At 63.3% G+C, this 57180-nt stretch carries 51 protein-coding genes (2 of these 51 cut by a window edge); 19 read left to right on the forward strand and 32 right to left on the reverse strand.

The genetic code is table 11. The features are described from left to right. Positions 1 to 253: the 3' end of an MATE family efflux transporter gene (locus tag IB232_RS10040; protein WP_192398356.1), read on the forward strand. The gene continues 1154 nt to the left of window position 1, outside the view; the window shows 253 of its 1407 coding nt (coding positions 1155-1407); the start codon falls outside the window, past its left edge; its stop codon occupies positions 251 to 253. On the opposite strand, the gene IB232_RS10045 is transcribed toward IB232_RS10040, so the two are convergent. From IB232_RS10045 to rlmM, 3 genes are all read right to left on the reverse strand, one after another. Next, positions 211 to 663, reverse strand: coding sequence for a gamma-glutamylcyclotransferase family protein (locus IB232_RS10045; protein WP_192398357.1), 453 nt, complete (start codon positions 661 to 663; stop codon positions 211 to 213). The two genes, IB232_RS10040 and IB232_RS10045, sit on opposite strands and share 43 nt — an antisense overlap. 33 nt (positions 664 to 696) lie before the next feature. Next, a complete protein-coding gene (tusA, locus tag IB232_RS10050) occupies positions 697 to 936 on the reverse strand; it encodes a sulfurtransferase TusA (protein ID WP_137972969.1) in 240 nt (79 codons plus the stop codon). A 238-nt stretch (positions 937 to 1174) separates the two neighbouring features. Next, positions 1175 to 2224 carry a 23S rRNA (cytidine(2498)-2'-O)-methyltransferase RlmM gene (gene rlmM / locus IB232_RS10060; RefSeq protein ID WP_192398358.1) on the reverse strand — a complete coding sequence of 350 codons (1050 nt, stop codon included), beginning with the start codon at positions 2222 to 2224 and terminating at the stop codon, positions 1175 to 1177. Positions 2225 to 2366: 142 nt separating this feature from the next. Between rlmM and acnA the strand changes: the two genes are divergently transcribed. Next, the gene (gene acnA, locus IB232_RS10065; protein ID WP_192398359.1) at positions 2367 to 5108 is read left to right on the forward strand and encodes an aconitate hydratase AcnA; all 2742 of its coding nucleotides are present in this window, start codon (positions 2367 to 2369) and stop codon (positions 5106 to 5108) included. Between the two features lie 165 nt (positions 5109 to 5273). On the opposite strand, the gene IB232_RS10070 is transcribed toward acnA, so the two are convergent. From IB232_RS10070 to IB232_RS10125, 12 genes are all read right to left on the reverse strand, one after another. After that, on the reverse strand, positions 5274 to 6716 hold the full coding sequence (locus IB232_RS10070) for a mannose-1-phosphate guanylyltransferase/mannose-6-phosphate isomerase (RefSeq protein ID WP_192398360.1): 1443 nt from the start codon (positions 6714 to 6716) through the stop codon (positions 5274 to 5276). A gap of 80 nt (positions 6717 to 6796) precedes the next feature. Next, positions 6797 to 7906: a mannuronate-specific alginate lyase gene (locus IB232_RS10075; RefSeq protein ID WP_225592231.1), complete on the reverse strand. Its 1110-nt coding sequence runs from the start codon at positions 7904 to 7906 to the stop codon at positions 6797 to 6799. 9 nt (positions 7907 to 7915) lie between these two features. After that, positions 7916 to 8563: an alginate O-acetyltransferase AlgF gene (locus IB232_RS10080; protein ID WP_192398361.1), complete on the reverse strand. Its 648-nt coding sequence runs from the start codon at positions 8561 to 8563 to the stop codon at positions 7916 to 7918. A gap of 17 nt (positions 8564 to 8580) precedes the next feature. Next, positions 8581 to 9735 (reverse strand): alginate O-acetyltransferase, encoded by a 1155-nt coding sequence (locus tag IB232_RS10085; RefSeq protein WP_192398362.1) that lies wholly within the window; start codon positions 9733 to 9735, stop codon positions 8581 to 8583. 12 nt (positions 9736 to 9747) lie between these two features. Continuing rightward, complete coding sequence (locus IB232_RS10090; RefSeq protein ID WP_192398363.1) at positions 9748 to 11244, reverse strand: MBOAT family O-acyltransferase; 1497 nt, start codon at positions 11242 to 11244, stop codon at positions 9748 to 9750. A 43-nt stretch (positions 11245 to 11287) separates the two neighbouring features. Next, positions 11288 to 12697, reverse strand: coding sequence for an alginate O-acetyltransferase (locus tag IB232_RS10095; RefSeq protein ID WP_192398364.1), 1410 nt, complete (start codon positions 12695 to 12697; stop codon positions 11288 to 11290). Positions 12698 to 12710: 13 nt separating this feature from the next. After that, on the reverse strand, positions 12711 to 14276 hold the full coding sequence (gene algG, locus IB232_RS10100; RefSeq protein ID WP_192398365.1) for a mannuronan 5-epimerase AlgG: 1566 nt from the start codon (positions 14274 to 14276) through the stop codon (positions 12711 to 12713). 14 nt (positions 14277 to 14290) lie between these two features. After that, entirely contained in the window at positions 14291 to 15709 is a 1419-nt protein-coding gene (locus IB232_RS10105) for an alginate export family protein (protein WP_192398366.1), read from the reverse strand. Then, a complete protein-coding gene (locus IB232_RS10110; RefSeq protein ID WP_192398367.1) occupies positions 15706 to 17070 on the reverse strand; it encodes a tetratricopeptide repeat protein in 1365 nt (454 codons plus the stop codon). The genes IB232_RS10105 and IB232_RS10110 overlap by 4 nt, the downstream gene beginning before the upstream one ends. After that, positions 17067 to 18230, reverse strand: coding sequence for an HlyD family efflux transporter periplasmic adaptor subunit (locus IB232_RS10115; RefSeq protein WP_225592232.1), 1164 nt, complete (start codon positions 18228 to 18230; stop codon positions 17067 to 17069). Before IB232_RS10115 ends, IB232_RS10110 begins: the two co-directional genes overlap by 4 nt. Before the next feature lie 45 nt (positions 18231 to 18275). Further along, positions 18276 to 19757, reverse strand: coding sequence for a glycosyltransferase family 2 protein (locus IB232_RS10120; RefSeq protein ID WP_192398368.1), 1482 nt, complete (start codon positions 19755 to 19757; stop codon positions 18276 to 18278). A 90-nt stretch (positions 19758 to 19847) separates the two neighbouring features. Further along, positions 19848 to 21158 (reverse strand): nucleotide sugar dehydrogenase, encoded by a 1311-nt coding sequence (locus tag IB232_RS10125; RefSeq protein ID WP_192398369.1) that lies wholly within the window; start codon positions 21156 to 21158, stop codon positions 19848 to 19850. A 724-nt stretch (positions 21159 to 21882) separates the two neighbouring features. Between IB232_RS10125 and IB232_RS10130 the strand changes: the two genes are divergently transcribed. Continuing rightward, positions 21883 to 23448: a methyl-accepting chemotaxis protein gene (locus IB232_RS10130; protein WP_192398370.1), complete on the forward strand. Its 1566-nt coding sequence runs from the start codon at positions 21883 to 21885 to the stop codon at positions 23446 to 23448. Between the two features lie 34 nt (positions 23449 to 23482). Here the strand turns inward: IB232_RS10130 and IB232_RS10135 are convergent, their stop codons facing one another. Together IB232_RS10135 and IB232_RS10140 are read right to left on the reverse strand one after the other, a co-directional pair. Then, positions 23483 to 24424, reverse strand: a complete 942-nt coding sequence (locus IB232_RS10135; RefSeq protein WP_192398371.1) for a GNAT family N-acetyltransferase — start codon at positions 24422 to 24424, stop codon at positions 23483 to 23485. Between the two features lie 83 nt (positions 24425 to 24507). Next, positions 24508 to 25179 (reverse strand): alpha/beta family hydrolase, encoded by a 672-nt coding sequence (locus tag IB232_RS10140; RefSeq protein ID WP_318652255.1) that lies wholly within the window; start codon positions 25177 to 25179, stop codon positions 24508 to 24510. Between the two features lie 41 nt (positions 25180 to 25220). On the opposite strand from IB232_RS10140, the gene ccoN (IB232_RS10145) reads away from it, so the two are divergent. The 13 genes from ccoN (IB232_RS10145) (at position 25221) to hemN (ending at position 38692) form a co-directional block, all read left to right on the forward strand. Next, on the forward strand, positions 25221 to 26660 hold the full coding sequence (gene ccoN / locus IB232_RS10145) for a cytochrome-c oxidase, cbb3-type subunit I (RefSeq protein ID WP_192398373.1): 1440 nt from the start codon (positions 25221 to 25223) through the stop codon (positions 26658 to 26660). After that, positions 26660 to 27274: a cytochrome-c oxidase, cbb3-type subunit II gene (gene ccoO / locus IB232_RS10150; protein ID WP_192398374.1), complete on the forward strand. Its 615-nt coding sequence runs from the start codon at positions 26660 to 26662 to the stop codon at positions 27272 to 27274. Before ccoN (IB232_RS10145) ends, ccoO (IB232_RS10150) begins: the two co-directional genes overlap by 1 nt. Positions 27275 to 27280: 6 nt before the next feature. Next, on the forward strand, positions 27281 to 28231 hold the full coding sequence (ccoP, locus tag IB232_RS10155) for a cytochrome-c oxidase, cbb3-type subunit III (protein ID WP_192398375.1): 951 nt from the start codon (positions 27281 to 27283) through the stop codon (positions 28229 to 28231). Positions 28232 to 28571: 340 nt separating this feature from the next. After that, positions 28572 to 30014 (forward strand): cytochrome-c oxidase, cbb3-type subunit I, encoded by a 1443-nt coding sequence (gene ccoN, locus IB232_RS10160; protein WP_137972950.1) that lies wholly within the window; start codon positions 28572 to 28574, stop codon positions 30012 to 30014. After that, on the forward strand, positions 30014 to 30631 hold the full coding sequence (gene ccoO, locus IB232_RS10165) for a cytochrome-c oxidase, cbb3-type subunit II (RefSeq protein ID WP_137972949.1): 618 nt from the start codon (positions 30014 to 30016) through the stop codon (positions 30629 to 30631). Before ccoN (IB232_RS10160) ends, ccoO (IB232_RS10165) begins: the two co-directional genes overlap by 1 nt. Positions 30632 to 30637: 6 nt before the next feature. Beyond that, on the forward strand, positions 30638 to 30823 hold the full coding sequence (locus IB232_RS10170) for a cbb3-type cytochrome oxidase subunit 3 (protein WP_137972948.1): 186 nt from the start codon (positions 30638 to 30640) through the stop codon (positions 30821 to 30823). Beyond that, complete coding sequence (gene ccoP, locus IB232_RS10175; protein WP_192398376.1) at positions 30820 to 31797, forward strand: cytochrome-c oxidase, cbb3-type subunit III; 978 nt, start codon at positions 30820 to 30822, stop codon at positions 31795 to 31797. Before IB232_RS10170 ends, ccoP (IB232_RS10175) begins: the two co-directional genes overlap by 4 nt. Before the next feature lie 133 nt (positions 31798 to 31930). Next, positions 31931 to 33346, forward strand: coding sequence for a cytochrome c oxidase accessory protein CcoG (gene ccoG, locus IB232_RS10180; RefSeq protein WP_192398377.1), 1416 nt, complete (start codon positions 31931 to 31933; stop codon positions 33344 to 33346). 14 nt (positions 33347 to 33360) lie between these two features. After that, positions 33361 to 33864 carry a FixH family protein gene (locus IB232_RS10185; protein WP_192398378.1) on the forward strand — a complete coding sequence of 168 codons (504 nt, stop codon included), beginning with the start codon at positions 33361 to 33363 and terminating at the stop codon, positions 33862 to 33864. Between the two features lie 13 nt (positions 33865 to 33877). Continuing rightward, positions 33878 to 36283, forward strand: a complete 2406-nt coding sequence (locus IB232_RS10190; protein WP_192398379.1) for a heavy metal translocating P-type ATPase — start codon at positions 33878 to 33880, stop codon at positions 36281 to 36283. Between the two features lie 46 nt (positions 36284 to 36329). Continuing rightward, on the forward strand, positions 36330 to 36536 hold the full coding sequence (gene ccoS, locus IB232_RS10195; protein WP_192398380.1) for a cbb3-type cytochrome oxidase assembly protein CcoS: 207 nt from the start codon (positions 36330 to 36332) through the stop codon (positions 36534 to 36536). Then, positions 36529 to 37212 carry a sulfite exporter TauE/SafE family protein gene (locus IB232_RS10200; protein WP_192398381.1) on the forward strand — a complete coding sequence of 228 codons (684 nt, stop codon included), beginning with the start codon at positions 36529 to 36531 and terminating at the stop codon, positions 37210 to 37212. Before ccoS ends, IB232_RS10200 begins: the two co-directional genes overlap by 8 nt. A gap of 97 nt (positions 37213 to 37309) precedes the next feature. Continuing rightward, complete coding sequence (gene hemN, locus IB232_RS10205; RefSeq protein WP_192398382.1) at positions 37310 to 38692, forward strand: oxygen-independent coproporphyrinogen III oxidase; 1383 nt, start codon at positions 37310 to 37312, stop codon at positions 38690 to 38692. Positions 38693 to 38779: 87 nt separating this feature from the next. On the opposite strand, the gene IB232_RS10210 is transcribed toward hemN, so the two are convergent. After that, positions 38780 to 39232 carry a hypothetical protein gene (locus IB232_RS10210; protein ID WP_192398383.1) on the reverse strand — a complete coding sequence of 151 codons (453 nt, stop codon included), beginning with the start codon at positions 39230 to 39232 and terminating at the stop codon, positions 38780 to 38782. Positions 39233 to 39414: 182 nt separating this feature from the next. On the opposite strand from IB232_RS10210, the gene fnr reads away from it, so the two are divergent. Next, on the forward strand, positions 39415 to 40149 hold the full coding sequence (gene fnr / locus IB232_RS10215; RefSeq protein WP_192398384.1) for a fumarate/nitrate reduction transcriptional regulator Fnr: 735 nt from the start codon (positions 39415 to 39417) through the stop codon (positions 40147 to 40149). Positions 40150 to 40158: 9 nt separating this feature from the next. Then, entirely contained in the window at positions 40159 to 40707 is a 549-nt protein-coding gene (locus IB232_RS10220) for an adenine phosphoribosyltransferase (RefSeq protein WP_192398385.1), read from the forward strand. Between the two features lie 52 nt (positions 40708 to 40759). Here IB232_RS10220 and IB232_RS10225 read toward each other — a convergent pair whose 3' ends face one another. The 12 genes from IB232_RS10225 to IB232_RS10280 all read right to left on the reverse strand — a co-directional run bounded on the left by IB232_RS10225 (position 40760) and on the right by IB232_RS10280 (position 54125). Then, complete coding sequence (locus IB232_RS10225; RefSeq protein WP_192398386.1) at positions 40760 to 43534, reverse strand: hypothetical protein; 2775 nt, start codon at positions 43532 to 43534, stop codon at positions 40760 to 40762. 36 nt (positions 43535 to 43570) lie between these two features. Next, a complete protein-coding gene (locus tag IB232_RS10230) occupies positions 43571 to 43870 on the reverse strand; it encodes a hypothetical protein (protein ID WP_192398387.1) in 300 nt (99 codons plus the stop codon). A 54-nt stretch (positions 43871 to 43924) separates the two neighbouring features. Continuing rightward, a complete protein-coding gene (locus tag IB232_RS10235) occupies positions 43925 to 46048 on the reverse strand; it encodes a hypothetical protein (RefSeq protein ID WP_225592233.1) in 2124 nt (707 codons plus the stop codon). 531 nt (positions 46049 to 46579) lie between these two features. Further along, positions 46580 to 47347, reverse strand: a complete 768-nt coding sequence (locus IB232_RS10240; RefSeq protein WP_192398388.1) for an alpha/beta fold hydrolase — start codon at positions 47345 to 47347, stop codon at positions 46580 to 46582. A 164-nt stretch (positions 47348 to 47511) separates the two neighbouring features. Next, positions 47512 to 47886, reverse strand: a complete 375-nt coding sequence (locus IB232_RS10245; RefSeq protein WP_192398389.1) for an iron chaperone — start codon at positions 47884 to 47886, stop codon at positions 47512 to 47514. Between the two features lie 106 nt (positions 47887 to 47992). Further along, on the reverse strand, positions 47993 to 48577 hold the full coding sequence (locus IB232_RS10250; protein WP_192398390.1) for a DUF6151 family protein: 585 nt from the start codon (positions 48575 to 48577) through the stop codon (positions 47993 to 47995). A gap of 107 nt (positions 48578 to 48684) precedes the next feature. Beyond that, the gene (locus tag IB232_RS10255) at positions 48685 to 49776 is read right to left on the reverse strand and encodes a HEPN domain-containing protein (protein ID WP_192398391.1); all 1092 of its coding nucleotides are present in this window, start codon (positions 49774 to 49776) and stop codon (positions 48685 to 48687) included. Positions 49777 to 49851: 75 nt separating this feature from the next. Further along, on the reverse strand, positions 49852 to 50664 hold the full coding sequence (locus IB232_RS10260) for a hypothetical protein (RefSeq protein ID WP_192398392.1): 813 nt from the start codon (positions 50662 to 50664) through the stop codon (positions 49852 to 49854). Between the two features lie 106 nt (positions 50665 to 50770). Then, positions 50771 to 51409: a hypothetical protein gene (locus IB232_RS10265; protein WP_192398393.1), complete on the reverse strand. Its 639-nt coding sequence runs from the start codon at positions 51407 to 51409 to the stop codon at positions 50771 to 50773. Between the two features lie 88 nt (positions 51410 to 51497). Next, positions 51498 to 52139 carry a TRADD-N-associated membrane domain-containing protein gene (locus IB232_RS10270; protein ID WP_192398394.1) on the reverse strand — a complete coding sequence of 214 codons (642 nt, stop codon included), beginning with the start codon at positions 52137 to 52139 and terminating at the stop codon, positions 51498 to 51500. Positions 52140 to 52333: 194 nt separating this feature from the next. After that, on the reverse strand, positions 52334 to 53482 hold the full coding sequence (locus IB232_RS10275; RefSeq protein ID WP_192398395.1) for an acyl-CoA dehydrogenase family protein: 1149 nt from the start codon (positions 53480 to 53482) through the stop codon (positions 52334 to 52336). 70 nt (positions 53483 to 53552) lie between these two features. Continuing rightward, on the reverse strand, positions 53553 to 54125 hold the full coding sequence (locus IB232_RS10280) for a DUF4157 domain-containing protein (RefSeq protein WP_412547722.1): 573 nt from the start codon (positions 54123 to 54125) through the stop codon (positions 53553 to 53555). A gap of 119 nt (positions 54126 to 54244) precedes the next feature. On the opposite strand from IB232_RS10280, the gene IB232_RS10285 reads away from it, so the two are divergent. Continuing rightward, positions 54245 to 54667 carry a hypothetical protein gene (locus IB232_RS10285; RefSeq protein ID WP_192398397.1) on the forward strand — a complete coding sequence of 141 codons (423 nt, stop codon included), beginning with the start codon at positions 54245 to 54247 and terminating at the stop codon, positions 54665 to 54667. Here IB232_RS10285 and IB232_RS10290 read toward each other — a convergent pair. Both IB232_RS10290 and IB232_RS10295 read right to left on the reverse strand, forming a co-directional pair. Then, on the reverse strand, positions 54660 to 55841 hold the full coding sequence (locus IB232_RS10290) for a PepSY-associated TM helix domain-containing protein (protein ID WP_192398398.1): 1182 nt from the start codon (positions 55839 to 55841) through the stop codon (positions 54660 to 54662). The two genes, IB232_RS10285 and IB232_RS10290, sit on opposite strands and share 8 nt — an antisense overlap. Before the next feature lie 68 nt (positions 55842 to 55909). Next, on the reverse strand, positions 55910 to 57180 hold the 3' portion of the coding sequence (locus tag IB232_RS10295; RefSeq protein WP_192398399.1) for a TonB-dependent siderophore receptor. It continues 1213 nt past the right edge of the window; only the last 1271 of its 2484 coding nucleotides appear in the window; its start codon lies beyond the right edge, outside the window; the stop codon is at positions 55910 to 55912.

The raw sequence follows: 57180 nt of genomic DNA on the forward strand, positions 1-57180 counted from the left end.
TTACCAGGACACCCGCGCGACTATGCTGATCACCCTGTTCGCCTACTGGGGCATCGGCCTGCCGGTGGGTTACGCGCTGGGGCTGTCCGACTGGCTGGGCCAGCCGTCCGGGCCCAGCGGTCTGTGGCAGGGTCTGGTGGTGGGGCTGACCTGCGCCGCCGTGCTGCTCGGTATCCGCCTGGCGCGCAGCGCGCGCCAGCGCATTCACGCTCAGTCAGCGAGCGCGACGGTGGCGGCCAGCGCCGCCCAGTAGTCGGCGGAAAGTAGCTCGCGGCCCGCCAGTAGATGGGCCAGGTAGCCGCTGCTGGGCGCCAGCCCCTCGCTGCGCCAGGCCGGATTGGCGATGTAGATCCAGGCGGAGACGGCCCCTCGCTCGGTTTCGATGCGCATGCGTTCGCGGCTGTAGTAGATCGGCGTGCCTTCGAACACATCCAGCTTGAAGATCTCGCGCTCGTCGGCCAGGCGATAGAGCACGCCTTCCACCACGCCGCCGGCCTGGTGGCGGATATTGGCGTAGGCCCGACCGGGATTGTCGTGGGCGCGCTTGTTGAAACTCAGGGCATAGCCCGGCAACCGCGCCGCCATCATCTCCTCGACGACCAGGCCGCGCGCCTGCATGCGCGCGGGATTCATGTTGGAGCCGTAGGCGAAGTAGTAAGGCATGTCGGAACTCTGGCCGCAGGGAACGGCAGCGGGTCAATCGAGCTTCTTGCGAATCCAGTACTGGTAGGTGCCGCCGTCCTCGCCCTGCTCCAGCAGCTCGTGGCCGAGGAACATGCAGAACTTGGGGATATCGCGCTTGGTCGAGGGATCGGTGGCGAGCACCTTGAGCAGGCCGCCGGCCGGCAGGTCACGCACCTTGTTGTGCAGCATCATCACCGGCTCCGGGCAGTTGAGGCCGCAGGCGTCGAGAATGGCGTCGGGTTGCAGGGACATGGGCTACTCCGAAAAACTGGCGGCTATTGTGGCGTAAAGGACAACACGCGCCCAGCACGGGAGGCCGAACGGTGGACGAGCAGCACGACTGGTGCGTTAAGCGGCTGGACGACAACGGCAATGAATTGGTCGTCGCCACCGAGCTGAACCGCGCAGAGGCCGAGCGCCTGCCGGGGAACGCCTAGCTGGGAGTACCAGGCCAGGGGCCACAAGCAGAGCTACTGGGCCTACCGCCGGGCTACAGACGACGCAGGTGGCAGGTGACTTCCTCGCGGTCGTGGTAGAGCTGCTTGCAGGCGATGGACACCTTCAGCCGGCGCGCGGCGAAGGCATCCTCCAGGCGCTGCAGCAGCTTGCACACCTCGGCGTAGCGCTGCTTCATCGGCAGCTTGAGGTTGACCACCGCCTCGCGGCAGTGCCCGCCGCCGATCCACTCCTCGACCATCGCCGTGGTGCGCGCCGGCTTCTCGACGATGTCACAGACCATCCAGTCCACCGGCTGCTTGGGCTTCCAGGTGAAGCCGTCGACCATCAGATGGGTGACCAGGCCGGTGTCCATCAGGCTTTCGGCCATGGGGCCGTTGTCGATGGCGGTCACCAGCATGCCGCGCTTCACCAGTTGGTAGGTCCAGCCACCGGGCGCGGCGCCCAGGTCGACGCCGGTCATCTCGTCCGACAGCCGCGTCTCCCACTGCTCGCGCGGGATGAAGGTGTGCCAGGCCTCTTCCAGCTTGAGGGTCGAGCGGCTCGGCGCCTCGCGCGGGAATTTCAGCCGCGGGATACCCATCGGCCAGAGCGCCTGGTTATTGGCTTCGGCGATGCCGAGGAACACCTCGCGGCCGCTCTTGAAGGTCAGCAGCAGACGCGGCTTGCTCGGGTCGTCGACCAGCTTGCCGGCCTTCTCCAGTGCCTTGCGCAGCGGGCCCTCGAACTTCTTGCAGAAGTTCGACAGCTCCTTGCCGTCGTTGGTATCGAAGACTTCCAGCCACAGGCTGCCACACGCCGGATACTCGGCCAGCGCCTGCAGCAACACGCTGATGCGGTCGGTCTCCGGCAATTGCAGGTAGCTGCCGCGCGCCCACTGGCGCGGGAAGATCAGCCTGCTGAAACGCAGCGCGCGCATCAGGCGCTCGGCGCCCTGGGGCTCGCTGCAGACGAATTCGGCATGGGCGCTGCTGGGCTTGGACTTGGCGTAGCCGGCCACTTCCAGGCGCGCGGCGTGGTCGCTGATCTCGGCGCAGACCTCGCCCTCGAAGCCGGGGCGGCAGTGCAGTAGTAGGGTGTTCATCGGCGGCTCTCCTCAGGCCGCGCATGATAGCGGAGTCGGGAGCCCCGTCGGGAACCCCAGGCGCGCCCGACCGGTCCAGTGCAGTGGCAGGAGCTGACCTGACGGTCTAGTTTCAGAAGTTCAACCGAGCAGGAGCCCGACCATGTCTTCCCTGGATAGCCTGAATTGCCGACGTGACCTGCAGGTAGGCGCCACGACCTACCGCTATTTCAGCCTGCCGGAGGCCGCCAAGCGCCTCGGTGATATTCAACGCCTGCCCATGTCGCTCAAGGTGCTGCTAGAGAACCTGCTGCGCTTCGAGGACGACCACACCGTCAGTCCGCGCGATATCCAGGCCATGGTCGACTGGCTCGACCAGCGCCGTTCTGACCACGAGATCCAGTACCGTCCGGCGCGGGTACTGATGCAGGACTTCACCGGCGTACCGGCGGTGGTCGACCTGGCCGCCATGCGCGCGGCCATGGCCCAGGCCGGTGGCGACCCGCAGAAGATCAACCCGCTATCGCCGGTGGACCTGGTGATCGACCACTCGGTGATGGTCGACAAGTACGCTTCGCCCTCCGCCTTCGGCCAGAACGTCGACATCGAAATGCAGCGCAACGGCGAGCGCTACGCCTTCCTGCGCTGGGGGCAGAACGCCTTCGCCAACTTCAGCGTGGTGCCGCCGGGCACCGGCATCTGCCACCAGGTCAACCTGGAATACCTGGCCCGCACCGTGTGGACCAAGGACGAGGACGGCGCCACCTTCGCCTTCCCCGACACCCTGGTCGGCACCGACTCGCACACCACCATGGTCAACGGCCTCGGCGTGCTCGGTTGGGGCGTGGGCGGCATCGAGGCGGAGGCGGCCATGCTCGGCCAGCCGGTATCGATGCTGATACCCGAGGTGATCGGCTTCAAGCTCAGCGGCAAGCTGAAGGAAGGCATCACCGCCACCGACCTGGTGCTGACCGTCACCCAGATGCTGCGCAAGAAGGGCGTGGTCGGCAAATTCGTCGAATTCTACGGCGACGGTTTGGCCGACCTGCCCCTGGCCGACCGCGCCACCATCGCCAACATGGCACCGGAATACGGCGCCACCTGCGGCTTCTTCCCGGTGGACGACATTACCCTCGGCTACCTGCGCCTGTCCGGACGCCCCGAGGACGTGGTGCAACTGGTCGAGGCCTACGCCAAGATCCAGGGTCTGTGGCGCCTGCCTGGCCATGAGCCGCTGTTCAGCGACAGCCTGGAACTGGACATGGGCAGCGTCGAGGCCAGCCTGGCCGGGCCCAAACGCCCGCAGGACCGGGTCGCGCTGCCGGACGTACCGGCCGCCTTCGAGGACTTTCTCGGCGTGCAGCTGAAACCGCCAGCCAAGGAGGAAGGCCGCCTGCTCAGTGAGGGTGGCGGTGGCGTGGCGGTGGGCAATGCCGATCAGGTCGCGGAGGTCGACTATGCCGACCAGGGCCAGACCTACCGGCTGAAGACCGGCGCCGTGGTGATCGCCGCCATCACTTCCTGCACCAACACCTCCAACCCCAGCGTGATGATGGCCGCCGGCCTGGTGGCGAAGAAGGCGGTGGAGAAAGGTCTGAGCCGCCGGCCCTGGGTGAAGAGCTCGCTGGCGCCCGGTTCCAAGGTGGTCACCGAATACTTCAAGGCCGCCGGCCTGACGCCCTACCTGGATCAGCTGGGCTTCGATCTGGTCGGCTACGGCTGCACCACCTGCATTGGCAACTCCGGCCCGCTGCTGGAGCCGATCGAACAGGCCATCCATCAGGCCGACCTGACGGTGGCCTCGGTGCTGTCCGGCAACCGCAACTTCGAGGGGCGCGTGCATCCGCTGGTCAAGGCCAACTGGCTGGCCTCGCCGCCGCTGGTGGTGGCCTACGCCCTGGCCGGCAACGTGCGCATCGACCTCAGCCGCGAACCGCTGGGCACCGGCAAGGATGGCCAGCCGGTGTACCTGCGCGACATCTGGCCGAGCCAGCGGGAGATCGCCGAGGCCATCGCCAAGGTCGACACCGCCATGTTCCGCAAGGAATACGCCGAGGTGTTCGCCGGCGACGCCCAGTGGCAGGCCATCGCCGTGCCTCAGGCAGCCACCTACGAATGGCAGGCCGACTCCACCTATATCCAGCATCCACCGTTCTTCCAGGACATCGCCGGCGACCCGCCGCATGTGGGCGACATCCACGGTGCGCGCATCCTCGCCCTGCTCGGCGACTCGGTGACCACCGACCACATCTCCCCCGCCGGCAACATCAAGAAGGACAGTCCGGCCGGGCGCTACCTGAGCGAGCACGGCGTGGCGCCGGTGGACTTCAACTCCTACGGCTCGCGGCGCGGCAACCACGAGGTGATGATGCGCGGCACCTTCGCCAATATCCGCATCCGCAACGAGATGCTCGGCGGCGAGGAAGGCGGCAACACCCTGCACCTGCCCGGCGGCGACAAGCTGGCGATCTACGACGCGGCCATGCGCTACCAGGCGGAGGGCGTGCCGCTGGTGATCTTCGCCGGCAAGGAGTACGGCACCGGCTCCTCCCGCGACTGGGCGGCCAAGGGCACCAACCTGCTCGGCGTGAAGGCGGTGATCGCCGAGAGCTTCGAGCGTATCCACCGCTCCAACCTGGTCGGCATGGGTGTGCTGCCGCTGCAGTTCAAGGCTGGCCAGGATCGCAAGAGCCTGGGCCTGAGCGGCCGCGAGAAGGTCAGCATCGGCGGCCTGGACGGCGTCCAGCTACGCCCGCAGATGACCCTGGTACTGGATATCCAGCGCGAGGACGGCAGCCAGCAGAAGGTCGAGGTGTTGTGTCGCATAGACACGCAGAACGAGGTGGAGTACTTCAAGGCCGGCGGCATTCTGCATTACGTGCTGCGGCAGCTGCTGAAAGGGTAGATCGCAAGGCTGAAATGGTGGGCTGCCCGCTTCGCGGGCGAGGCCACCCTACGGTAAAGCAATGCCTGAACGTAGAGTGTACTCGCCGCAGGCAGTGCACCGTGCTAGCCAGACCGAAACGAAAAGGGGCGGCCAAGTGGCCGCCCCTTTGGTTTTCCAGCGGATCTAGCCGACCGTCTCGGTCTTGACCGGGGTGCGGCCGTAGACGTCTTCCAGACGCTCGATATCGTCCTCGCCGAGGTAGCTGCCGGACTGCACCTCGATGATCTCCAGGGGGATCTTGCCGGGGTTGGCCAGGCGATGCACCGAGGCGATCGGGATGTAGGTGGACTGGTTCTCGGTGAGCAGGAACACCTTGTCGTCACAGGTCACCTGGGCCGTGCCGGAGACCACGATCCAGTGCTCGGCGCGGTGGTGGTGCATCTGCAGCGACAACTGCGCACCCGGCTTGACGGTGATGTGCTTGACCTGGTGGCGGTTGCCGTTGTCCACCGAGTCGTAGCTGCCCCAGGGGCGATACACGGCGCAATGGCTCTGGGTTTCCTGGCGGCCCTGGGCGTCCAGCACGTTGACCAGCTTCTTGACGTCCTGCACGGCGTTCTTGTGGGCGATCATCACCGCGTCCTTGGTTTCGACCACCACCACGTCGTCCATGCCGATCAGGGTCACCAGCTTGGACGTGCCGTGCACGAAGCTGTTGTGGCTGCTGTGAGTGACCACGTCGCCCTTGAGCACGTTGCCGTCGCTGTCCTTCTCATGCACGTCCCACAGCGAGGACCAGCTGCCCACATCGTTCCAGCCGGCGGCCAGGGGTACCACGCAGGCACGGCTGGTCTTTTCCATTACCGCGTAGTCGATGGAGTTGTCCGGGCAGCACTCGAAGGTACCGGCGTCGATGGTCACCACGCCCGCGTTGGCTTTGCTGCGCTCCAGAGCCAGTACGCAGGTGTCGTAGATGTCCGGCTCGTGGGCGCGCAGCTCGTCCAGGTAGCGGCTGGCGCGGAACAGGAACATGCCGCTGTTCCAGTAGTAGCCCCCGCTGCGCACGAACTCGGCGGCACGCACCGCGTCGGGTTTCTCGACGAACTGCATGACTCGGTAAGCGCCCGGGATCAGGTCGTCGCCCTCCTCGCTGCGCCCGGCCTTGATGTAACCGAAGCCGGTTTCCGGGCTGTTGGCGGGAATGCCGAACAGCACCATCTCGCCTTCCTCGGCGGCGATGCGCGCCAGCTCCAGGGCCTTGCGCAGGGCCAGCTCATCGCTGATCACATGGTCGGCCGGGAGGATCAGCATCAGCTCGTCACGCCCTTCGGCGATCAGCTGCAGAGCGGCCATCGCCACCGCCGGTGCGGTATTGCGGCCGAACGGCTCGAGCAGCATGCCCTGGGTGCTCACGCCGATCTTGCCGAGCTGCTCGTTAACGATGAAGCGGTGCTCGAGGTTGCACACCACCATCGGTTTCTGCATGCCGTCGAAGCTCAGGCGCTGCAGGGTTTGCTGGAACAGCGAGAGCTCGCCGGTGAGGGCGAGGAACTGCTTGGGGTAAAGCTTGCGGGAAAGAGGCCAGAGGCGCGAACCGCTGCCGCCAGAGAGAATTACCGGAATCATTGGTTTGTCTCCATTCATATCCATTCAAATCTGAGCCATCCCGCGCCGAATCCGGCGTGGGATGAGCGTCAGGACCAACCTCAAGGCAGTTGCCCGGAAAATAGCTGGGTGAGGTCCCCGCCAAGCCGATAAGTGCTCAGCGGCTCTATGGAACGACGCCACGCGTCCGTGCTCTCCGAACACGAATACAGCGCGCAGTACGGTTCCAGCCAGGCGAAGCGGTTATTGCTCCGCAGATCCTCCAATGTCTGCGGATAACCGGTTTTCTCTTGAAATATTCCTGGATCCTGCAAACCCGCCTGCATGCGTAGCGCCAGACGCTGAAGGGCTCCATCGTTTTCCTGGCGCAGATCCAAGTTATTGGCCTGAGAGAAGGCCGCAATCATCATCAGCGGACCCATGCTGTAGTTGTGGTAAGCAAGCGCGCGGGTCTGACGGGACAGCTCCAACGGCAGGTAGCCGTCCTTATCCACTTGCCGCATGCCATGTCGATACTGCTCAACGGCCCAATCGAAGAGATCGCGCCGGTCGAGCACCACGGCAGTGGCCATGACTGACCAGGCCGCCCAGTACTGGTGGTTGTTGCGCCGGTCCATGGGCTGGGCATCCCAGTCCTTCACGACCTGATCGGCCAACTGGCCCAGCCACTTCTCTATGGACGCAGATTGCTCGGCGTAGCCCTTGAGTGGCTGAGAGCGGGAAAACTGCAAGCGCAGATAGGCACCCGCAATGCTTCCCAGCGCCCATTTGCGAACCGACTTGCCGGTATGGTTGTAGTTCTCGCTCAGCAACGCCCCGGCCTCGGCCCAGCTGTCCAGCCAGGTGACGGCGCACTCGGCATAGGCCAGCTGGCCGGTGTCGAAGTAACGCTCGACCAGTCGATTGGTTCCTCCTTCTAGCTCGCGCACGTCACCGGTCAGGCGCTCATAGCTGGCGGCCGCCACGAGGTTGAGCTTGTCGCGGGCCGCATCGGAGCCGCTGTATTTGCTCGGGAAGTGCAGGTCACCGGTATAGGGAGTGGGCACGGGCGGACAGCTGGGCTCCTTGCCCCTCGGCTTCGCGGCACTCTTGAAGTAACCCTCCGGCGGCACCAGCGCCGCCTTGCTGTCCCAGAAGCAGCCACCAGCCAGCAGCGTTGCCACAACCAGCGCGCCACGCCATGCCATCGTCGTCAGCCGAACCACTCTCATGCCAAGGCCTCAGTCGATCTTCACGGGGCGCTTGACCCACACCGGTGAAAGGTTGCCGGCGCTGCCGGTGACATACAGGCTGACCACCTCGCCTCGCTCGACGACCAGCGGGCTGAGGTCGCTGACCTTCTGCTCGCCGGCGAACAACGCCAGACGCACCTTGACCGGATTAATCTCGCGGTCGCCTCGGCCCTTGCCGGCCACGGCCGGGATCACCTCGGTCTTGCCGTCTGCGGTCTTCAGGCTGACCGGGGTATCGGACAGATTCTGGATACGTACCAGGGCCTTCTGGCGGTTCTTGAACGCCGGGTCCTCTACCAGCTTCAGCTCGCCGCTGGGCAGCTGTACCAGGGTGTAATACTGGTCGGCCTTGAGCTCCACCGGCAGGCTCTTGCCCGCGGCACTGGCGCTGTAGCTACCGGCGGGAAGGAAGGAGAAGTCGCTGCTGCCGCGCGGCTCCACTTCCTTGATGCTGACCGTGCCCAGGCTCAGGTCCAGTTCCGAGGAGCCGGCGTTGTAGGCACGCACGAAGGCCGAGCCGGCCGGTGCGGTTGGGCCGTACAGACCAGCCTCGTCGGCCTGGACGCTGCCGACAGCGGCGGTGAAGCTCAGGCCCAGTCCCAGGGCCAGTGTGCGAATGGAGTTATGCATGGTCATCTTCCTTTTTGAAGTAGTCATTGAGCCGCCAGCGGTTTGGCGGAGCCTTTCAGGGCCAGGCGCTCGGCGGAGTCCGGACCGGCCCGGAGCTGGGCCAGCCACTGCGCATCGAACTCGGTCAGGTCGCTCGGCATCGTCAGATAGCGTTCCGGGACTTCCCACAGCACCAGCTTGAGGCCGCGGGTTTCTTCCTCGCCCTTGGCCAGCAGGCGCAGCATGGGCACCAGCGGGCCGTGACCGTTCTCGGCGTAGTTGTAGATGTCCGCGCCGAGGGCCTGGCGCAGGGCGCCGGGGAAGTTCCACTTGGGATTGGCGCTGTAGCTGGTGCCGACCAGAGCCACCTCGGGTGCGCTGTCGCCGAACAGGTCGCCACCGCCCTCGCCGCCTTGCAGCTCGGTCTGGCGCTGCTCTAGCTTCTCGCTGGGCGGTTGCATGTCGGCGAAGTACGGATCCAGCGGCAGGTAGCTGAGCAGGTCGCCCTTGTGCGACTCACTGCCGGTGACCTGGGTCGCGTAGCTGGCACTGCCACCCTGCCAGCTGCTGGCCTGGCGCAGATGCTCCGCCACCGCCTGGGCCACCACGGCGGCGCCGTGCGGGGTCCAGTGGGTGTCGGTGCGCAGGAAAACGGCGCCCTGCTGCTTGCCGTTCTGCAACGCGGCGAACAGATCCGGCCCGCGCAGGCCGAGGCTGTTCATGCGCTGTAGGGACTGGGTGTAGAGCTCCTGCTGCTGGGCCACCGGACGCTTTTCGGCGAAGTACTCGGAGTACAGGCGCGCCTTGGCCGGCAACAACACCAGTTGCAGCTCGATGCCGCGGCGTTGCAGTTCTGCCTGCACCCCGGCGATCAGCTGCCAGTTGTCATCCGCCTGCTTGGGGTCCTTCGACGGCTTGAACTCCTCGTCGGTGAACAGCCAGCCATCGCGGCCGACCACCACACCCAACCGGCCCTCGCCGAACAGGCCGTACTCCAGAGCAGCCCAGGCGTTGGTGCCGAACTCCTTGACCGGGAAGCCTTTGTCATAGTGCTTCTCGATGGCGTGGGCCAGCTTGCCGTTGAGCACGGTGGTCTCGCTGGCCGTGGAGAAGCTGAACAGGTTCGGCAGCGAAGCCAGCGACAGCGCCGCCAGCAGGGCTACGAAGATGAAGCTGTAGAGGATATTGATGGTGCGCATGTCGGCTCCTCCTCAGAACTGGAAGTACAGGAAGGGTGAAAAGCTTTGCGCCGACAGCTTCAGGATCGAGGCGGCAAACAGCAGCAGGATCAAAGTGCGGCCCAGCAACACCGCGTAGGCTGGCGTAGCCGCCACGGCGCCACCGGCGGTACCACCCGCCAGCGGTGCGGCACCGCTCGCGTCTGCCGCCTCGGCCTTGGGTGCACGCGAGGCCAACGGGTTGGCATAGAACTGGCGGATGCCGAACCAGGCAATCACCCCGTAGGCCAGCAGCAGCGTGCCGATCTGCAGGCTGGTCAGCTGGGAAACGGTCAGCTCCGACAGGCTCCACTCGGAGAAGTCGAACATGGCGGCGTACATGCGCCAGGCCACGTCGAGGTTCTCGGCGCGGAAGATCACCCAGCCCAGCACCACCAGGAGGAAGGTGAAGGCCCACTTCAGCGGATTGAGGGTACGCGGCGCGGCGTCCACACCCAAGGCGCGCTCGATGGCCAGCCACATGCCGTGCCAGGCGCCCCAGATCACGTAGGTGAAGTTGGCGCCGTGCCACAGACCGCCCAGCAACATGGTCAGGAACAGGTTGCGGTAGGTCTGGAAGGTGGTACCGCGGTTGCCGCCCAGGCTGATGTACAGGTAGTCGCGCAGCCAGGTGGACAGACTGATGTGCCAGCGCCGCCAGAACTCGGTGATCGACTGGCTGATGTAGGGCTGGTTGAAGTTCTCCATGAAGCGGAAGCCCATCATCAGACCCAGGCCGATGGCCATGCTGCTGTAGCCGGCAAAGTCGAAGTACAGCTGCGCGGTGTAGGCGAAGGCGCCGAGCCAGGCATCACCGGTGGTGGGGTTCTCCAGGGCGAAGCAGTGATCGGCGATGGGCGCCACGCTGTCGGCGATGAACACCTTCATGATGAAACCCTGCATGAAGCGTGTGCAGCCTTCGGCGAACTTGTCCACCGTATGGGTACGGTGGTTGAACTGGTCCACCAGGTCGCGGAAGCGCAACACCGGGCCGGCGATCAGGTGCGGGAAGATCGCCACGAACGCGGCGAAGTCGATCAGGTTGTGGGTGGCCGGGGTATCGCCGCGGTACACATCGATGATGTAGCTGATCGACTCGAACACGTAGAACGAGATGCCGATCGGCAACAGGATGTGCGTCAACACGAAGGGGTCCATGCCGAACGAGCTGACCACCATGTTGAAGCTCTCGACCCCGAAGTTGGCGTACTTGAAATAGCCGAGCACGCAGAGGTCGACCACCACACCGAGGATCAACCATTTCTGCGCGGCTTTAGTCCGCACTCCGGCCGCACCGATACGCAGACCGATCCAGTAGTTGAACACGGTGACGGCGGCGAACAGCGCGAGGAAGTCGATGCGCCACCAGGCGTAGAAGATGTAGCTCGCAATCAGCAACAGCAGATTGCGATAGCGATTCCCGCTCAGGTAGTACAAGCCGAGGAAGATCGGCAGGAACAGGAACAGGAACACGTTGGACGAAAAAACCATTTTATCCTCCTTGTGGCCTGCGCCAGCGGCGCAGGCCTATAGCTCAATCGGCCTGAGCCTGCATTTGGCCTGGTTGGCGCGGACAGACATTCACTTCTGCCTGGAGCCCTTTGGGCATATCCGCAGGCATGTCCAGGTCAAATGAGAGCAGCGTCTGCCCTGCCCCTTCCGCATCGTCCCGCAGGTTGAAAACGAAGCGCCCGTCGCCCTCTACTTCACGAGTGCGCTCGATCTTCAGCTGCTCCTTGGAGCCGCTCATGTACCAGACGGTACCTTTGAGCAACTTGACGCCTTGCTGGTTGAACTGGACGTCTGCCAGATAGCGCTCGCTGCGAATGGGCAGGACACCGGAATTCACCAGGATTTCATTGCGGCCCGGTTGCAGCGTCACCTTCTTGCTCAATGTGGTCGACTTGTCCTTACAGCCATCAGCCAGCATCGGCATGATCTGCCGGTAGAAGATCGGCATGGAGATGTCGTAGTAGCTGGTGATTTCCCAGATCAGGATCTTCGGCGGCCGCGCCTGAAAGTCCTGGCTGCCGAGATACTGCAGCATGGCGCTGTGGAACCCGCCGCCGCTCACCGAACGGTTGTCGATATCGACGGCGGCCTGTTCCTTCAGGAAGCCGGAGAAGTTGTATTGCGGCGTACTGAAGCTGGTGCCTGCCAGAATCACCTGCGGCAGCTCTTCGTCACCGAACAGGTCGCTCGCCTCGTCCTTGGGCTCGGTGATGAAGCGGGTCACGTATTGGTTTTCATAGCTGTAGCCACAGACCTTATGAAACGCCTGGTTGAGTGAGCCGATCTTGTAGCCCAGGCCATCCGGGCGACTGACGAACTCCTTGCGCGGGACGCTCTTGAATACTTCCGAGCGGCGAAGCTCTTCGGCAACCAGTTTGGCGGCGAACTCGGCACCGTATGGAGTCCAGTGGTGGTCGCGCTTGTAGAAGAACGGCTTGTCCGCTTCGCCATGCTCTTCCAGCATGGGCGTCAGGTCCGGCACCAGAATGCCCAGCGAACGCATCTTTTCGATGACCTTGTGATAGTTTTCCTCGGCCAGATCGAACTCGAACGTCTGACGCGTCTCGGGGCTCAGCTTGTCTGCGTTGGCCATGCCCCGGGTCGGGATATAGACAATCATCAACTGGGTGCCCATGGCCTTGAGCCGGTCGCTCAACTCCTGCAGGTGGGCATAGCCCTCGGGCGTGGTGCCCATCTGGGTCATCAGGTCGGTCTTGGTGCGGAACAGCCAGTCATCCTTGCCTTGCACCAACTTGCTGAAATCACTCATGTCGCCGGTGTAAGTGGCATCGTTGAGAGCCTGCGGGCAGATTTCACAGCACTTCTCGATGGCATATTGCGGCGCTGTCTGCTCGGCAAAGGCAGATTGAATCGCCAACATTCCGAGTGCCGCCCCAATAGCTGTCTGACTAATAAAAAACTTACGATTCATTTGATCACCTCGCCTATTGGCGTTGAGCCAGTTTCTGCAACGGCAAGACGTGCACTGCTTTCTTCTGCCGAATCATCAGGTCGAGAATCTCGCTCTTGCCCTGAGCAAGCGCACCGAACATCCCCACACCCGAATCTTTGGAGGGCATCAGCATTTCCAGGCGAGAAAGCTTCACGCTGCGGGGGGCGACAACAGAAATAGCGCCGGACTGATTACCGATCAGTCGATCACCTATCACGTTCAATGACAGGTTCATGTCGAACGGATCGAGTTGGAGATCGCGAGGCGTGTGGGTGAGGTCCTTCACATGCCCGTAGACCCCTAACAAGCCATTGGCCATGGAGATGTTTTCGAACAAGGTCACGTCATAACTGTTGCGCACGCGAATGCCGTGCCGCCCGTTATTGAAGGACTTGTTGCGCATCAGCAGATTGTCGCCGCTCTCATAGATGGTGATGCCGTCCGAGCCGTTTCGATAAACCTCGTTATTGGCCACCACGTTATTCACGCTGATCCGGTCGATCACGATGCCGGACAGGGTGTTTTCATAAGAGCGGTTGTTGATGATCCAGCTGTCGTTCACCTCGCGGGAAATGATGATTCCGTGCTTCTGCACCGTGCCATAAGCCGTGTTGCCAGCAATGATCAGTCGGCGTGAACGGTCATGCGGGTCGATGCCGTAGACCAGGTTGTTCCGATAGGTATTGTTGAGCAGCACGACATCGAAGGCCTCGTAGCAATAGAAGCCGTACCACATATCGTCGAACATGGAGTTGATCAGCCAACCGGTAGGATGGTCGCGCTTCATGATCGGATGCATCGCCGGGCTGTACTGGGAAATCGACACGCCGTAAGACTTACTCGCCGTGTAACCCAGGCTCGAGACGACACTGTTGACGATATAGGTTTCGGTTCCGCCCCAGGAGTTGAGGAACGGCCGGAAGCGCCCCTTCTTCGCGAACCAGTCCTGGCTGTTGTCCTTTTCGCGCCAGGCGGTCAGGCGGCTGTCGGTAATGAACAGCTTGCTGTCGTTGATGAGGAAGGCGCCATGATCACTCGACAGCCTGAAATCCTTGGTGCTCTTGTCGATATGAAAGGTCGCGCCTTGGTTCACCACGATCGGCCGCCGGGCGATATAGATACCGGGCTCGGTTTCCTCGAAGTACTTGGCAGGTAGTGCCTTCGCCAGATCCTTGGGAGTGACGTAACCGCCGTCGATGAATATGACTTGCGGCATTTCACCCTGACGTTTCAGCCACTCGCGGATACGTTCATCACCGCCGGTGAACTCCACCAGGGTGTTCTGCTCCAGCATGCGGCGCACGGCGATTGTCCCGGCAGGCTTGCGGACAATCTTTGCCTGCACCGCTTCGGCGGTGTAAGGGGTCAGGTCTGGAAATTTAGGTGGAGTGATTTCCAGAGACTCTGCCGGTGTGCCGGATACCTGATAGTCCTCCTGCACTTTTGCCGGGTCGAACACCAGCCCCTTTACAGGAGCGCCATCCGCTCTGGCGATGGAGCTGAGCACAACAGCTCCAAGTAGCAAGACGATTGCAACTATTGATCGACGCGCGTTCATTGCAAACCCCCTGTCTAGTAGCGCCAAATCACATCGAGAAATGCGCGATGCATTTTCGAATCGGTTTCATCTGCAAAAGCGTCCCCGGCAAAGAACAGGCCGCCGCGGAAGCGGACCAGGGCGGACTTGGCTCCCAGCCAGCCGAGGGCAGGCGGGATACGCCCTTCATCGAAGTAACGAGTCAGCACAAGATCGACCTCCTGGCCGATATCCTTCTCGCCGGGAACCATGTTTGACTGCAGGCCGCTTTTGCTATCGAAGTCATCGTCGACCCGCCAGAAGCGGTGATAGATGACACTGGCGTCGTACTCGTTATCGATATTCCAACCGGCGAACAGGCTGGCCGCCTGCAAGTTGGTCATTTCACCGCGATAGGCCTCACCGAAACGGTTGATCGAGGACTTGGTTCCCGTGAAGTTGGAGCGATTGCTCTGCAGGTCCGTTTGCAGGAACTGCTCTTCCTCGCCTCCCGATGCCCGGGTATAGGTCGTGCCCACCCGCCAGGCGTCGTCGATGTTCCAGCGCAATCCCAGGTCGAGCGCCCAAGCATCGACATCCTCACTGCGCTGCCCGGTGACCCGACGAGTACCGCCTACCGTCGAGCTGGTCAGATAGTCCAGATCGGCGTTCATCCAGGTAACGCTGGCCAAATAGCTCAGCGGATTGGTGCTGCGGTGGTTGTAGAAGTCGCCGTTGAACTCGACGCCCAGCCAGGTGGCTTGACCGTTGTAGCTCTTGTCGAGAACGCCCAGCTCTTCGCCGGCCTGGTTTAGGTCGCCGCTGTCATCGCTGTGGTGGAACTTGATTCCAGCCCAGTGACCAGGGCGCCATTGCCTGGCGATGTCGGCCATGAAATGAACACGGTCGTCATCCTGCGGAGCCAGTTCATCAAGATCGGTGCGATAGTCGCTGAAGCGCTCCGCAACCCCCACGTGGGCACTCAGCAGGGTGGTGTCGAAGGTCCAGCGCAGGGCCTCGATGTTGCTATCCCACCACAGGCCATCGGCGCTTCTGATTTTCTGCCGGCCCAAGCGCAGCGATTCACCGGGGTAGGCCGTCAAGCCGGAGTAGTCGACCCAGAACTCATGAAGAGCGAGGAACTTGTCGTCCCGCTCGCGGGCGTCGTCCGGGTCGAAGGTGTCCGACTCGCTGGTATCGGATTCGATGACGTCGGTGGCCGCAAAGGCCTCGCCGAGGACGTAACCGCTCCAGTCCCCCGAGCGATGGAAGACCCATGGGCGCAGGCTGATACCCGCTCCGTTGAAGTCACCGCCTTCACGGGTGCCCAGGTCCTGATCGTCGATACTTTGTCCGGTGATCTTTACGTTGGCCCCATAAGACAGGCCCGATGGCAACTCAGCCGCCTGCAGCGAGGCGACGGAACATCCGGAAGCCCAAATAAGCAGAGCAATTGATCGTTTGGATACTGTCATAGCATTCCCTGCGTACTGTTTGTCTTGAGGGTGGTGCTGACCTGCTCTTGACCACGCGCACGCATTTCGCCCTGGGATAGCTCCAGAGCCTTGGCGATTTCCGCCGAGTTCATGGTGGGCGCAAGACGGTCAATCAGGACCTGGCCGTATGGCAGGCCACCTTGCTTGGCCAAATTGGCAAACGAATAGGCATAGACCTTGTTGATCTTCACCCCCTGGCCGTCGCTGAAGAGCCTGGCCAGGTCAATGTCGGACTGGACATCACCCGCGCGCGCTGCGATCAGATAGTGCTCGAGCGCTTTCTCCGGCTGGATCTGGCCCAGTTGGCCGCCCGCGTACAGCTTGCCCAGGAAATAGTTGGACCTGGGCTCCAGGGGGGCCGACATCAGCAGGTATTTTTCCGCGGCGACCGGGTCGGCCGGGATGACTTTCCCGCGCAGGTAGAGACGCCCAAGCATGTAGGCCGCTCGATTGATCCCGGCATCCAGCCCTTTCTGCAGATAGGCGTGGATCTCGTCCGGGCTTTCGACGAGCTGGGGATAGCGGATCGACAGTTCCGCCAGGTCGCACCAGGCATCGGGGAAAGTCGGGGCGATCGCCACATAAAGCCCCTTCGCCGCTTCGGGGTCGGGCTGCCCGGCATCGCTGCCGACCAAAGCCTTGGCCACGTCACGCATCGCCTCCGGAGGCAGGCGGCCGGATTGGAATTCCGACTGCATGCGCTCCAGCAGCGCTGCCTGCTCGTCGCCACGCCCCTGGCTGCGATAGACCACCGCCAGCTCGGCATAACACTCGGTCACCTGGGCGAGCCAGCGCTGACAGGTCTGCTCGATCTCGGCGACGTGCTGCTGGTAATCCCCGCGGGCGCGGTACAGGAGGATCTTGCCGAGTTGAGCCTCGGCGATCCCCTGCTCCTCCCAGAGATCGAGCTGACGCTCGATCTCCGGATCCTGTGCGCCCAAGGGGCCATTCAACTTGACGCGAACCCAGGGAAGCACAGTGCTGGTGTCTCCCAACTCCAGCCCGCGACGCAGCAGCTGATCCGCCTCGTTGCGCTCCTGTATAGAACTATCCGGCTTGCTGGCCAGCCATTTGCCGAGGCGCGTAGGAGCCAAGGGGGACTTGTCCATGGCATCGCGATACATCTGCTCGCCCTTGGCCTGCTTTTCCTTGGAAGGGCTTTTGATCAGCAGATCAGCGAGCCCCACCTGCGCATCGACATAGCCGAGCTCCGCCAGGGGGCGGAAATTGGCCTCTGCCGTTTCCGTATCCCCGCGGAACTTCGCATCTTTGGCCAGCTGCAGATCCGGTGTAGAACATCCCACCAATAGACTGCAACCTAGCAGCATGACCCTGTTCATTTGCCGGCCGCCACGGTGGTGCGGGTCCACAGCCCATCGAACGGCTGAATGCGAACATCGACCGGGCGTTTGACCAGCACGTTATCCAGCGGATCATGGGGCGTGATCATGACGCGGATGTCGGAAGCCAGACCGCCGTCCTGCAGCGCCATGCTGGTAATGGTGCCGGCGCGCGGGGTCTTTTCGCCGCCGACCAGGAAGTCCACCGGGGTGCCCGGCTGCAGGTCTGCGAACGCACGGTAAGGGAAGCGCGCCTCTACACTGGCCACGCTATCCAGCGGCGCAAGGTTGAATACCGCGGTCCCTTTGGCAGCTACCTGGCCATCGCCCACCAGTTGCGCCACGACGCGGCAATCGCAAGGACTGGTCAGGGTTCCCTGAATATTCTTGCTGAACAGACGCTCCAGATTCTCCGGGGTCATTTCCGATTCCGGCAGGATGTTCTTCAGCGCATCGAGCATGGTGGCCGAATAGGTCGCGACCGGAGCCCCCTTCTTCACCACGTCACCGATCTTCACCAGGCTCTGCACGGAGCCCTCGCGAGGCATCGCCACTTCCTGACCAGGCACTACCACCTGAGCAGAGTCGGCATGGGTGATGAAGTAGATGTCGTACAGCTGGTACAGGATGTACGTGCACGCCGCGACGCCGACCAGGAAGATGCCCATGCTCAGGCTCACTGCACGCAGACGCCCAAACAGGCCGGTCGGCGCACCGTCGATGCCTTTGCGCGGCTTGGTGAAGTTTTCCCGTTGCAGGGTGCTGATCAGATCACCGGCGTTGATGAGCTCACCGCTGAGGAAAGAGCTGATCAGGTAGCGCAGCGTCGCGATCTCGCGCGGGCGCAGGTGGTGGAACTCGCAGCCGGCGCGTTTGCCGCCGAGCGAACGTACCTGGAATTCGACATCCATGTTGAAGCCGATGCCTTCGACCTCGAACATCAGTTTGCCGCGGCAATACTGCCCTTCGGTGAGCAGGTTGTTGCCAGGATGGAAGGAGAAGCCGCCGACCGACAGGTCGAGCAACTGAGCCTCGAGTTCCTGGCCCTGCTGGGTGAAGTAGCGGATCTTCGCCGGCAGCTTGAGGCGCGCGTACTGGCGCTGGGCTTCGGCTTCATGAACCACGTTGCTGTTGATGCTGGGGCTGATCACTGCGCTCATATTCGTTCCTTTATGCAATCAAGAGTCTTTGATGGGTCACGAGCTTCAGACCACCCACATCAGAGCAGCGACGAAGACGCTGCCTGCGGAGAAGGTCATGGTTCGGGACGACCAGGTGTTGAACCAGCGCTGGAAGCTGGCGAGATCGCGGTTGAGCTTGGTCTTCTGGCGCGTCCAGGACTGCTGGTCCAGGCGGAAGAACACGTACACCTTCACCAGTGCGCCGACGATCTGGTTGTAATAGAGGATCAACGGATAAGCCGGACCGATCCTGTGGCCAGAGGCCAGCAGCAGCAGGGTCAGCACCAGCCGGGTGAGGCCAATCCACAGCAGGTAAATCAGCAGGTAGGCAAAGCCGTATTTGATGCTGGCGATGATCGCCACCGAGGGCCCGAGCAGGCTGGTCCACATGGACACCCGCTGGTCGAGCATGACCACGCTGGTGAACACGCCCAGACGCCGTATGCCCAGGCCGAGCGCACGCGAGTTCTGCCGCAGGTTGTTGCCGTACCAGCGGAACATCAGCTTGCGGCTGGCCTTGATGAAGCTCTTCTCCGGAGGGTGTTCCACGGTGTGGATGGAGGCATCCGGCACGTAGAAAGTGTCGTAGCCAAGGCGCATCAGGCTGTACCAGCTGGACTTGTCGTCGCCGGTGAGGAACTTGAAACGCCCCAAGCGCCAGTGCTCGAGATGGTCGTTCTCGACGTCAGCAATGAAGCCCGGATCGGTCACCACCTCGGCACGGAACACCGACATCCGCCCGGTCAGGGTCAGCACACGCTTGGACAGAGCCATCGAGCACATGTTGATGTGGCGCTGCGCGAAACGCAGCTTGTGCCACTCCTGCATGACGTAGCCGCCGCGCACCTCGCAGAACTCGTTGGTGGTGAGCCCGCCGAGATTGTCGAACAGGGTGAAGTAGGGTGCCGTCTGGCGTACCACGCCGGCGGAGAGCACGGTGTCGCCGTCAACCACCGCCACTACCGCGCGGCTGTCCGGTTGGTGCCGGGAAATGGCGCGGAAGCCCTGGGCCAGCCCGTCACGCTTGCCGGTACCAGGAATCCGCACTATGTCCAGGCGCACACGAGCCGGTGGTTCCAGGCGGTTCCACAGGTTCTTGATCAGCAGCTCGTCCGACAGCTCGACGATCGAGCACACCACGGTGCTGGGGTAGCCGCAGTCGATCGCTTCCTGGATCACCGAGCGGTATACCGCTGCGGTGGTCAGGGCGTCGATACGAAAGCTGGTCACCAGCAGGTAGACGTGCGAAGGATCGGCCGCCTCGCCCAGCCGGCGCGCCTTGCGCCGATAGTGCGGGTAGACGATGTAGAGAAAGATGAGCCCGCGAACGTAATGGATCGCGCCCATCGAGTAACGCCAGATTCCCACTGCGCCAAGTATCAGCAGGAAGTCCGTCGACTCCGGATCGAAGATGGTGTGTGGCAGCAACAAGGCCATGCCACCCAACAGCGACAAATAGAACAGCCAGCCCGCGCCATTGCGCAAGCGTCCTTGAAGACTTTCCATGGTTGCCAATCCCGTTTGGTTTACTGCTCTGCAACGGGGGCGTCCTTATTGTTGTTGTAACGCCCTGTGCACATTGACCTACAGCAGTTGCTACCAGCAGAGGCCCTCTTTGACCTCGTCGCTGCACTGGCGCATGAAACCGACCAGGTCGATCAGTTTCTTGCCGGGCGGCAGTTGCTGGACCACGGTTTCGAACAGCTCGTCGCCGTTGCCGAGGACGATCACGTCGGCATCCGCCACCACCTGGTTGAGGTCGGAGCGCAGCAGAGAAGAAACGTGGGGGATCTTCGATTCGATGTAGTCACGGTTGGCACCATGAACACGGGCGTATTCGACATTGCGATCGAAGATCTTCAGGTCGAAGCCCTTGCCGATCAGCATCTCAGCCAGCTCCACCAGCGGGCTTTCGCGCAGGTCATCGGTGCCGGCCTTGAAGCTCAGTCCGAGCAGCGCGACCTTGCGTTTGTCCTGACTGGCGATGAGGTTGTAGGCATTGCGCACCTGGGCCTCGTTGCTCGGCATCAGCGCGCTGATCAGCGGCGACTCGACGTCGAGCTGGGTGGCGCGGTAGTTCAGAGCGCGAACGTCCTTGGGCAGACAGGAGCCGCCGAAGGCGAAGCCGGGCTTCATGTAGTACTTGGACAGGTTGAGCTTGTGATCCTGGCAGATCACGTCCATCACCTCGCGGCCGTCGACCCCGACCGCCTTGGCGATGTTGCCGATCTCGTTGGCGAAGGTGATCTTGGTCGCGTGCCAGACGTTGCAGGTGTACTTGATCATCTCCGCGACCTCGACGGTCTTGCGGATGATCGGGGCGTCGAGCTCGCTGTAGATTTCCGCGAGCAGATCACCGGAGGTCTGATCCAGCTCGCCGATCACGGTCATGGCGGGGAAATCGTAGTCCTTGATCGCGGTGCTCTCGCGCAGGAACTCGGGGTTCACCGCCACGCCGAAATCCTTGCCGGCCTTGAGCCCGGAGTATTTCTCCAGGGTAGGAATCACCACGTTGCGCAGAGTACCCGGCAGCACGGTGCTACGGACCACCACGGTGTGGCGACTGGTCTTCTCGGGGAGGACCTTGGCGATCTGCTGGCAGACTTCCTCGATGTAGGACACGTCCAGGTCGCCGTTGCGTTTGCTCGGCGTCGGCGGCGCCAGGAAGGAGATATCGGTCTCCAGAATCGCCTCGCGCACGTCCAATGTGCCGCGCAACTTGCCGCTGCTCACGCCCTTCTGCAGCAGGTCTTCCAGCCCGGGCTCGACGATCGGCGAGCGACCGCTGTTGATCAGATCGATCTTCAGCGGCGAAATGTCCACACCAACGATCTGATGCCCTCTGGCCGACAGGCAACCAGCACACACAGCTCCTACATAGCCCAGCCCAAAGATGCTGATTCGCATTGGACGATCTCCTCCTTGCGTTGATCGATACAACAGCCCCATGGCTGTCGCCTACTTCGCGAGACCGGACTACAGGTACTACAAATTCCTCGGGTCTCTGTTACCACCTGGGGCCATCTTCCGTTCCAATTAAATTGATACAGAAATTGAAATGACCCCGAGCAAAACAGATGCCTTGCGAAACAACAAAGTTCCGCAGCAGGCAGGTTTAAAGTTATTTCTTTGAAAACAGTGACCTAGTTACCAGAGGTAACCGATCAAGCGCTTTGCGCGCGTCGTTTTTTTGGCACACACCCAGGGATGCGGCTCTAGGACGCAGCATACAAGGGTTGAATTAGAAAGTAACACCTAGTTTTTTGCGGCGCTTCACGAAGTAAAAATAGAAGAATATTATTCCCAACCAATCTATAGCCATTTTTCTGACGCCAACTAATCAAGCATATCTGCACGAACAAGCCATCATAAGGGCGTCAATTACCCAACAATAAGCAGCATCAATTGGCCATCACTCGATCCACAATGAAAGTGCTGCCTGACAGAATCACTTCAAATAAGTTTCATATATTTTTCCGCGCGCTTACTTATTCTGGAAATTACTTCGCATATAACAATTCCTACCCAAACGGACAGATTAAGCTCCCCTGGCCAGCCTCCGGTCGCTAAACTTTCCCGCAGCGCGGCCGATGTGCCGAGGACAGCCATCCAGTTCAAGAAGCGATTACGCATGCGAAACAACCAGCCCGTTACTCAGCGCGAACGCACCTTCCCCGCCCAGCAGCGCCTGATCTCGACCACCGACCTCAAGGGACAGATCACCTACTGCAACCAGGCCTTCATTGAGGTCAGCGGCTTCGAGCGGGAAGAATTGATGCGTGCGCCGCACAACCTGGTGCGCCATCCGGATGTGCCGCCCGCCGTGTTCGAGCACATGTGGCAGACCCTGAAGAAGGGTCGCCCGTGGATGGGCGTGGTGAAGAACCGCAGCAAGAATGGCGACCACTACTGGGTCAACGCCTATGTCACTCCGATCCTGGAGAAGGGCCAGGTGGTGGGTTATGAGTCGGTGCGGGTCAAGCCCAGCGCCGAGCAGATCCGTCGCGCCGAGGCGCTGTATGCGCGGATCAACGCCGGCAAGCCAGCCATCCCCGCCACCGATCGCTGGCTGCCGGTGCTACAAGCCTGGCTGCCATTCATCCTGATCAGCCAGATCGGCTTTCTGATCGGCCACTGGATGGGTTCGACCTGGGGCTTCCTACTGGCAGCCCTTCTCTCGGTGCCGTTGGGTTTGGCCGGCATCAGTTGGCAGACCCGTGGGGTCAAGCGCTTGCTGCGCCTGGCCGAGCAGACCACCTCCGATCCGCTGATCGCCCAGATGTACACCGACAGTCGCGGCGCCGAGGCACGCCTGGAAATGGCCATGCTCAGCCAGGAAGCGCGCCTGCGCACCTGCCTGACCCGCCTGCAGGACACCGCCGAACGTCTCACCAGCCAGGCCCAGCAGGCCGACCAACTGGCACACAACAGCTCGGCCGGGCTGGAACGCCAGCGCGTGGAAACCGAGCAGGTCGCCACCGCCATCAACGAGATGGCCGCCACCACGCTGGAAGTGGCGAGCAATGTGGCCCGCGCGGCGATCGCCACCCAGGAGGCCAACCGCCTCACAGGTGAGGGGCGCAACGTCGCCGCGGAAACCCGCGACGCCATCCAGCGCCTCTCGACCTCCGTCGGCGAGACCGGCGAGACCGTGTCGCGCCTGGCTCAGGACAGCAACGAGATCGGCGGAGTGGTCGACGTTATCAAAGGGATCGCCGACCAAACCAATCTGCTCGCGCTCAACGCCGCCATCGAGGCGGCGCGAGCCGGCGAGATGGGCCGCGGCTTCGCCGTGGTGGCCGACGAGGTTCGCTCGCTGGCCCAGCGCACGGCCGAATCTACCGGGCAGATCCACGCGCTGATCGCCAAGCTACAGCGCACCGCGGAGGAAGCGGTGATGACCATGGAGATCGGTCGCAAGCAGGCCGACGAGGGTGTGGAGCGCGTCCAGCAGGCCGACCAGGCGCTGCAGGGCATCAGCGATGCGGTGGCCAACATCACCGACATGGCCAATCAGATCGCAGCCGCTGCCGAGGAGCAGAGCGCGGTGGCCGACGAGATCAACCAGAACATCACCACCATCGCCCAGCTGGCCGACCAGACTTCCAGCGAGGCGCACAGCACCGCGCAGCTCAGCGAGGAGCTGACCTCCACCGCCAAGGATCAGTACTCGCTGGTGGAACGCTTCAACCGCTGAGTGATACAGCGGCGCCCCGATCAGGGCGCCGTCGTCAGCGCCAGTCGTCGAGCAGGAACACGCCGGGCCTGTTGTAGCCGGGCTCGTTGTCACGCTGCATGGCGATGCCCTGGATATCGGTGCGCATGCCCCGTTCGAGCATGCAGCGATAGGCCTCATGGCGCGCCGTGTTGACCCCGGCCTCCAGTCGCTCCATGCCGCGGGCGTCGGCCAGCGCCTCGCAGGCATCGAGCAGGCGCTCGAAACGCGCCAGCTCTCCCGCCCCCGATGCAACCGCGGCGAACTTGACGTAGCACTTGCCGCTCCCCGCCTCGCTGCCCGCGCCGCAGTGGCAGACGGCGAAGCCGACCAGCTCCCCTTCCTCCCGCAGCAACACGGTGTCGCCAAGCCCCTGGGCCTGGGTCGCACGAATTTCCCGAGCCACGTCCAGGCCCTGGTAGATCCGGTCGGTGAGCGACGCGCAGGCACGCAACACTTCTTCCCGCTCCGCCTCGGCAAGCGCCGAGTAGCGCTCCCAGCCGCCCTCGGCCTGGCCGGACCGCACCGGCTTGGACATGATGGCGGTGAGCGCTCGCGGCCAAAAGCCGTAGCGTTGATACAGGCCCACATGCTTGGGGCTCTGCGCGAAGGTGAACAGGCCGGCGTGGCTCACGCCCCAACACTCGAACAGGGCCATGACCGGATCCAGCAGGCGCTGGCCGAAGCCGCCGTTCCAGTAGTCGGGGTGAATCGTCAGCGGGCCGAAGAAGCCTACGCTGCCCCAGCGCGTGGCGAAGTTGGAGCCAACCAGCACGCCGCCCTGCTCGGCCACGAAGGCGGCCGCCGGGTCGGCCAGCCAGCGCGTCCTGGCGTAGTCCTGGTCGCCCCAGAAGGTCGCCGGATCCGGCGCGCCGAGGAAGGTGCCGAAGGCCAGGCCAATGATGCGACCGGCCTCCGGCAGATCGTCCTCTGTCATGGGGCGGGTGATCGTGTCCATGGTACCTCCGTTGCGTCCCTGTCGATGTGCGCATGCTTAGCAGAGCACAGGCGTCCTGTTTCGGCCATCCGCGGCGCGCTGCGCTAGCGGTTCGCCAGAAAAGCCGCCACGCCCTGCGCCGCTCGCTGCAGGTGCTGTTCATGACTGAAGCCCGAGGCCTTCAGCGGCTTCAGATCGTGGTCGGCCGCCTCTAGCCACTCCACGCGGACTGCCGAGGCCAACGCGTAGGCCTCCACCACCTGACGGTTGCCCAGAGCATCACGCTCGCCCTGGACGATCAGGGTCGGCGTGCGCAGATCGACCAGATGCGCCACCCGCGGCTTCTCCGGCTTGCCCGCGGCATAGAAGGGATAACCCAGACAGACCAGTGCATCAGCACCCAGCTCGTCCGCCACCAGGCTGGCCATGCGCCCGCCCATGGACTTGCCGCCAATGGCCAGCGGCCCGCTCACCCGCTTACGTACCTCGGCATACACCTGCCGCCAGCACTCCAGTAGCTGCGCCTGCGGATTGGGCGGGCGCTTGCCGCCCCCCGAACGCCTTTCGGCCATATAGGGAAATTCGAAGCGCAGCACGCTCACCCCGCGCGCGGCCAGCAGCGCGGCCATGCGCTGCATGAAGTCGCTGTCCATCGGCGCACCGGCGCCGTGGGCGAGGATCAGGGTGACCTGCGACATTCCGTCCGCCCCGTTCCACAGCCATCCCTGCGCTCGGCATTGATCCTCGTCAATAACCGTCAACTTGCCATTACCCATGCTTGCCCTGCTTTTCCTAACCGTGGATGGAAGCCCAACACATGAACACAACCAGCAGCACCGCCTACAACTATAAGGTGGTCCGCCAGTTCGCCATTATGACGGTGGTTTGGGGCATAGTCGGGATGGGGCTCGGCGTGTTCATCGCCGCCCAGCTGGCCTGGCCCGAACTGAACTTCAACCTGCCGTGGACCAGCTTTGGTCGATTGCGCCCGCTGCACACCAATGCGGTGATCTTCGCCTTCGGCGGCTGCGCGCTGTTTGCCACCAGCTATTACTCGCTGCAACGCACCTGCCAGACCCGACTGATCTCGGACAAGCTGGCCGCCTTCACCTTCTGGGGCTGGCAACTGGTGATCGTCCTCGCCGCCATCAGCCTGCCCTTGGGCTGGACCAGCTCCAAGGAATACGCCGAGCTGGAATGGCCGATCGACATCCTCATCACCATCGTCTGGGTCGCCTACGCCCTGGTGTTCTTCGGCACCCTGCTCAAGCGCCGGACCAAGCACATCTATGTGGGCAACTGGTTCTTCGGCGGTTTCATCCTCACCGTGGCGATCCTGCACATCGTCAACAACCTGGAGCTGCCGGTCAGCCTGACCAAGTCCTACTCGCTGTATGCCGGTGCCACCGACGCCATGGTCCAGTGGTGGTACGGCCACAACGCCGTGGGCTTCTTCCTCACCGCCGGCTTCCTGGGGATGATGTACTACTTCGTGCCCAAGCAGGCCGAACGCCCGGTGTACTCCTATCGCCTGTCCATCGTGCACTTCTGGGCGCTGATCACCCTGTACATCTGGGCCGGCCCGCACCACCTGCACTACACCGCGCTGCCGGACTGGGCGCAGAGCCTGGGCATGGTCATGTCCCTGGTGCTGCTGGCACCCAGTTGGGGCGGCATGATCAACGGCATGATGACCCTCTCGGGTGCCTGGCATAAGTTGCGCACGGACCCGATCCTGCGCTTCCTCGTGGTGTCCCTGGCCTTCTACGGCATGTCCACCTTCGAAGGCCCGATGATGGCGATCAAGACCGTCAATGCCCTGTCGCACTACACCGACTGGACCATCGGCCACGTACACGCCGGGGCCCTCGGCTGGGTGGCGATGATCTCCATCGGCTCGCTCTACCACCTGATCCCGAAAGTCTTCGGCCGCGAGCAGATGCACAGCCTGCCGCTGATCAACGCGCACTTCTGGCTCGCCACCATCGGTACCGTGCTGTACATCGCCTCCATGTGGGTCAACGGCATCACCCAGGGCCTGATGTGGCGTGCGGTGAACGACGACGGCACCCTCACCTACTCCTTCGTCGAGGCGCTCGAGGCCAGCCACCTGGGCTTCGTCATCCGCGTCGCTGGTGGCGCCATCTTCCTGCTCGGCATGTTCCTGATGGCCTGGAACACCTGGCTGACCGTACGCGCCGCCAAGCCGGCCGAGTACGACGCCGAAGCCCTGATCCCCGCGGAGGTCGCCCACTGATGAGCAGCAAGCACGAAATACTCGAGAAGAACGTCGGCCTGCTGGCCCTGATGATGGTCTTCGCCGTGAGCATCGGCGGCCTGACCCAGATCGTCCCGCTGTTCTTCCAGGACGTGGTCAACGAGCCGGTCAAGGGCATGCAGCCCTACACCGCCCTGCAGCTGGAAGGTCGTGACATCTATATCCGCGAAGGCTGCGTCGGCTGCCACTCGCAGATGATCCGCCCGTTCCGTGCCGAAACCGAGCGCTACGGCCACTACTCCGTGGCCGGCGAAAGCGTCTGGGACCACCCGTTCCTGTGGGGCTCCAAGCGTACCGGCCCCGACCTGGCCCGCGTCGGCGGGCGCTACTCGGACGACTGGCACCGTGCCCACCTGTACAACCCGCGCAACGTGGTACCGGAATCGAAGATGCCGGCCTACCCCTGGCTGGTCGAGAGCAAGCTCGACGGCAAGGACAGCGGCGCCAAGATGCAGGCCCTGCGCACCCTAGGCGTGCCCTACAGCGACGCCGACATCGCCGGCGCCCAGGCGGCCGTGAAGGACAAGAGCGAGATGGAAGCGCTGGTCGCCTACCTGCAGGTGCTCGGCACCAGCCTGAAGAACAAGAGGTAATCGGACATGACCACTTTCTGGAGCTGGTACATCACCCTGCTCACCCTGGGCAGCCTGATCGCACTGCTGTGGCTGCTGTTCGCCACCCGCAAGGGCCAGCGCCCCGGCACCACCGAAGAGACCCTGGGCCACGCCTTTGACGGCATCGAGGAATATGACAATCCGCTGCCCAAGTGGTGGTTCATGCTGTTCCTCGGCACCCTGGTGTTCGCCGGCGCCTACCTGCTGCTCTACCCAGGCCTGGGCAACTTCGCCGGCAAGCTGCCGGGTTACGAAGGCGGCTGGACCCAGGTCAAGCAATGGCAGCGCGAGATGGACAAGGCCGACAAGGAATATGGCCCGATCTACGCCAGCTACGCAAAGCTGCCGGTGGAAGCGGTCGCTCAGGACGAGCGCGCGCTGAAGATGGGCGGCCGCCTGTTCGCCTCCAACTGCTCGGTGTGCCACGGCTCCGACGCCAAGGGCGCCTATGGCTTCCCCAACCTGACCGACAAGGAATGGCGCTGGGGCGGTGACGCGCAGGCGATCAAGCAGACCATTGCCAGCGGCCGCAGCGGCATGATGCCGCCACAAGCCGCGATGATCGGCGAAGACGGCGTACGCAACGTCGCCGCCTACGTGCTTACCGAACTGGCCGGGCGCAAGCTGCCGGAAGGCGAGACTGCCGACATCGGCGCCGGCCAGAAGATCTTCGCCGGCACCTGCTTCGCTTGCCACGGCGCGGACGGCAAGGGCACGCCGAGCATGGGTGCACCGAATCTGACCAAGCCCAGCGCCTTCATCTATGGCAGCAGCTTTGCCCAGCTGCAGCAGACCATCCGCTACGGCCGCACTGGCCATATGCCGGCGCAGCTGTCGTATGTGGGCAGTGAAGACAAGGTCCACCTGCTGGCCGCCTACGTCTACAGCCTGTCGCAGAAGCCAGCAGCGGTCGAAGCGACCCTCGCCAACGAATGATCCTCCCTCCGCGGGCGCCGCTCGGCGCCCGCGACCTTCGGCTTATGCGACCCGATGTCGCACCCGGCCGACCACTGACCTACCGCTCCGCCTGAGCTGGGCTAAGCTGCCCACAGTCGCATTCGGCGACACTTTCCGCCTCCTGTTGCTTTCGTCGCATCCAGCTCGATACATCGCGGACGTCGAAAATGAGTCTCAACAAAGCCCTCGCGACAGTCTCGAAAGCCCAGCGGCAGCCCGATTTCAATGGGGTGCGGCGTTGCAATGGGTACCTCATTTCTCCATACTTGCCGCCGATTTTTTACCCCTAAGAAACTCCATTAACCGTGGTACCCCTAGCATGAGCACAGCAACAAGTCAGACTGCTTATAACTACAAGGTGGTCCGCCAGTTCGCCGTTATGACGGTAATCTGGGGGGTCATCGGGATGGGTCTCGGAGTGTTCATCGCCGCGCAACTCGTGTGGCCGGAACTCAATCTGAACCTGCCGTGGACCAGCTTCGGCCGTCTGCGCCCGCTGCACACCAACGCGGTGATCTTCGCGTTTGGCGGCTGCGCCCTGTTCGCCACGTCCTACTACGTGGTTCAGCGCACCTGCCAGGCCCGCCTGATCTCCGACAGTCTGGCCGCTTTCACCTTCTGGGGTTGGCAAGCCGTGATCGTGCTGGCCGTGATCACCCTGCCGCTGGGCTACACCTCCTCCAAGGAGTACGCCGAGCTGGAGTGGCCGATCGACATCCTCCTGGGTGTGGTCTGGATCACCTACTGCGCGGTGTTCTTCGGCACCATCATCAAGCGCAAGACCAAGCACATCTATGTGGGCAACTGGTTCTTCGGTGCCTTCATCCTGGTCACCGCCATGCTGCACATCGTCAACAGCATGGAAATGCCGGTCACCCTGTTCAAGTCCTACTCGGTCTACGCAGGCGCCACCGACGCGATGGTCCAGTGGTGGTACGGCCACAACGCCGTAGGCTTCTTCCTGACCACCGGCTTCCTGGGGATGATGTACTACTTCGTACCCAAGCAGGCCGAGCGTCCGATCTACTCCTATCGCCTGTCCATCGTGCACTTCTGGGCGCTGATCACTCTGTACATCTGGGCCGGTCCGCACCACCTGCACTACACCGCCCTGCCGGACTGGGCCCAGTCCCTCGGCATGGCCATGTCCGTCATCCTCCTGGCTCCGAGCTGGGGCGGCATGATCAACGGCATGATGAGCCTGTCCGGCGCCTGGCATAAGCTGCGCAGCGACCCCATCCTGCGCTTCCTGGTCGTCTCCCTGGCCTTCTACGGCATGTCGACCTTCGAAGGTCCGATGATGGCCATCAAGACCGTCAATGCCCTGTCGCACTACACCGACTGGACCATCGGCCACGTACACGCCGGCGCCCTCGGCTGGGTGGCGATGATCTCCATCGGCTCGCTGTACCACCTGATTCCGAAAGTGTTCGGTCGCGAGCAGATGCACAGCATCGCCCTGATCAACGCGCACTTCTGGCTCGCCACCATCGGTACCGTGCTGTACATCGCCTCCATGTGGGTCAACGGCATCACCCAGGGTCTGATGTGGCGTGCGGTCCACGAAGACGGCACCCTCATGTACTCCTTCGTCGAAGCCCTGGAAGCCAGCCACCATGGCTTCATGGTTCGCGCTCTCGGCGGTGCCTTCTTCGTTACCGGCATGCTGCTGATGGCCTACAACACCTGGCGTACCGTGCGTGCCGCTGACAAGAGCAAGTACGACGAAGCCGCCCTGATCCCTGCTGAGGTTGCGCACTGATGGCCGGTAGCAAACACGAGATATTCGAGAAGAACATCGGCCTGCTGGCCATCGGCATGGTCCTGGCCGTGAGCATCGGTGGTCTGACCCAGATCGTTCCGCTGTTCTTCCAGGACGTCACCAACACCCCGGTGGAAGGCATGAAGCCGCGCACCGCCCTGGAGCTGGAAGGTCGTGACATCTATATCCGCGAAGGCTGCGTCGGCTGCCACTCGCAGATGATCCGTCCGTTCCGTGCCGAGACCGAGCGCTACGGCCACTACTCCGTGGCCGGCGAAAGCGTCTGGGACCACCCATTCCTGTGGGGTTCCAAGCGTACCGGTCCTGACCTGGCCCGCGTCGGCGGCCGCTACTCCGATGACTGGCACCGTGCGCACCTGTACAACCCGCGCAACGTGGTACCGGAGTCGAAGATGCCGGCCTACCCGTGGCTGGTCGAGAACAAGCTCGACGGCAAGGACACCGCCGCCAAGATGGAAGCCCTGCGCGCCCTCGGCGTGCCCTACACCGACGAAGACATCGCCGGTGCTCGCGAAGCCGTCAAAGGCAAGACCGAGATGGACGCCATGGTGGCCTTCCTGCAAGGCCTGGGCACTTCTATCAAGAACAAACGGTAACGCGTGATGGATATCGGGATGATTCGCGGCATCGGCACGGCAGTGGTCTTCATCGCCTTCATCGGCGTGGTGCTCTGGGCCTACAGCAGCAGACGCAAGAGCAGCTTCGACGAAGCGGCCAACCTGCCCTTCGCCGACGACGTCCCGGCCAAAAAGCGTGACGAGCAAGATTCTGGGAGCAATAAAGAATGACTTTGTTCTGGAGTATTTACGTCAGCGTACTGAGCCTCGGCACCATCGTGGCTCTTACTGCGCTGATCTTCGGTATTCGCAAGGGCCAGCGCCCCGAGACCACCGAAGACACCGTCGGCCATGCCTTCGACGGTATCGAGGAGTTCGATAACCCGCTGCCGAAGTGGTGGTTCATGCTGTTCATCGGCACCATCATCTTCGCCCTCGGCTACCTGGTCCTGTACCCGGGCCTGGGCAACTGGAAAGGCGTACTGCCAGGCTACAACGAAGCCGGCGACGGCAAGCCCTTCGCCAACGGCGAAGCCGGCTGGACCGGCGTGCACCAGTGGGAAAAGGAAATGGTCCGCGCTGACAAGGAGTACGCGCCGATCTACGCCAAGTTCGCCGGCCAGCCGATTGAGGAAGTGGCCAAGGACCCTCAAGCACTGAAAATGGGCGCCCGCCTGTTCGCCTCCAACTGCTCCGTGTGCCACGGCTCCGATGCCAAGGGCAACTACGGCTTCCCCAACCTGACCGACAACGAGTGGCGCTGGGGCGGCAAGCCGGAAGACATCAAGCAGACCATCATCGGTGGCCGCCACGGCCAGATGCCGGCCCAGGCACCGACTATCGGCGAGGAAGGCGTGCGCAACGTCGCCGCCTACGTGCTCACCGAACTGGCCGGCCGCAAGCTGCCGGAAGGCACCAAGGCCGACGTCGCCGCCGGCAAGCAGGTGTTCGAGAGCGTCTGCTTCGCCTGCCACACCAAGGAAGGCACCGGCACCCCGAGCATGGGCGCACCGAACCTGACCAACCCGAGCGCCTTCATCTACGGCAGCAGCTACGCCCAGCTGCAGCAGACCATCCGTTACGGCCGCAGCGGCAACATGCCTGCCCAGCTGCCGTACGTGGGTAGCGAAGACAAGGTGCACCTGCTGGCCGCCTACGTGTACAGCCTGTCGCACGGCAAGGCCGACGTGGCAGTCGAGAAGTAATGCGTACCCGCCCGGGACGCGACCGCCGGTCGCACCCGGGCATCGCTCGATCAGGCGTACCATAGTGCCGTGAAATCCTGACTCCCTCGGCAAGTATCGACGGAGCACTCACCCAAGCCGTGGTACGCAACTGATGAGCGAACAGATTCCCGTCCGAAACATCACTCCTCCCCCGGCCAAGGGCGGCGATACCGTCGACCTCTACGCCAGCCGCGAAAAGATCTACACCCGCGCCTTCACCGGCCTGTTCCGCAACCTGCGTCTCGGCGGCGGAGCCTTCCTCTTCCTGCTCTACTTCGGCACCGTCTGGCTGAACTGGAACGACCGTCAGGCCGTCTGGTGGAACCTGCCGGAACGCAAATTCTTCATCTTCGGCGCCACCTTCTGGCCGCAGGACTTCATCCTGCTGTCGGCGCTGCTGATCATCGCCGCCTTCGGCCTGTTCTTCATCACCGTGTTCGCCGGCCGCGTCTGGTGCGGCTACACCTGCCCGCAGAGCGTGTGGACCTGGATCTTCATGTGGTGCGAGAAGATCACCGAAGGCGACCGCAACCAGCGCATGAAGCTGGACAAGCAGCCGATGAGCGCCGAGAAATTCGCGCGCAAGGCGGCCAAGCACAGCCTGTGGATCCTCATCGGCCTGGTGACCGGCCTGACCTTCGTCGGCTACTTCTCGCCGATCCGCGAGCTGATCCCCAACCTGCTCACCGGCGCCGCCGATGGCTGGGCCTACTTCTGGGTCGGCTTCTTTACCCTGGCCACATACGGCAACGCCGGCTGGCTGCGCGAGCAGGTATGCATCTACATGTGCCCCTACGCGCGCTTCCAGAGCGTGATGTTCGACCAGGACACCCTGATCGTTTCCTACGACCCGCGCCGTGGCGAACACCGTGGCCCGCGCAAGAAAAACGCCGACTACAAGGCCGAAGGCCTGGGTGACTGCATCGACTGCACCATGTGCGTCCAGGTCTGCCCGACCGGCATCGACATCCGTGACGGCCTGCAGGTCGAATGCATCGGCTGCGCCGCATGCATCGACGCCTGCGACAGCATCATGGACAAGATGGGCTACCCCAGGGGCCTGATCAGCTACACAACCGAACACAATCTATCCGGCCAGAAGACCCAACTGCTGCGTCCGCGCCTGATAGGCTACGCCGTCGTGCTGCTGGCCATGATGAGTCTGTTCGCCTGGGCCATCGCCAGCCGCTCGCTGGTGGAGATGGACGTGCTCAAGGACCGCGTGCTGTTCCGCGAGAACGAGCAGGGCCATATCGAGAACGTCTACACCGTGAAGCTGATGAACAAGGCCCAGCGCGACCTGACCTACCTGATCTCCGTCGAAGGCATCGACGGCCTCACCTACGAAGGCCGCAGCGAGATCAAGGCCGCCGCCGGCGAGGTGCTGTCGATTCCGGTGGAACTGTCCATCGAGCCGGAGAAGCTGCCTTCCAGCGCCAATGAAATTCTGTTCAAGGTCCAGGCCTTGGAAGATCCAACCATCCAGAGCGACGCCGACAGCCGATTCATCGGCCCCAGCGTGCGCTGAACACAGGTCCCTCCATGTCGTCGCCACAAACTCCGGTCAACCCTTGGTACAAAGAGCCCTGGGTCTGGTTCATCCTCGGCATCCTCGGCATGGCCGTGGTGCTGGGCACCAGCATGCTGGTGATCGCCACCAAGAATCCCCCGGGTCTGCTGTCGGACAACTACTACGACGTCGGCAAGGGCATCAACACCTCGCTGGAGCGCGAGGAGCTGGCCCAGCGCCTCAAGCTCAAGGCCGCCCTCACTCTGGACAACGAGCGCGGTACCGTCAGCCTGCAGCTGGAGGGTTACAGTAATCCGCCGCAGCTGGTGCTCAACCTGATCTCGCCAACCCAGCCGGAGCGCGACCGCCGCGTGGTGCTGCAGGCCCAGCCCGACGGCAGTTACGCCGGCAACCTGCTGGACGCCATCGAGGGTCGTCGCTTCATCGAGCTGATCGGCCAGGAAGGCGGCAAGGACTGGCGCCTGTTCGAGGAAGAGAAGCTGGTCAGCGGCCAGCGCTTCCAGCTCGGCGAGTGATGTTCCGACCCGCATGAGCAGCCCCCTTCCCTGCTACCACTGCGGCCTGCCGGTTCCCCCCGGCAGCCGCTTCGAGGCCCGCGTCCTGGATCAGCCGCGGGCCTTCTGCTGCCCGGGCTGCCAGGCCGTGGCCGAGGCCATCGTCGCCGGCGGACTGGACAACTACTACCGCCACCGCAGCGACAGCGCGGTCAACCCGCAGAGTCTGCCCAAGGCCCTGCCCGACGAGCTGGCACTGTACGACCGCGACGAGGTGCAGCAGGGCTTCGTCCAGCACCAGGGCGAACTCAGCGAGACCAGCCTGCTGATCGAGGGCATCAGCTGCGCCGCCTGCGGCTGGCTGATCGAGAAGCACCTGCGCGGCCTTCCTGGCGTTGCCGAGGCCAACCTCAACCTGTCCAACCAGCGCCTGCAGGTGCGCTGGTCCGACAGTCAGGTGCCGCTCAGCCAACTGCTCGCCGAGCTGCGCCGTATCGGCTACGCCGGCCACCCCTGGCAAGCGGACGAGGCCAGCGAACGCCTGGCCGCCGAGAACCGCAAGGCCATGCGCCAGATTGGCATCGCCGGCCTGCTGTGGATGCAGGTGATGATGGCGGCCATGGCCACCTGGCCGGAGTTCAATGTCGACCTCTCCCCGGAGCTGGACAAGATCCTGCGCTGGACCAGCCTGTTCCTCACCACGCCTATCGTCTTCTACTGCTGCGGCCAGTTCTTCCGCGGCGCCCTGCGCGATTTGCGCACCCGCCACCTAACCATGGACGTGTCGGTATCGCTGGCCATCGGCGGCGCCTACCTGGCCGGCATCTGGTCCACCGTCACCGGCGTCGGCGAGCTGTACTTCGACGCGGTGGGCATGTTCGCCCTGTTCCTGCTCGCCGGTCGCTACCTGGAACGGCGCGCCCGCGAACGCACGGCGGCGGCCACCGCGCAGCTGGTCAGCCTGCTGCCGCCGTCCTGCCTGCGCCTGGACGACAGCGGCCAAAGCCAGCGCATCCTGTTGCGCGAACTGGCCATCGGCGATCGCGTACTGGTGCCGCCCGGCGCCCAGCTGCCGGCGGACGGACGCATCGTCAGCGGCCAGTCCAGCGTCGACGAGTCCCTGCTCACGGGCGAATACCTGCCGCTGGCCCGCAGCGAAGGCGATGCCGTCACCGCCGGCACGCTCAACGTCGAAGGCCCGCTGACCGTGCAGGTCGAGGCCCTGGGCAGCGACACCCGCCTGTCCGCCATCGTCCGCCTGCTCGAACGCGCCCAGGCCGACAAGCCGCCGATGGCCGAGATGGCCGACCGCGTGGCCCAGTGGTTCCTGCTCATCGTGCTCGGCCTGGCCGCCGTGGTCGGCCTGATCTGGTGGCAGATCGACAGCGAACGGGCGTTCTGGATCGTGCTGTCGCTGCTGGTCGCCACCTGCCCCTGCGCCCTGTCGCTGGCCACCCCCACCGCGCTGACTACCGCCACCGGCAGCCTGCACAAGCTCGGCCTGCTGCTGACCCGCGGCCATGTGCTGGAAGGCCTGAAGCAGATCGACACGGTGATCTTCGACAAGACCGGCACCCTCAGCGAGGGCCGCCTGACCCTGGAGCGCATCGAAACCCTGCGCGAGCTGGACGCCGACACCTGCCTGGCACTGGCCGCCGCTCTCGAACACGGCTCCGAGCACCCCATCGCCCGCGCCTTCGGCCACAGCCAGCGCGGCGCCGAACAGCTGGCCAGCGAACCCGGCCAGGGCCTGCAGGGCGTGGTCGACGGCCGGCGTCTGCGTATCGGCCAGCCGGCCTATGTGGCGGCACTGGCCGGCCGCGCGGCACCGGCGATTCCCGGCGAACACGGCCAGTGGCTGCTGCTCGGCGACGAGCGCGGCCCGCTGGCCTGGTTCGTCCTCGGCGATCGCCTGCGCGAGGATGCCCCTGAGCTGCTCGCCGCCTGCCGCGCCCAGGGCTGGCAGATCATCCTGCTGTCCGGCGACAGCTCGCCGATGGTCGGCGAGGTGGCGCGCCAGCTCGGCATCGACGACGCCCGTGGCGGCCTCACCCCGGACGCCAAGCTGGCGGTACTCGAAGACCTGCACGCCCAGGGCCGTCGTGTGCTGATGCTGGGCGACGGGGTCAACGACGTGCCGGTGCTGGCCGGTGCCGATATCAGCGTGGCCATGGGCAGCGCCACCGACCTGGCCAAGACCAGCGCCGACGCCGTGCTGCTGTCCAACCGCCTCGGCAGCCTGGTGCAGGCCTTCGCCCTGGCCCGCCGCACGCGGCGCATCATCATCGAGAACCTGGCCTGGGCGACTCTGTACAATGGCCTGGTGCTGCCGTTCGCCGCCCTCGGCTGGGTCACTCCGCTGTGGGCCGCGCTCGGCATGTCGGCCAGCTCGCTACTGGTGGTGCTCAACGCCCTGCGCCTGGCCCGCGTGAAACCCTGATATCGGTCGCTGCGACCTACGCCTCGCCCGTGAACCCGGAGCTCCCATGTCCGCCATCTACATCCTGATTCCGATTGCCGTGGTCCTGGTCGGCTTCGCCATCTGGCTGTTCGTCTGGGCGGTGGACAACGGCCAGTACGACGACCTGGACAGCCCCGCCCACAGCATCCTGTTCGACGACGAAGACCCGCAGCACAAAGCCGCCATCGCCGAGGCCGACAAGGCTGGCGACAAGGACGAGCCACGTGCCTGAGCTGGCACCGCTGCTGGTTTCCGCGCTGATCCTCGGCCTGCTCGGCGGTGGTCACTGCCTGGGCATGTGCGGCGGCCTGATGGGCGCGCTGACCCTGGCCATCCCGCCGGAGCAACGCGCCCGCCGCTTCCGCCTGCTGCTGGCTTACAACCTCGGGCGCATCCTCAGCTACGCCACGGCCGGCCTGCTGATCGGCCTGGCCGGCTGGGCCGTGGCCAGCAGCCCGGCGGCCATGGTGCTGCGGGTGATCGCCGCACTGCTGCTGATCGCCATGGGGCTGTATCTGGCCGGCTGGTGGAGCGGCCTGACCCGCATCGAGGCCGTCGGGCGTCACCTTTGGCGCCACCTGCAACCCATCGCCAGCCGTCTGATGCCGGTCAGCGGCCTGCCGCGTGCCCTGCTGCTCGGCGCCGTGTGGGGTTGGCTGCCCTGCGGCCTGGTCTACAGCACCCTGCTGTGGGCCTCCAGCCAGGGCTCGCCGGCGGACAGCGCACTGCTGATGCTGGCCTTCGGCCTGGGCACCTGGCCGGTGCTGCTGGCCACCGGCATGGCCGCCGAGCGCCTGACCGCCCTGCTGCGCCGACGTGGCGTGCGCATGGCCGGCGGCCTGCTGGTGATCCTGTTCGGCCTGTGGACCCTGCCCGGCCCGCACCAGCACTGGCTGATGGGGCACTAAGCAAGCGCTGCACGAACGTGCGCCAGCCTGACCCAGGTCAAGAAGCGCCGCCGCGCAATCCCTAGACTGGCCCCATCGCCAATCCAGGGATATCTCCATGCTCGATGCCATCCGCTGGGACGCCGACCTGATCCGCCGCCACGACCGGCCAGGTCCGCGCTACACCTCCTACCCCACCGCCGTGCAGTTCCACGGCGAGGTCGGCTCCTTCGACCTTTTGCACGCCCTGCGCGACAGCCGCAAGGCGCGACGACCACTGTCGCTCTACGTGCACGTGCCGTTCTGCGCCAACATCTGCTACTACTGCGCCTGCAACAAGGTGATCACCAAGGATCGCGGCCGCGCCCTGCCGTACCTGGAGCGCCTGGAGCAGGAGATCGAGCTGGTCTCGCGCCACCTGGACCAGCGCCAGGTGGTCGAGCAGCTGCACTTCGGCGGCGGCACCCCGACCTTTCTCAGCCACGACGAGCTGCGCCGGCTGATGGAACATATCCGCAAGCACTTCACCCTGCTGGACGACGACAGCGGCGACTACGGCATCGAGATCGACCCGCGCGAGGCGGACTGGTCGACCATGGGCCTGCTGCGCGAGCTGGGCTTCAACCGCGTCAGCCTCGGCGTGCAGGACCTCGACCCGGACGTGCAGCGCGCCATCAACCGCCTGCAGACCCTCGAGCAGACCCGCGCCATCGTCGATGCGGCGCATGCCCTGCAATTCCGCTCGGTGAATATCGACTTGATCTACGGCCTGCCGCGGCAGACCCCGGAAAGCTTCGCCCGCACGGTAGCCGAGGTGATCGCCCTGCAGCCGGACCGGCTGTCGGTGTTCAACTACGCGCACCTGCCGGAGCGCTTCATGCCGCAGCGACGGATCAACGATAACGAACTGCCCAGCCCGGCGGACAAGCTGGCCATGCTGCAGGGCAGCATCGAGCAGCTCACCGCCGCCGGCTACCGTTACATCGGCATGGACCACTTCGCCCTGCCCGACGACGAGCTGGCCATGGCCCAGGAAGACGGCACCCTGCAGCGCAACTTCCAGGGTTACACCACCCACGGCCACTGCGACCTGATCGGCCTGGGCGTATCCGCCATCAGCCAGGTCGGCGACCTGTACAGCCAAAACAGCAGCGACCTGGCCAACTACCAGCAGAGCCTGGGCAATAGCCAGCTGGCCACCCAGCGCGGCCTGCACTGCAACGACGACGACCGTATCCGCCGCGCCGTGATCCAGGCGCTGATCTGCCAGTTCCAACTGAGCTTCCGCGATATCGAGGAGCGCTTCGCCATAGACTTCCGCAGCTACTTCTCGGCCATCTGGCCACAGCTGCAGCAACTGGCCCGCGACGGACTGATCGAGCTGGGTGAACACGGTATCGACGTACGCCCGGCCGGCCGCCTGCTGGTGCGCTCGCTGTGCATGCTGTTCGACCACTACCTGGAGCAGCAGAACCAGCAGCGCTTCTCGCGGGTGATTTGAACAGACAGGCAGATCAGCCAGGCAGTCCGGATGCAATCCGGGGGTGAACGCTCCCGGACTTCATCCGGGCTACAGACCTTTGGGGAGTCAGGCCATCGCCAAACTGGTCGCCTGCATGCGCTGGTCGTTGCTCAGGCGTTTGTCTTTCAGCGCCTCCACCAGGCTAGCCTGGGCCGTGCTGAGGGCGCCCTGCAGCGAGGCCAGTTCGCCGCGCAACATCTCCAGACGCATCTGCTTGGCTTCCGCGTCCATCCCTGAGTCGGCCATCAGCGCCTGCAGCTCGGCCTGCTTCTCGGCGATCTGCTGGCGCAGCTCGCGGATCATCTTGAGGATTTCCTTGATGTTGTCCGGCAGGTCGGCCTCGTCGATATCGTTGTTCTTCGCCGCAGCGGCGCGCACCTTGCCCAGTTCGGACAGGGTCACCCGCAGGCCGTCGCGCACTTCCTCCTCGCTGGCCACCTCGCCGTCGGCACGCGCCGCCTGGCGCTGCACGCCGAGCGCCAGGCGCTCGACCACGCCATTCATGTCTACCCTAAGCATGGAGTTTCCCTCGACGCATTCCTCCATCGGGCTATCGGAAGGCGACGAAAAAACTTGAGCAAGCGGTCAGCCATGTTCCACCATCGAACCTATTCCCCCACCGACCTTGGTCGGCCTGGCCCATGCGCGGCTCCATGGGTTAACCTTTGTCTTTGTGTGTGATCTCCATTCAGGGAACTCCGATGTCAGAATCCATCAAGGTACACAGCCCTCACCAGGCCCATTGCAAGGACTGCAGCCTGGCCGCGCTGTGCCTGCCGCTGTCGCTGAACCTGGAGGACATGGACTCCCTGGACCGCATCGTCAAACGCGGGCGCCCGTTGAAGAAAGGTGAATTCCTGTTCCGCCAGGGCGATGCCTTCGACTCGGTGTTCGCCGTGCGCGCTGGCGCGCTGAAGACCTTTACCCTGAGCGACTCGGGCGAGGAGCAGATCACCGGGTTCCACCTGCCCAGCGAGCTGGTCGGCCTGTCCGGCGTCGACACCGAGGTCTACCCGGTGTCGGCCCAGGCCCTGGAAACCACCTCGATATGCGAGATTCCCTTCGAGCGCCTGGACGAGCTGGCCGTGCAGCTGCCGCAGCTGCGTCGCCAGCTGATGCGGGTGATGAGCCGCGAGATCCGCGACGATCAGCAGATGATGCTGCTGCTCTCCAAGAAGACCGCCGACGAGCGCATCGCCACCTTCCTGGTCAACCTCTCCGCGCGCTTCCGCGCCCGCGGCTTCTCGGCCAACCAGTTCCGCCTGGCCATGTCGCGCAACGAGGTAGGCAACTACCTGGGCCTGGCCGTGGAAACCGTGTCGCGGGTGTTCACCCGCTTCCAGCAGAACGGCCTGATCAACGCCGAAGGCAAGGAAGTGCAGATCCTCGACCCCATCGAGCTGTGTGCCCTGGCCGGCGGCAATATGCCTGACTGAGGACACGCGATGATCTTCGACGAATTCGCCATCAAATCGCTGATCCGCCCGGTGCCGGACTTCCCCAAGCCCGGCGTGGTGTTCCGCGACATCACCCCGCTGTTCCAGTCGCCACGCGCCCTGCGCATGGTGGTGGACAGCTTCATCCAGCGTTACGTCGAGACCGAGTTCAGCCATATCGCGGCGATGGATGCGCGCGGTTTCCTGTTCGGCTCGATCATGGCCTACGAGCTGAACAAGCCGCTGATCCTGTTCCGCAAGCAGGGCAAGCTGCCGGCCGAGGTGCTCGCCGAGAGCTACCAGACCGAGTACGGCGAGGCCCTGCTGGAAGTGCACGCCGACAGCCTGTGCGAAGGCGACCGGGTGCTGATCTTCGATGACCTGATCGCCACCGGTGGCACCCTGCTGGCCGCCGCGCGACTGGTCAAACGCCTCGGCGCCCAGGTGCACGAGGCCGCCGCGATCATCGACCTGCCCGAGCTGGGCGGCTCGCGCAAGCTGCAGGACATCGGCATCCCCACCTTCACCCTGACCGCCTTCGAGCTCGGCGAACGCTGACAGGCATCACCCGCCCCGCACAACGCAGGGCGGGAAGCCCGCGACACCCGCGTCAGTGCACATTGATGCGCAGCGCCACCCCGCCCACTACCTTGCCATTCTCGCGCTGCAGCAGATCGACGATAAAGCTGGCGCCGCGCTTGGCCTGCGCCGGCACCGTAACCCGTAGGCCGACCTGCTGCGCCTGCAGCGGCGCCAGACGCACCGGCAGGCGCGCCGACGCCCCCTGAGCGAAGTGCAACTCCAGTGCCCCGGAAAAGCTCTCCGCCAGCCGCGCCGGCTGTGCACTGGTCAGCAGCTCCAGCCGGTCGGCGCTGGCCAGCGGCTGGCAGGCGGCGCAGTCCAGGTGCGTGGCCTTGTCCACTGCTAGCGGTTTGGCTGCAGGCAACACCAGGGCGCCCGTGCGCAGCTTGGGCGGCACGCTGCCCTTCTCCAGCAGCAGGCTGGCCTGCAGATCATCCAGCCCCTTGGGCCGGCGCAGCTCGAACTCCACGGTGCGCGCCAGCTTCGCGCGCAGGCTCACCGCCAGCAGCGGCAGCACTATCCAGGCATTGGGCTTGAGGTCGACCACGCTGAGGTTCTTCTGCGCCAGGTTGTTCTGCTGCCACACATGGCGGCCGGCCTGGGGATGGTCGAAACGGGTGAACACTGCAGCCAGCAGGCACGGGTGGCTGCCCGGCGCCGGTACCGCACTGCGTGGCAGACGCGCCTTGAGAATGCGCGACTCGCCCGGCCCCAGCTCGAAATCCGCCGCAGCGGTGACGGCGGGCAGGAAGTCCGCCGGGTAGACGAACTGGCTGCCGGCGTACTGCTTGACGTTGAAGCTCAGCAGAAAATGCCGCGCGGTTCCCGTGGCGCTACGGTTACGCACTCGCGCGTGGATCCAGTTGTCCTGGCCGTATTCCAGGTTCTGGTGCTGCAGGCCGTCGTCGTCGCGGTTGCGCACCCACAGGTCCGGCGAATCCCAGAAGCGCCCTGCCCAATCGTCCGCACCGGGATCGCCGGCGTCGTCGCGCAGCCACAGGTCGGGTTGCGGCGATGGATCGCCCAGTCCATAGACGAAGCGCTGGAACGCATCCACGCAACTCGGGTTGCCGCCACGGGCCAGGAGGAAGCACTCCAGCTCCTCGGTCTTCACCGGGCGCGGGTAGCGTGCCTGGTAGAAGTCTTTCATCAGCGCGTTCAGCGGTGCCACACCGAGCAGCGCGGCCATGCCCTTCCAGAAGCGCTCGCCGGAGCCATAAGACGAGCCATGGGTGACGCGCACCCAGGGATTGCGCGAACACAGGGCCAGCGGCGCGTCGGCGAAGTTGAACGGCAGCGAGCCCGCCGCGCCGTTGTCGTGGTAGGTGGTCCAGGCCTCGTCGAACCAGGCATCGGGCTGGCTGGCCGGCTTCAGCCCGCGCGCCCACCAGCTGTGGAAAGTCTCGTGGCGCAGCGGCCCGGTGCCGGTGGTGGTACCGCCCTCGTACTCCATGCCGCCCTGATGGATAAAGGCGGTAAAGCGGCCGCCGTGGATATAGCGCCCCGAGCTGTTCTCGTTGTCGGCGAGGAAGCCGGCGATGGCACTGGCCTGGGTCGCCAGATTGGCGGCGTTGCTGGTCAGCTTCCAGGTGGTGATCGCCACGTTGCTGCCCGACACCGGCAGCACGGTGTTCAGCGTGCTGCTCTGCAGGCTGTCGGCGGCGCGCAGTTCCAGCAGCGGTGACAGCGCGGTGAAGCGCGCCGGGAAGTCGAGGCGCCAGTGGTTGCCGCCCAGCACGGCGAGGTTGCCATTGCTGATCGGCGTATGCGCCACGGCCGTGCCGGTCAGGCGCAGCTCCAGGCTCAGCTCGAACTGGTCGAAGATCAGATTGGCCGGTACGAAGGCCTCCAGGTAACGGCCGGCGCCCAGGTCGGTGAAACCGAAGTTGAAGGCCAGCCGCGGCCCGGTGCTCCAGACGATCTGCGGCTGGTAGGAGCCGGCCGTCGAAGCCTGCGGAATGCCCACCGAATAGGTCAGGCGCAGGCTGTGCTCGCTGCCCGCTTCCAGGCTGCGCGCCAACACCCGCAGGTTGGCGTGGCTGCCACCGCCGAAGTCGTGGTGCGCCACGTCGGCCGGCGGCACCACGGTGCCATCCAGCCACACGCCGGTGACGGTCTGACGCAGGTCGAAGATCGGGCAGCCGGCATGGCGGCCGAGGCGGAATACCAGGGTGGCGTCACCGCTGACCTGCTGGCTGGCGGCGTCGAACAGCAGGCTGGCGTCGATGCTGCGGATGTCCACGGGCACCGCCCACAGACCGTCGACCAACTTGGGCGGCGGCGCCAGGTCCAGCGTGGTGCCGGCCAGATCGGCCAGGGCCGGCAGCTGCGCCAGCAGGCCACTCAGGCCCACCGCGCACTCGCCGTCCGCGCCCACGCAGGCGCCGCCATTGCGCTTGAGAATGCCGCGCCAGCCGTAACCACGCGCCGCCTGCACATGGGCCAGCTCCTCGCTGACGAAGATCGCCCGCGCACTGGCCGCAGCGTGCCCGGCCTTGCCCAGGGCAAGGTCGAAGATCGGCTGGTTGGGCTTGCCTAGATTGCCCGGCACTTCGCTGGAAATGGTCACCAGCGCCGCCTCGATGTAACGCGACAGGTGCAGCCCATCGAGAATCGCCTGCACCGTGGCCAGCGTGGTGCCCGCGGCCTGATTGGGCAGCAGGCCCAGGCGGTAACCACGGTTCTTGAGTATCTGCAGGCAGTCCAGGGTATCGGCGTAGCGCAGGCGCACGCCGCCCGGGCCGGTGTAGGTCAGGGTGTCGCCCAGGTCGAAGAAGACCGTGGCGGGAAAGACGCCAGACATGTTCGTCCTCCTGACGGAGGTCGGGCGTCTCGCGCGCTAACTACTGCGCCTGTAGCTGAAGCTACAGCCCGACGGGTCCGTGAAAGTCAGTGTGCCGTCGATGAGGCTGTAGGCGTAGGTCACCACTTCGTCGTTGGCGGTGGACAGCGCCACCTGCCCCGCCGCCGGCACCTGCCAGCGGCCCTGGTCCCACCAGGTGAAGCCGCCGGCCGGCTCGGTGCTGCCGAAGTACAGGCCACCGTCCTCGAAGCGCAAGTGCGCGGCATAGCCGGCGGCACAGGGCGCCTGTTCGGACATGCGCCAAGTGCCCGGCAATCTGGGATCGAGATCTGCCATCAGACTCTCCTTTGCAGGCGAGATGCGGGGCCGAGGCCCCGCATCCGTTACGCCCTACTTGGCAGTGGCCAGGCGGGCAGGCTTGGGCTTGGCCCGGCTGATTTTCGGCAGGCTACCGCCGGCATCGCTGAGCAGCCGGTCGAGCTTGCCCTGCTCGGAGTTGCTCATCACCGTGTTGTCGTCCAGCAACGCAGTGGCCGCCTTGACGTCGGGCTTGCGCTTCATGAAGCGCGCGGCCAGGCGCTTGGTCTCGATGGCCGCGAAGTGCGGCTTGAGCACCGGCGACGCCAGCGCGGCCTGGATGGCATCGATGCCGTCGCTCAGGTGATCGCCACCGAACACCAGCACCAGGTGCGCATCCGGCGTGGACAGTACCTTGTGCGCGGCCTGGGCGTGGCGCTCGTCCACCGCCGCGGTGACCATCACCGAGGTAGTGCCGGAGGCATGCGCGACCATGCCCTCGACGTCCCAGTGCACATCCACCCGCACCTCATGAATGCCCGACACGCCGAACAGCGCGCCCTCGGCGCCGCGCATCAGGGTCATCGATTCCTCGATGCGCTCGCCCGGCTGAAGCACGCGGAACGGCGAGTCCTCGATGCAGTGGATGATGGTGCGGAAGGTGCGCTGATTGCCGGACGGGTCGGTCACGCTGCCGCTGACGTGCTCGCTCTTCAGGCTCAGGCTGGCTGGCACCTGGATCGGCTGTTCGCCACGGTTGACCAGCGCCACGCCGATGCGCACCGGCGCGCCCAGGGGCAGCTCGCCGAGCAGCGCATTGACCTCCAGTTGCAAGCCCAGCACTTCCGCTTCCAGATCGGTCGGGGTGATCGGCGGCGTGGCATTGGAGGCGCTGCCGAAGGCCACCGAGCCGGGGCGGATGAACGGGTCCGGGTAGTGGCGCAGCTGCTTGAGGTTGTCCGGATGGAACGACCACTGGATGTTGCTGGGGAACGGCGTGCCAGGCGTGGCGCCGGCGGCGATCACGTCGCTGGTACACATGAAGCCGAAGTCCGCCGAGTTGTGGTACAGGCCCAGGGCGTGCCCCAGTTCATGCACCGCCGTGCGGAAATACGGCGCCGCAGCGGTGCCGAAGCGCTGTCCGCTGACCGTGCCCCAACCGGGGTCGATGATCCAGTGCGAGGAGATGCCGACCCCTTCGCGCGGCACGTTGTTGGAGTCGGTGCCGCCGTTGTCGTACATGATCCCGCGCGGCGTGGAGTCGATGTTCTTCACCGCGAGTATGTGATAGCGCCACTCGGTGTCCAGGTTCACCACCGAGCGTCGCGCCAGCATGGCCGCGTGCATCTCGCCGTTGGACCAGGAATTGCCGCTGGGCTCCAGCACGTTGGTGTCGCTGAGGTTCACGCTGGTCTGGAAGCCCACCGCGTCCATCACCGTCGCCCAGGTGTGGCCCACGCCACTGTTGGTCGGCCGCTCGGAGCCGTTGACCGTATCAATCTCGATGGTGCAGCGGCGGAAGTAGGTGGACAGCCAGCCCATGGTCAGGCGCCCGACCACCGCACCGGCGGCGTTCTTCACATCGCCCTCGGCGTAGTCAGACGGCGACGGATAGCCGGCCGGCGCGGTGATGCGCACCATCTGCGCGGTCAGCGTGCTCTCCAGCGCCCAGGTGTTCGGCGCGGTGAAGCGGTACAGCTGGAAGCCCAGGCTGAAGCTGTTGCCCAGGTAGAAGTACTCCGGCAGCGAGGTGACCCGCACGTAGTAGCGGTAGTTGTTGCGCGCCAGGATCGGGATGCCCGAGGCCGGATTGGGCCCGGCCAGCAGGATCGGCTTGAGCGACAGGTTGGTCGCCGCCGTCTTGGTTTGCAGGGTCGGGAATGGCACCGGGATGGGGATTGGCAGGAAGATCACCGGACGCTGATAGAGGTCGCCGCTGGCCGTGCGGCCATCGCTGTGCGACTCGACCCGCAGAGTCCCGTCGTACGACACCAGCGAGGCACCGCTGGGCTTGTAGTTGAGCAGCCAACAACCGGCCCGCACGCTACGGAACTGCGGAATGATGATTCCGCCCGGCCCGGGCAGCGCGGCGATATTGGGGTTGATGGCGACATTGCTGAGGGTGGCGGCACTGGCAGCGACCGGGGCATCTTCCTGGCCGGGTGGAAGCAGATCTGGCAGAGGCGGGAATTGCGGATTTTCAGGCAGGCGGGACATTGCTGAACACTCCTATTCAACAAGGGGCGCACCCTGCCCGTAGAACTACCTGAATCACTGCGCGAGCTACTGCACTGGTATGGCACGTCACCCTTGGAGAGATCCATGTGGGGTTGACTCGTGCGCACAGCGCAGCGCACGACGCAGGGATTATGGAACTGTTATTCCGAACGCACAGTGCCGCCCATCTGCCGGAACGAACCGCAAGACGAGCGGATAAAAGTGGCATCGGGCCATTGGCGGCGTTCGCTCACAACCCACTCTACGAAGTCTAGGGATGCCCTCCAGACGGAGGACGCTGCGCTTGGGCGCCGCCTGATCGGAGAGTCAGAATCTGCGCTGACCAAAGCGTGCGCCGCGAGCGATGCAGGCTGTAAGCCATTTGCCATGCAGGCGTCACCAACCCTGAAACAGTCCTGCTCGCCTGGAGCGAAAATCGGCTACTGCGCGACTGAGCGCGGCGTTTTCTCTGCCGTATTTGCCGCTCGCACTCATCACTCAGCGACCTGGCTGCACGGCGGCATCGCGTGATTAGTCATCTCGTGCCTGGAGGCTATTCAGCATCTCGACAATCGTCGCCACCACCAGCTCCGGCTCGCTGAACTGGGGAAAGTGGCCGCTGCGCAGCGCCATCACCTGCCGGCCCAGCGGCGACAGGCTGGCCAGCGCCGCCTGATGCTCCGCTCGCAGCGCCAGGGCCTGCTCGGCGGTGGCCCAGGCCATCGCCGGCTTGCCGCCGCTGATAACGGTCAGCGGTATCGGCGGAAAACCGGGCGCCGCTTGCAGCTCGGCCACGGAGCGTTCCAGCTGCTGGGTTTCCGCCAGTGGGTTGGGCGGTGACAGCTTGGCGAGCAGCGCCGCCAGCACGCGCTGTAGCCGGGTGTCATGCTTGTGCAGCAGAAGCACGTCGTCGGGCGTCGATGCCTCGATGAACACCACCCCGGCCGTTTCCTGCGGGTGCAGCCGAGCGAACAGGTTGACGATCAGCCCACCCAGGGAATGCCCCACCAGCACATAGGGCGGCTGCAGCCCGGCCGCCCGCAGGGCCTGCCGTAACGAATCGACCATCTGCGCGGCCGACTGGGCCACCTGCGGCTTGGCACTGCCGCCGATACCGGGACGGTTGTAGGCGAATACCCTGGCCACTGCCGAGAGCGGCTCGAACACCTTGTGCCAGCCCTCGATCGGCCCGCCGGAGCCGTTGACCAGCACCACCGTCGCCGGCCCGCTGCCGGCCAGCACGTACTCGATGCTTTCAGCGCCGATCAGTGCTTTCTGTCTGGGAGGAAATCGATACATGAAGCGAACCTTGAATGATTAGGTGCCAGCGACCGCGCCGTACCTGCCCTTCCCGCCCTGCGCTGCACATGGCAGCAAGGGCTCGAACATGTGCGAGGGATGCGCGTGAGCCGCAAGTCGCAATCCATGCGCAAACAGGCAGCCAGCGCCGGTCGGAGTTCAAGCTACCAAAAGGCCTCATCCTCGCGCGCTCGAACAGCCCGCAAACAGTACTCGGCCAGCTGGCGCACCAACGCCTCCGGCACAGGCTCGCCATAGGGAATCTGCAGATAGTTCTTGGTGGTCCTGTGCCCCTGCAGCTCCTGCTGAAACGCTTCCAGCGCCGCCTGGCTGGGCGCGAAGTTGCAATGCGCCTTGTGCGCGGAGAAAGAGAACAGAAAACGCGGCTCCACGAAGAAGGGAGCGCCCCACTTGATGGCCTCCTGCGCCTCCGGAGCAACACTCTTGAGAATCCCGTAAAGCGTGCGCAGATGCGGCCGACTCTCGGCAGGCGCCGCCTCGATGTAATCAGCGATAGTGGCTGGAGGCTTGCCTGTCATCTCGATCTGACCTCATCGTGAATATGAGTTTGGGCGGGTTTGGCGCTGGGCTGGCCGAAAGGGAAATACACATCTCCAGCTATCCGGTGACCAGGCTAGACAACCCTCACGCATCGACTTTCAAACTGGCCAGCTCTTCAGGCTTCAAGACTCTGGGAACGACCCGCGGCACGCCAGATGCATCGAACAGGGGCGATTTCCGATAACCCCCACCGATACGGTTTGTGACCACGATCCAGATAAATCGAGCGATCACGCCGAGGAGTCCGTGTTGCTTGGGCTGCGGATTGCCCAACGCAGTGTCGGTATTCAGCACCGCAATCTCGGCCCCAAAATCCCTGTCCATGCGCTCCCGGTCCAGGCAGGCGTGAACCAAGCCGATAAAGGACACCTTGGGATCGGCCATGGTGTTGCCGATAGGCGTCGAGCAGCACGTCGTGTACCAGCGCAGCATGCCCTTGTCGCTGAGCCGCACTGCCGCCAAAAGCTCCTCGCCCTGCAAGAAGCGCAGGTGCTGCTGCGCTATCTGGACTATCTCGGTTCCGCCCTGCTTATCCAGCACAGCAGAGGGATTGCCAAGGAAACGCGCAAAAGCACGGCAATCCGTGCAATGGCAGATAAGGCGGTTGTGGGTGTTGTTGCTGTCAAGCTGGGCTTTAACGGTGCCGCACCTGCATTGAATCGGATGCATTGTTGTCACCCATCCTTGGAGAAATCGGCTCATGGAGCCGTAGCGGTTGGTTAAGGGGCCGGTTTAGCCGGTCCCAAGTGAGCAAAGCGAGCGGCGTGAACCAGTTGCTAGGCATCGCTGGCAGTGGACTCAGATTTAATGAATGCCCCGTGACGCAATGCAAATTGAAGTAGGCAATATCTGACTACCCGCTCTAGGCCAACGAGTGTTGGCGCATACTCCAGTATTTTCGAAAGATCCTTGTCGCTAATGACAGGCTTGCCAACTTGAACTTCTTTGTTTCGCCCACCCATTTGAGACGTTACCCAATTGCCGAACGGAGCCCCGGTATGCACATACTTGCTGCGAAGGTCGTAGGCAGCAGATATTGATTTTCGGAAGCTCTCGGCCTTGAGGCTTCCGATGCCGTCTCCAGCTTCAGATTTTTCGAAAAAACTTGCGTCGACAAGACCGACTATTGTTTCAACGAATCGCCTCTTGACAAGGAGTAAGCGGCCTTCGATGTGGCTTGCCACTTTTTCGCCATTGTCGAGGCTTTTACGAATACTAGCTAGATACTCTTTAGTAGTGTCGTCTAGTAGATCGAGTTTATCGAAGTCATGAAAATTTGAAAGAATTTCACCGGCCGAAATAAGGTGTAAGTAAGAAACCTCTGGATCTTTTTCAAAATTCCGTAGCGCCTGAGAGTAAAACTTGGCTGAACCCTGAAATGTATGGATAAAATCTATCGGCAGCGAGCCCCCGGATAGTAATGGAGAAAACCTTGACATTTCCGAAAGATTGAGCGGAATCTCGAAGTCTGGCCTCGGCTTGTGTGAGTTTTGCGGGAGAGATGGATTGGCCAGCGTCCCAAACTCAGAAAGCTCAGGAATATGGTAAAACCCTGAGCCTTCAACTAGACCATGGCTGTCGAAACGCTTTCCGAATAATACGCTTAGATATGCCGCGACTATCCCCCCCGTTGGAGAGTAATCGGGGAGAGGTATACCTGGACCTTTTTCTATGGCTTCGGTTTTAAAGGCAAATATATAGGCGCTTCTTGAAGCTGGACCCTCTTGCCATCGTACAGATGCAAACCTGTCATGAAATCCAGGCCACGCATGGGTCAGCAAAACACCTTCAGTTTCGTATTCTCCAACGAAGCGGCTGGGTGTTGAAAACAGCGCTTTTTGTATCTTTTCGTCTGGCCGCATTGTCATGAAAGATACCTAACGTTTGGTTAAGGGCCGGCTTAGCCGATCCCAGCGAGCAAAGTGAGCGATTTGAACCAATTGTTATGAGCCAATGACATAGAGCTCTTTAAATTTTTGCTCTATCGCTTTTCGAGTTTTCACGGCTTTGGTATTTACACTGATGCCGCGACCAATAACGTTATTAGGGTAGCCACGAAATTTATTGGCGACCGTGCCCAGTAACTTTACTCCGTGACCGGATTTTTCTTCATCAAGTGCGTGCTGCATGAATTCTCTCGTTACCCCAATAATCATATCTGACAGCTGCATTAATGTGCTGTGAGGCATGCGCGTATAAGATATTGAGTCATTAAACTTGAGAGACTCTAGGCTTCCGGACATGTAGTCAATGCCATCCTTGCTTTTTCCTTTGGAATACGCACAAGCATATTCAACATCGAAGGGCTTGGACATGCTACCGTCTGGCCAGTCCAATACAACCTCAGCCCTGTCAGGATTGCACTCTTTTATATGCTGTGAAAATCGCATAAGGCCATTGGAAAATACATGTCTTGAAAGATCTGACTTAAGGTCGACTAGTACTTTTCTGTCGCTACTGTAACCAAGAACTGCTGAAACAATAATAGTGAAGTCGATGCTTGATACAGCATCGAAAATCTCACGGCGCAAATCAAACATCTGCGTCATCATTCTTGTGTGATCCGGAGCTCTACCTTGCTCTTCATATTTTATTTTTAGATCTTTAAAGTTCCACTTTATGGGAAGTCGTTTGTTGCCAAATTTACTTTTTGCATTCTCCACTGCCTCCCGTAGTGGTCTTTCGTTCTCATGGCTTACAGCGATTCCGCCCAGTAGGATCATGTTTGGGACTTTTAGATCCTTGATGGTTCTCATGTCAGAGTCGTCTGCATACCACTTCATGCGATTTCCTTAATTGGTTCATAACGTTTGGATAGGGGGGCGGCCGCAAGCTCTGCTAGCGAACGACTTGATCCAATTGTTAGATTGCTGCGGCATACACAAAGCCAGCGATGAGAAAAGCTAAAATGGCTGCCGATTGTGCTGTGGTGAAGTAACCAAGCCAGGTTAGATTGTTGATAAGTGGTAAATACGCAATTTGTGGGTTGTTACCGTGCCTTTTCATCTTCCACTTAATCAAAAGCTTTGCCCACCAAGGTAGCGGCTTTGAGAACTCAGATAGTATTCTCTCTAGGCGGACTCCAGTTTGTATATTGATTCCCCAGAGCTCTGCGTCTTCTTGGATTTTCTGCTCTTCTCTTTCGTAGTTGATTAGATGCTCTTTAAAAGTCTCCGTGACGGCCAGGTTTGTTTGGCTGGCTACGCTTGACCTAAGCGCGGTCATTTTGGCAAGAATTCCAAATAGACAGGATGCACATAGCAGGCCGCCGCAAACTAAAAAACCATTTTTCCCTAGGATAGGAATTATTTTGTCTGAGTTGGTGATTAGGAATGAGGCTACGGCTGCGGCGCCAACGAGTAGCCATGTGGAAAGCTTTTCAATCGGCTCAATTGCGCAAGCAACAGCTCCGAACATAGAGGATACGATGGCATTCTCAGCGTTTTCACGAGCTAGCCGATTCCACTCAAGAAGTGGCTGGATTCTGGGATCTTCAGTCATAAATAATCTAACGATTAAGCTAAGGGGCCGGCTTCATCGGCCCCAGCGAGTGGAACGAGCGATTTGAGCGCATTGTTATGCAACATGCTCAGCTCGGGCGCTGAAGGCAGCTTTTGATGATTGATTCGGCGATTGAATCAGGGGATGCAACTTCAGCGTAGTGAAGTGCGAGCCGAACTTTCAATGCATCCCGAGCTTCTTTGGCTTCAAGGCCCTCGCACAGCTTGCGTGCTTCCATATGGTTTCGATCACGTCTCAATTTATCAAAGAAATCCGCCATAGACTCCTGAGCTCTCTTGGACTGTACGAAAAACAGTGCTGCTACTGCATCGACAATACCGCCGGCAATGAAGCGCGCAATTGTGGAGCTAGATTCAGCGTTCGCGTGCATAAAGGCCGCCAATACGATAATCAAGAAGCCTACAGACGCGAATACCAAGCTGAACCAGAAGCTGACTTTGGACTGCCCCAGAACTTGGGCGTAATAGTTCGCGAGTTGCTCCGTTTCAAAGGGAAGCTTCTGGGAGTCGGGTGAGCTTATTGATTTAACTATTTCGCGCGCCTCTGCCACGCCCTTAGCTGCAGCCTCAATCTCGAGCGGTCCGAATCGGACTGTGCGTAGTGCGCCCGATCTGAGCGCGGCAAGCACTGAAAACGCTACTGCCGCGAAGGCCACTGCAACAGATGCGATATCGGAGAACTGGGAGAATCTAAATAGAAGGTCATCCATTACGCGGATCGCTCTTCATGATGCATAACATTCCTTGTCGCTCCGCAAGTCGATGTTTTCCTGAGGTCATGCCAAACAGAAACGGCAGAAAGGAAAAAGCAAACACGACATGGCTACGGCAAAGCCCTGCGCCTTGATCGAGGCGCTTCGGGCGAGGCTACTAATTGGCCATCACACTGTCCAGAAGGCGCCGCTCAGAGTCCCATCTGCTTGCTGATGATCTCGTTCATCACCTCGCGCGAGCCGCCGCCGATGGAGAGGATGCGGTTGTCGCGGTACAGGCGCTCCACCAGGCTCTCGCGCATGTAGCCCATACCACCGAGGATCTGCACGGCGTCGTAGGTGATGCGGTCGGCCACGTCGGTGGCGAAGTTCTTGGCCATGGAGATTTCCTTGATCACGCTCTTGCCGGCGGCCATCTTGGCGGCCTGGCGGTAGGTGAACTCGCGGGAGACTTCCAGCTGGGTGGCCATCTCGGCCAGGCGGTGCTTGAGCACCTGGAACTTGCCGATCGGCTTGCCGAAGGCCTCGCGTTCGCGGGCCCAGGCCAGGGCCTCCTCCAATGCCATCTGCGAGGTCATGTTGGCCATCAGTGCCAGGCTCAGGCGCTCGCTCTGGAAGTTGGCCATGATGCAGGCGAAGCCCATGTTCTCCGCGCCGATCAGGTTCTCCACCGGCACCTTGCAGTCGTCGAAGAACAGCTCGGCGGTGTCCGAGGCCCACCAGCCCATCTTCTTCAGCGAGCGGCCGACGGTAAAACCGGGCGTGCCCTTCTCAATCAACAGCAGGCTGACGCCGCCGAAACCTTCGCCACCGGTGCGCACGGCCACGGTGTAGTAGTCGGCGCGCACGCCGCTGGTGATGAAGGTCTTGCTGCCGGTGACGCGATAGAAGTCGCCATCGCGCACGGCGCGGGTCTTGAGGTTGGCCACGTCGGAGCCGCCGGAAGGTTCGGTCACGGCGAGGGCCATGATCTTTTCGCCGGCCAGCACTTCGGGCACCACGCGCTCGCGCAGCGCCAGCTTGGCCCACTTGACCACCGGCGGTAGGCCGATATCCAGCGAGCCGAGGCCGGCGACCAGGCCACCGGAGCCAGAGCGCATCAGCTCTTCGCTGGCCGCTACCTTGGCGAACAGGTCGCCCTCATGACTGCCACCGTACTGTTCCGGGTAACCGATACCGAGGATGCCGGCGGCGCCGGCCTTGCGGTACAGCTCGCGGGGGAATTCCTCGGCCTCCTCCCAGTCCGCCACGTGGGGCAGGACTTCGCGCTCGATGAAGCGGCGCACCGAATCGCGGACCAGCTGATGGGATGGGTCGAAGTATTCCTGGAAGGCGGACATGTGGGTGGCTCCCGATTGTTGTTTTCGCCACCCTAACCGAGCGCTTGCTTGGTTTTCAAGCTGCTGCGGATTATTGCGCCCGCAGCGCCCGTGCCACCTGAATCTGCATGTCGTAGGCCGGCGCCTCCACGGCATTGAAGTCGTGGGTGTAGCGCTGGGCGAAGCCGGTCGAACCCCACTCGCGATACTGCTTCACGTGCCACAGCTCATGGGCCCAGAGGGCGACGTCGAGTTCGGCGTCCTCCTGGTTGCGGAATACCACCACATCGACCAGCGTCACCGCCTGGATATCCGGGTTCTGCAGCATGGTGCTGGCCACGTCCAGCTCGTCGAGTGCGCCGACGCGAAAGCGAACCGTATCCAGCAGCACGTTGTCGTAATAGGGCAGCAGCTGAGCGCGGATGCCCGGCGGAATCGGCTGGGTGCCGGAAGTCAGCGCGGTATCGCGGGACTGCAGAATCCAGCGCTCCAGCGTCACCGCCGCGGTACCGAGCACTTCCTTGCGGACCTGTTCGAACTCCGGCACGCAGATGCAGCTGTTGAAGCAGATTTCCATCTGCCCCACGGGGCAGGCGGCAGAGGCGCCAAGCGGCGCTCCCAGGACGAGGAGCAGCGCAGCGGATCGTAGAAGCGCAGAAGTCACGGATTTACCAGGAGTAGTTCGGGGGGAACGGTGGGCCGCCATCTTGGCAGCGGATGGCCGCCGACGCTATGACCGGCTTGGGCGCCGGAAAGTCCCCAGCGCTGCCATGGAGAGGAAAAATGCGCGCCATCTGGATCGCCATCTTTGCCTGCCTCCTGGCGGGCTGCGTGACCCGCCAGGACTACCAGCCCCAGGCCATTTCCGAACGCGAGGCCTATGCGGTGATCACCGAGGTGGCGGAGCAGCAGCCCGCCGCCCAGAACTCCATCTCGGCCTACCTGGACAGCCGCTACCTGGGCTTTCGCAGCGAGCACGACTCGGCCGCCGGTACGCCGCAGGACATCCGCGAGCGCATCTACTTCAACTCGCTCGATACCATTGAGCTGCGCCGCAGCGGGCTCGGCTATCGCGTGCAGTTGAATGGCCCGAATGGCGACACCCTGCGTGAGTTCCGCCTCGCCGACCGCCCGCAGGCCGAGCGCTTCGTCGACGCCCTGCACTACTACCGCGAGCACGCCCCGGCCTTCACCGGCCTCAAGTGAGCACAGCAGCTTCGGCGCGGCGCCCGGCAGAGCGCCGCGCACGCTGTTTGCGCCACCAGATGACCATGCCAGTGACGCTGAGCACCGCGATGGCCAGCCCCAGCACGGCGATCAGCACGCGCCCGGGGAAGCCGAGGATGCGCCCGCCGTGGATCGGCAGCTGCAGCTGGTAGAAGCGCTCGCCGAGCGTGCCCACGCCAGGAATCTCGCGACCGATCACGCTGCCATCCTGGCCATGCACGAAGACCCAGGCGTTGCCCTCGTCGCTGGCGTGGTCGCCGAAGCCGGCACCGAAGAAGTTGTACTCGAAGCTGTAGTACAGCTCGGTGATCGGCGCATGCAGTCCCAGGCGGTCACCCTCCTCCCGCGCCAGCGCATAGGCCTGGCGGTAATCCAGCTTCAGCTCGCCGAGCTCCTCCTTGGCCAGCCGCCCGCGTGCTTCGTAAGTACTTAGCGGCACCTCGGAGAACAGCGACACCACCGGCTTGAACACCTCGGCCGGCAGGTTCATCGCCACGCTGCTCACCGCTACCGGCGTCAGCAGCAGCCATAGCCACAGGCCGCCGGCGCGGTGCACATCGTGGTTGAGGCGCTGGCGCTTGATCTTCCAGGCCTTGCCCCACTTGCGCCAGAACGGCCGGCCGCGCGGCAGGGTCAGCCACAGCGAGACCAGGCAATCGAGGGTCCAGAGGATGGCGATGATGCCCATCAGCCAGATGCCCCAGTTGCCCGGCAGGCTGAGGTTGTAATGGAACTCGAGGATGAAGGGCACGAAGTTCTCGCGGGAGAAGCAGCAGGCACCCCACTCCCGCTCGCCCAGCACCTGGCCGTTGGCCGGGTCGAGATAGAACACCCGCGGCGCCAGCGGATAAGGCTGGCCGCTGGCCGGATCGGTGCGCGGCACGGTGGCCAGCAGCGCCGAATGGCCGGGTTCGTCCGGCTGCTCCATGTACCAGACCAGGCGCTGCGGGTGCTCGGCCTCCAGCCGCTCGATCAGACTCGGCCCGTCCATGCGCACCGTGGCGGCGTGGTCGGTCTGGTAGAACTGCGGGTTGAGCCACTCGTCCAGCTCGTGGTGGAAGGCCAGCACGCTGCCGGTGAGGCCGGCAAGGGCGAGGAAGATCGCCGTGGCCAGGCCCAGGTAGCGGTGCAGCAGAACCAGAACGTTGCGCATGATGTTTTCCCGTCTCGCAAACAGCAGAAAGCCGCCGTCTCTTGCGAGGCGGCGGCCGCTTCAGCGCATCAGAATTTCTGGGTGACGGTGGCCACCACGGTACGTTCCTCGCCCAGGTAGCAGGCATTGGCCGAGTAGCAGGAGGCCACGTAGTACTCGTCGGTGAGGTTGTTGGCGTTGACCCGCACCGAGGTGCCCTGCAGGCCGACGTTGGCCAGGTCATAGCTGACCGACGCATCGAACAGGGTGTAGGACGGCACCTGGAAGTCGTTGAGGTCGCTGCCCTCGCTCTCGCCCACGTAGCGCGCGCCGGCGCCGATGCTCAGACCGGCCAGCAGGCCATCCTTGAAGCCGTAGTCGGCCCACAGGCTGGCCATCTGCTCGGGGGTCTGGTACGGCGTGTTGCCCTTGGCATCTACCACAGTGGTGTAGCTGGAGTCGGCGAAGATGAAGTAGGACTTGCTGTACTCCACGTCGTTGTAGGTGTAGCTGCCCATCAGCTGCAGGTTGTCGGTGACCTGCACGCGGGCCTCCAGCTCCACGCCATTGGAGTCGATGCCGCCGACGCCCTTGTATTCGTAGCTGTCGGTGAAGCTGTTTTCCTTGGCGAACAGGTTCTCCATCTCGATGGTGAAGAAGGAGATGGTGTACAGGTCGTCGGTGCCCGGCGGCTGGAACTTCAGGCCGGCCTCCCACTGCTCGCCGGTGGTCGGCTTGAGGATCTGCGCGCCGTCGGAGTAGTTGGACGTGGGGTTGAACGAGGTGGAGTAGCTCAGGTACGGCGACAGGCCATTTTCGAAGGCGTAGAGCACGCCGAGGTGGCCGCTGAGCTTGTCGCCGGTGTTGGCGTCCTTGGTGCCCTGCTGGTAGTCGTCGATGGACACGTCGTACCAATCCTGACGCAGGCCGGCGGTGAAGTTCCAGCCGCCCAGTTCGATCAGGTCCTGCACGTAGAGACCAGCCTGTTTCTGCCGGCGCAGGGCATCGCTGACGGTGGCCAGATCGGCCAGGTCGTTGTTGTCGTAGACCGGGTCGAACACGTCGATCGGGCCGACGCTGGTGTAGTCGCGGTCGTAGCGCACCTTGTTCTTCGAGTACTGGTAGTCCAGGCCGGTGACGACCGTGTGCTGCGCCGCGCCGGTGGCGAATTCGGCCTGCAGCATGTTGTCGACGATCCAGGCGTGCAGGTTCTCCTCGCCGCCGCTGAAGCCGCGGGCCAGCTCGTTGCTGGTGGCGCTCACATAACCGTTGCCCCACACCTGGCTGTTGTCGCTGCTGGCGTCCAGGTAGCGGAAGTTCTGCCGCGCGCTCCAGGTGTCGTTGAAGCGGTGCTCCAGCT

The sequence above is a fragment of the Pseudomonas sp. PDM15 genome, from assembly GCF_014851565.1.
In the GTDB taxonomy this organism is placed as follows: domain Bacteria; phylum Pseudomonadota; class Gammaproteobacteria; order Pseudomonadales; family Pseudomonadaceae; genus Aquipseudomonas.

What these genes read in the sequence shown, in the direction of transcription:
- IB232_RS10045 (WP_192398357.1), bottom strand. Translation starts at nt 663, where the DNA reads ATGCCTTACTACTTCGCCTACGGCTCCAACATGAATCCCGCGCGCATG.
- tusA (WP_137972969.1), bottom strand. Translation starts at nt 936, where the DNA reads ATGTCCCTGCAACCCGACGCCATTCTCGACGCCTGCGGCCTCAACTGC.
- rlmM (WP_192398358.1), bottom strand. Translation starts at nt 2,224, where the DNA reads ATGAACACCCTACTACTGCACTGCCGCCCCGGCTTCGAGGGCGAGGTC.
- acnA (WP_192398359.1), top strand. Translation starts at nt 2,367, where the DNA reads ATGTCTTCCCTGGATAGCCTGAATTGCCGACGTGACCTGCAGGTAGGC.
- IB232_RS10070 (WP_192398360.1), bottom strand. Translation starts at nt 6,716, where the DNA reads ATGATTCCGGTAATTCTCTCTGGCGGCAGCGGTTCGCGCCTCTGGCCT.
- IB232_RS10075 (WP_225592231.1), bottom strand. Translation starts at nt 7,906, where the DNA reads ATGAGAGTGGTTCGGCTGACGACGATGGCATGGCGTGGCGCGCTGGTT.
- IB232_RS10080 (WP_192398361.1), bottom strand. Translation starts at nt 8,563, where the DNA reads ATGACCATGCATAACTCCATTCGCACACTGGCCCTGGGACTGGGCCTG.
- IB232_RS10085 (WP_192398362.1), bottom strand. Translation starts at nt 9,735, where the DNA reads ATGCGCACCATCAATATCCTCTACAGCTTCATCTTCGTAGCCCTGCTG.
- IB232_RS10090 (WP_192398363.1), bottom strand. Translation starts at nt 11,244, where the DNA reads ATGGTTTTTTCGTCCAACGTGTTCCTGTTCCTGTTCCTGCCGATCTTC.
- IB232_RS10095 (WP_192398364.1), bottom strand. Translation starts at nt 12,697, where the DNA reads ATGAATCGTAAGTTTTTTATTAGTCAGACAGCTATTGGGGCGGCACTC.
- algG (WP_192398365.1), bottom strand. Translation starts at nt 14,276, where the DNA reads ATGAACGCGCGTCGATCAATAGTTGCAATCGTCTTGCTACTTGGAGCT.
- IB232_RS10105 (WP_192398366.1), bottom strand. Translation starts at nt 15,709, where the DNA reads ATGACAGTATCCAAACGATCAATTGCTCTGCTTATTTGGGCTTCCGGA.
- IB232_RS10110 (WP_192398367.1), bottom strand. Translation starts at nt 17,070, where the DNA reads ATGAACAGGGTCATGCTGCTAGGTTGCAGTCTATTGGTGGGATGTTCT.
- IB232_RS10115 (WP_225592232.1), bottom strand. Translation starts at nt 18,230, where the DNA reads ATGAGCGCAGTGATCAGCCCCAGCATCAACAGCAACGTGGTTCATGAA.
- IB232_RS10120 (WP_192398368.1), bottom strand. Translation starts at nt 19,757, where the DNA reads ATGGAAAGTCTTCAAGGACGCTTGCGCAATGGCGCGGGCTGGCTGTTC.
- IB232_RS10125 (WP_192398369.1), bottom strand. Translation starts at nt 21,158, where the DNA reads ATGCGAATCAGCATCTTTGGGCTGGGCTATGTAGGAGCTGTGTGTGCT.
- IB232_RS10130 (WP_192398370.1), top strand. Translation starts at nt 21,883, where the DNA reads ATGCGAAACAACCAGCCCGTTACTCAGCGCGAACGCACCTTCCCCGCC.
- IB232_RS10135 (WP_192398371.1), bottom strand. Translation starts at nt 24,424, where the DNA reads ATGGACACGATCACCCGCCCCATGACAGAGGACGATCTGCCGGAGGCC.
- IB232_RS10140 (WP_318652255.1), bottom strand. Translation starts at nt 25,179, where the DNA reads ATGGGTAATGGCAAGTTGACGGTTATTGACGAGGATCAATGCCGAGCG.
- ccoN (WP_192398373.1), top strand. Translation starts at nt 25,221, where the DNA reads ATGAACACAACCAGCAGCACCGCCTACAACTATAAGGTGGTCCGCCAG.
- ccoO (WP_192398374.1), top strand. Translation starts at nt 26,660, where the DNA reads ATGAGCAGCAAGCACGAAATACTCGAGAAGAACGTCGGCCTGCTGGCC.
- ccoP (WP_192398375.1), top strand. Translation starts at nt 27,281, where the DNA reads ATGACCACTTTCTGGAGCTGGTACATCACCCTGCTCACCCTGGGCAGC.
- ccoN (WP_137972950.1), top strand. Translation starts at nt 28,572, where the DNA reads ATGAGCACAGCAACAAGTCAGACTGCTTATAACTACAAGGTGGTCCGC.
- ccoO (WP_137972949.1), top strand. Translation starts at nt 30,014, where the DNA reads ATGGCCGGTAGCAAACACGAGATATTCGAGAAGAACATCGGCCTGCTG.
- IB232_RS10170 (WP_137972948.1), top strand. Translation starts at nt 30,638, where the DNA reads ATGGATATCGGGATGATTCGCGGCATCGGCACGGCAGTGGTCTTCATC.
- ccoP (WP_192398376.1), top strand. Translation starts at nt 30,820, where the DNA reads ATGACTTTGTTCTGGAGTATTTACGTCAGCGTACTGAGCCTCGGCACC.
- ccoG (WP_192398377.1), top strand. Translation starts at nt 31,931, where the DNA reads ATGAGCGAACAGATTCCCGTCCGAAACATCACTCCTCCCCCGGCCAAG.
- IB232_RS10185 (WP_192398378.1), top strand. Translation starts at nt 33,361, where the DNA reads ATGTCGTCGCCACAAACTCCGGTCAACCCTTGGTACAAAGAGCCCTGG.
- IB232_RS10190 (WP_192398379.1), top strand. Translation starts at nt 33,878, where the DNA reads ATGAGCAGCCCCCTTCCCTGCTACCACTGCGGCCTGCCGGTTCCCCCC.
- ccoS (WP_192398380.1), top strand. Translation starts at nt 36,330, where the DNA reads ATGTCCGCCATCTACATCCTGATTCCGATTGCCGTGGTCCTGGTCGGC.
- hemN (WP_192398382.1), top strand. Translation starts at nt 37,310, where the DNA reads ATGCTCGATGCCATCCGCTGGGACGCCGACCTGATCCGCCGCCACGAC.
- IB232_RS10210 (WP_192398383.1), bottom strand. Translation starts at nt 39,232, where the DNA reads ATGCTTAGGGTAGACATGAATGGCGTGGTCGAGCGCCTGGCGCTCGGC.
- fnr (WP_192398384.1), top strand. Translation starts at nt 39,415, where the DNA reads ATGTCAGAATCCATCAAGGTACACAGCCCTCACCAGGCCCATTGCAAG.
- IB232_RS10220 (WP_192398385.1), top strand. Translation starts at nt 40,159, where the DNA reads ATGATCTTCGACGAATTCGCCATCAAATCGCTGATCCGCCCGGTGCCG.
- IB232_RS10225 (WP_192398386.1), bottom strand. Translation starts at nt 43,534, where the DNA reads ATGTCTGGCGTCTTTCCCGCCACGGTCTTCTTCGACCTGGGCGACACC.
- IB232_RS10230 (WP_192398387.1), bottom strand. Translation starts at nt 43,870, where the DNA reads ATGGCAGATCTCGATCCCAGATTGCCGGGCACTTGGCGCATGTCCGAA.
- IB232_RS10235 (WP_225592233.1), bottom strand. Translation starts at nt 46,048, where the DNA reads ATGTCCCGCCTGCCTGAAAATCCGCAATTCCCGCCTCTGCCAGATCTG.
- IB232_RS10240 (WP_192398388.1), bottom strand. Translation starts at nt 47,347, where the DNA reads ATGTATCGATTTCCTCCCAGACAGAAAGCACTGATCGGCGCTGAAAGC.
- IB232_RS10245 (WP_192398389.1), bottom strand. Translation starts at nt 47,886, where the DNA reads ATGACAGGCAAGCCTCCAGCCACTATCGCTGATTACATCGAGGCGGCG.
- IB232_RS10250 (WP_192398390.1), bottom strand. Translation starts at nt 48,577, where the DNA reads ATGCATCCGATTCAATGCAGGTGCGGCACCGTTAAAGCCCAGCTTGAC.
- IB232_RS10255 (WP_192398391.1), bottom strand. Translation starts at nt 49,776, where the DNA reads ATGACAATGCGGCCAGACGAAAAGATACAAAAAGCGCTGTTTTCAACA.
- IB232_RS10260 (WP_192398392.1), bottom strand. Translation starts at nt 50,664, where the DNA reads ATGAGAACCATCAAGGATCTAAAAGTCCCAAACATGATCCTACTGGGC.
- IB232_RS10265 (WP_192398393.1), bottom strand. Translation starts at nt 51,409, where the DNA reads ATGACTGAAGATCCCAGAATCCAGCCACTTCTTGAGTGGAATCGGCTA.
- IB232_RS10270 (WP_192398394.1), bottom strand. Translation starts at nt 52,139, where the DNA reads ATGGATGACCTTCTATTTAGATTCTCCCAGTTCTCCGATATCGCATCT.
- IB232_RS10275 (WP_192398395.1), bottom strand. Translation starts at nt 53,482, where the DNA reads ATGTCCGCCTTCCAGGAATACTTCGACCCATCCCATCAGCTGGTCCGC.
- IB232_RS10285 (WP_192398397.1), top strand. Translation starts at nt 54,245, where the DNA reads ATGCGCGCCATCTGGATCGCCATCTTTGCCTGCCTCCTGGCGGGCTGC.
- IB232_RS10290 (WP_192398398.1), bottom strand. Translation starts at nt 55,841, where the DNA reads ATGCGCAACGTTCTGGTTCTGCTGCACCGCTACCTGGGCCTGGCCACG.